At 47.8% G+C, this 57,671-nt stretch carries 57 protein-coding genes (2 of these 57 cut by a window edge); 40 read left to right on the forward strand and 17 right to left on the reverse strand.

Translation table 11 applies throughout. From position 1 onward, the window contains the following. The 3 genes in view from rpsF to rplI are tightly spaced (at most 25 nt apart) and all read left to right on the forward strand, a layout consistent with a single transcriptional unit that may run on beyond the window. Positions 1–382: the 3' portion of a 30S ribosomal protein S6 gene (rpsF, locus tag F458_RS0114590; protein WP_018984173.1), read on the forward strand. The gene continues 20 nt to the left of window position 1, outside the view; only the last 382 of its 402 coding nucleotides appear in the window; its start codon lies beyond the left edge, outside the window; its stop codon occupies positions 380–382. Between the two features lie 11 nt (positions 383–393). Next, positions 394–621 (forward strand): 30S ribosomal protein S18, encoded by a 228-nt coding sequence (gene rpsR, locus F458_RS0114595; RefSeq protein ID WP_012519954.1) that lies wholly within the window; start codon positions 394–396, stop codon positions 619–621. Between the two features lie 25 nt (positions 622–646). Next, positions 647–1,099: a 50S ribosomal protein L9 gene (gene rplI / locus F458_RS0114600; protein WP_018984174.1), complete on the forward strand. Its 453-nt coding sequence runs from the start codon at positions 647–649 to the stop codon at positions 1,097–1,099. A gap of 57 nt (positions 1,100–1,156) precedes the next feature. Here rplI and F458_RS0114605 read toward each other — a convergent pair whose 3' ends face one another. Then, positions 1,157–1,780, reverse strand: a complete 624-nt coding sequence (locus F458_RS0114605) for an MOSC domain-containing protein (RefSeq protein WP_018984175.1) — start codon at positions 1,778–1,780, stop codon at positions 1,157–1,159. A 143-nt stretch (positions 1,781–1,923) separates the two neighbouring features. Here F458_RS0114605 and F458_RS0114610 point away from each other — a divergent pair, with 143 nt between their 5' ends. The 4 genes from F458_RS0114610 (at position 1,924) to F458_RS0114625 (ending at position 4,656) form a co-directional block, all read left to right on the forward strand. Continuing rightward, positions 1,924–2,505 (forward strand): RNA polymerase sigma factor, encoded by a 582-nt coding sequence (locus F458_RS0114610; RefSeq protein ID WP_018984176.1) that lies wholly within the window; start codon positions 1,924–1,926, stop codon positions 2,503–2,505. After that, positions 2,486–2,986: a hypothetical protein gene (locus F458_RS0114615; protein ID WP_026294697.1), complete on the forward strand. Its 501-nt coding sequence runs from the start codon at positions 2,486–2,488 to the stop codon at positions 2,984–2,986. The genes F458_RS0114610 and F458_RS0114615 overlap by 20 nt, the downstream gene beginning before the upstream one ends. 18 nt (positions 2,987–3,004) lie before the next feature. Then, positions 3,005–3,988, forward strand: a complete 984-nt coding sequence (locus tag F458_RS0114620) for a DUF4097 family beta strand repeat-containing protein (RefSeq protein ID WP_018984178.1) — start codon at positions 3,005–3,007, stop codon at positions 3,986–3,988. A gap of 173 nt (positions 3,989–4,161) precedes the next feature. Continuing rightward, positions 4,162–4,656 carry a hypothetical protein gene (locus F458_RS0114625; RefSeq protein ID WP_018984179.1) on the forward strand — a complete coding sequence of 165 codons (495 nt, stop codon included), beginning with the start codon at positions 4,162–4,164 and terminating at the stop codon, positions 4,654–4,656. Positions 4,657–4,660: 4 nt separating this feature from the next. Here F458_RS0114625 and F458_RS20220 read toward each other — a convergent pair whose 3' ends face one another. Continuing rightward, positions 4,661–6,502 carry a GGDEF domain-containing protein gene (locus tag F458_RS20220; protein ID WP_018984180.1) on the reverse strand — a complete coding sequence of 614 codons (1,842 nt, stop codon included), beginning with the start codon at positions 6,500–6,502 and terminating at the stop codon, positions 4,661–4,663. A gap of 217 nt (positions 6,503–6,719) precedes the next feature. Between F458_RS20220 and dnaB the strand changes: the two genes are divergently transcribed. Continuing rightward, positions 6,720–8,108 carry a replicative DNA helicase gene (gene dnaB / locus F458_RS0114635; RefSeq protein WP_018984181.1) on the forward strand — a complete coding sequence of 463 codons (1,389 nt, stop codon included), beginning with the start codon at positions 6,720–6,722 and terminating at the stop codon, positions 8,106–8,108. Positions 8,109–8,158: 50 nt separating this feature from the next. Here the strand turns inward: dnaB and F458_RS0114640 are convergent, their stop codons facing one another. From F458_RS0114640 to F458_RS0114660, 5 genes are all read right to left on the reverse strand, one after another. Then, positions 8,159–9,295 (reverse strand): OmpA family protein, encoded by a 1,137-nt coding sequence (locus F458_RS0114640; RefSeq protein ID WP_018984182.1) that lies wholly within the window; start codon positions 9,293–9,295, stop codon positions 8,159–8,161. Between the two features lie 111 nt (positions 9,296–9,406). Further along, positions 9,407–9,841: a secondary thiamine-phosphate synthase enzyme YjbQ gene (locus F458_RS0114645; RefSeq protein ID WP_018984183.1), complete on the reverse strand. Its 435-nt coding sequence runs from the start codon at positions 9,839–9,841 to the stop codon at positions 9,407–9,409. Beyond that, positions 9,831–10,295 (reverse strand): chemotaxis protein CheX, encoded by a 465-nt coding sequence (locus F458_RS0114650; protein WP_018984184.1) that lies wholly within the window; start codon positions 10,293–10,295, stop codon positions 9,831–9,833. Before F458_RS0114650 ends, F458_RS0114645 begins: the two co-directional genes overlap by 11 nt. A gap of 1 nt (position 10,296) precedes the next feature. After that, complete coding sequence (locus F458_RS0114655) at positions 10,297–10,761, reverse strand: transcriptional repressor (protein ID WP_018984185.1); 465 nt, start codon at positions 10,759–10,761, stop codon at positions 10,297–10,299. 36 nt (positions 10,762–10,797) lie between these two features. Next, positions 10,798–11,286 carry an Rsd/AlgQ family anti-sigma factor gene (locus F458_RS0114660; protein WP_018984186.1) on the reverse strand — a complete coding sequence of 163 codons (489 nt, stop codon included), beginning with the start codon at positions 11,284–11,286 and terminating at the stop codon, positions 10,798–10,800. A 164-nt stretch (positions 11,287–11,450) separates the two neighbouring features. On the opposite strand from F458_RS0114660, the gene nudC reads away from it, so the two are divergent. From nudC to F458_RS0114675, 3 genes are all read left to right on the forward strand, one after another. Next, positions 11,451–12,278, forward strand: coding sequence for an NAD(+) diphosphatase (gene nudC, locus F458_RS0114665; RefSeq protein WP_018984187.1), 828 nt, complete (start codon positions 11,451–11,453; stop codon positions 12,276–12,278). A 109-nt stretch (positions 12,279–12,387) separates the two neighbouring features. Further along, positions 12,388–13,482: a uroporphyrinogen decarboxylase gene (gene hemE / locus F458_RS0114670; protein ID WP_018984188.1), complete on the forward strand. Its 1,095-nt coding sequence runs from the start codon at positions 12,388–12,390 to the stop codon at positions 13,480–13,482. Between the two features lie 10 nt (positions 13,483–13,492). Continuing rightward, positions 13,493–13,699 (forward strand): hypothetical protein, encoded by a 207-nt coding sequence (locus tag F458_RS0114675; protein ID WP_018984189.1) that lies wholly within the window; start codon positions 13,493–13,495, stop codon positions 13,697–13,699. A 102-nt stretch (positions 13,700–13,801) separates the two neighbouring features. Here F458_RS0114675 and queG read toward each other — a convergent pair whose 3' ends face one another. After that, positions 13,802–14,944: a tRNA epoxyqueuosine(34) reductase QueG gene (gene queG, locus F458_RS0114680; RefSeq protein ID WP_026294699.1), complete on the reverse strand. Its 1,143-nt coding sequence runs from the start codon at positions 14,942–14,944 to the stop codon at positions 13,802–13,804. Positions 14,945–14,950: 6 nt separating this feature from the next. On the opposite strand from queG, the gene F458_RS0114685 reads away from it, so the two are divergent. The 14 genes from F458_RS0114685 (at position 14,951) to F458_RS0114750 (ending at position 31,499) form a co-directional block, all read left to right on the forward strand. Next, complete coding sequence (locus tag F458_RS0114685; protein WP_018984191.1) at positions 14,951–16,450, forward strand: bifunctional ADP-dependent NAD(P)H-hydrate dehydratase/NAD(P)H-hydrate epimerase; 1,500 nt, start codon at positions 14,951–14,953, stop codon at positions 16,448–16,450. A gap of 23 nt (positions 16,451–16,473) precedes the next feature. Next, positions 16,474–16,953: a tRNA (adenosine(37)-N6)-threonylcarbamoyltransferase complex ATPase subunit type 1 TsaE gene (gene tsaE / locus F458_RS0114690; protein ID WP_018984192.1), complete on the forward strand. Its 480-nt coding sequence runs from the start codon at positions 16,474–16,476 to the stop codon at positions 16,951–16,953. Positions 16,954–17,010: 57 nt separating this feature from the next. Next, positions 17,011–18,342, forward strand: coding sequence for an N-acetylmuramoyl-L-alanine amidase (locus F458_RS0114695; protein WP_018984193.1), 1,332 nt, complete (start codon positions 17,011–17,013; stop codon positions 18,340–18,342). A gap of 28 nt (positions 18,343–18,370) precedes the next feature. Next, complete coding sequence (mutL, locus tag F458_RS0114700) at positions 18,371–20,149, forward strand: DNA mismatch repair endonuclease MutL (protein ID WP_018984194.1); 1,779 nt, start codon at positions 18,371–18,373, stop codon at positions 20,147–20,149. Beyond that, positions 20,142–21,077, forward strand: a complete 936-nt coding sequence (miaA, locus tag F458_RS0114705) for a tRNA (adenosine(37)-N6)-dimethylallyltransferase MiaA (RefSeq protein WP_018984195.1) — start codon at positions 20,142–20,144, stop codon at positions 21,075–21,077. The genes mutL and miaA overlap by 8 nt, the downstream gene beginning before the upstream one ends. Positions 21,078–21,156: 79 nt before the next feature. After that, a complete protein-coding gene (hfq, locus tag F458_RS0114710) occupies positions 21,157–21,411 on the forward strand; it encodes an RNA chaperone Hfq (protein ID WP_018984196.1) in 255 nt (84 codons plus the stop codon). A 17-nt stretch (positions 21,412–21,428) separates the two neighbouring features. Further along, a complete protein-coding gene (gene hflX, locus F458_RS0114715) occupies positions 21,429–22,757 on the forward strand; it encodes a ribosome rescue GTPase HflX (RefSeq protein WP_018984197.1) in 1,329 nt (442 codons plus the stop codon). 26 nt (positions 22,758–22,783) lie between these two features. Then, a complete protein-coding gene (gene hflK, locus F458_RS0114720) occupies positions 22,784–23,938 on the forward strand; it encodes an FtsH protease activity modulator HflK (RefSeq protein WP_018984198.1) in 1,155 nt (384 codons plus the stop codon). 3 nt (positions 23,939–23,941) lie between these two features. Continuing rightward, on the forward strand, positions 23,942–24,832 hold the full coding sequence (hflC, locus tag F458_RS0114725) for a protease modulator HflC (RefSeq protein ID WP_018984199.1): 891 nt from the start codon (positions 23,942–23,944) through the stop codon (positions 24,830–24,832). A 251-nt stretch (positions 24,833–25,083) separates the two neighbouring features. Then, positions 25,084–26,682: an AbgT family transporter gene (locus tag F458_RS0114730; protein ID WP_018984200.1), complete on the forward strand. Its 1,599-nt coding sequence runs from the start codon at positions 25,084–25,086 to the stop codon at positions 26,680–26,682. Positions 26,683–26,792: 110 nt separating this feature from the next. Further along, complete coding sequence (gene hemH, locus F458_RS0114735; RefSeq protein ID WP_018984201.1) at positions 26,793–27,872, forward strand: ferrochelatase; 1,080 nt, start codon at positions 26,793–26,795, stop codon at positions 27,870–27,872. Further along, positions 27,869–28,288 (forward strand): DUF4112 domain-containing protein, encoded by a 420-nt coding sequence (locus tag F458_RS0114740; protein WP_018984202.1) that lies wholly within the window; start codon positions 27,869–27,871, stop codon positions 28,286–28,288. Before hemH ends, F458_RS0114740 begins: the two co-directional genes overlap by 4 nt. Positions 28,289–28,415: 127 nt before the next feature. Then, positions 28,416–30,059 carry an acetolactate synthase large subunit gene (locus F458_RS0114745; RefSeq protein ID WP_018984203.1) on the forward strand — a complete coding sequence of 548 codons (1,644 nt, stop codon included), beginning with the start codon at positions 28,416–28,418 and terminating at the stop codon, positions 30,057–30,059. A 12-nt stretch (positions 30,060–30,071) separates the two neighbouring features. Further along, positions 30,072–31,499 (forward strand): aldehyde dehydrogenase family protein, encoded by a 1,428-nt coding sequence (locus tag F458_RS0114750; RefSeq protein ID WP_018984204.1) that lies wholly within the window; start codon positions 30,072–30,074, stop codon positions 31,497–31,499. Positions 31,500–31,521: 22 nt separating this feature from the next. On the opposite strand, the gene F458_RS0114755 is transcribed toward F458_RS0114750, so the two are convergent. Beyond that, entirely contained in the window at positions 31,522–31,887 is a 366-nt protein-coding gene (locus F458_RS0114755; RefSeq protein ID WP_018984205.1) for a DUF2237 family protein, read from the reverse strand. Positions 31,888–31,980: 93 nt separating this feature from the next. Between F458_RS0114755 and ubiG the strand changes: the two genes are divergently transcribed. The 3 genes from ubiG to F458_RS0114770 all read left to right on the forward strand — a co-directional run bounded on the left by ubiG (position 31,981) and on the right by F458_RS0114770 (position 34,086). Next, a complete protein-coding gene (gene ubiG, locus F458_RS0114760) occupies positions 31,981–32,745 on the forward strand; it encodes a bifunctional 2-polyprenyl-6-hydroxyphenol methylase/3-demethylubiquinol 3-O-methyltransferase UbiG (protein ID WP_018984206.1) in 765 nt (254 codons plus the stop codon). A 79-nt stretch (positions 32,746–32,824) separates the two neighbouring features. Next, a complete protein-coding gene (locus tag F458_RS0114765; protein ID WP_018984207.1) occupies positions 32,825–33,433 on the forward strand; it encodes a glutathione S-transferase family protein in 609 nt (202 codons plus the stop codon). Continuing rightward, entirely contained in the window at positions 33,433–34,086 is a 654-nt protein-coding gene (locus F458_RS0114770) for a glutathione S-transferase family protein (protein WP_018984208.1), read from the forward strand. The genes F458_RS0114765 and F458_RS0114770 overlap by 1 nt, the downstream gene beginning before the upstream one ends. On the opposite strand, the gene F458_RS0114775 is transcribed toward F458_RS0114770, so the two are convergent. Further along, positions 34,087–35,664, reverse strand: coding sequence for a cisplatin damage response ATP-dependent DNA ligase (locus tag F458_RS0114775; protein WP_018984209.1), 1,578 nt, complete (start codon positions 35,662–35,664; stop codon positions 34,087–34,089). It lies immediately after the preceding gene. Then, the gene (locus F458_RS0114780; RefSeq protein WP_026294700.1) at positions 35,664–36,689 is read right to left on the reverse strand and encodes a ligase-associated DNA damage response exonuclease; all 1,026 of its coding nucleotides are present in this window, start codon (positions 36,687–36,689) and stop codon (positions 35,664–35,666) included. Before F458_RS0114780 ends, F458_RS0114775 begins: the two co-directional genes overlap by 1 nt. Before the next feature lie 140 nt (positions 36,690–36,829). On the opposite strand from F458_RS0114780, the gene F458_RS0114785 reads away from it, so the two are divergent. Both F458_RS0114785 and pdeM read left to right on the forward strand, forming a co-directional pair. Further along, a complete protein-coding gene (locus tag F458_RS0114785) occupies positions 36,830–39,265 on the forward strand; it encodes a ligase-associated DNA damage response DEXH box helicase (protein ID WP_408640337.1) in 2,436 nt (811 codons plus the stop codon). A gap of 23 nt (positions 39,266–39,288) precedes the next feature. Next, positions 39,289–40,002 (forward strand): ligase-associated DNA damage response endonuclease PdeM, encoded by a 714-nt coding sequence (gene pdeM, locus F458_RS0114790; protein WP_018984212.1) that lies wholly within the window; start codon positions 39,289–39,291, stop codon positions 40,000–40,002. A gap of 54 nt (positions 40,003–40,056) precedes the next feature. On the opposite strand, the gene F458_RS0114795 is transcribed toward pdeM, so the two are convergent. Together F458_RS0114795 and F458_RS0114800 are read right to left on the reverse strand one after the other, a co-directional pair. Next, positions 40,057–40,950, reverse strand: a complete 894-nt coding sequence (locus F458_RS0114795) for a carbon-nitrogen hydrolase (protein WP_018984213.1) — start codon at positions 40,948–40,950, stop codon at positions 40,057–40,059. Beyond that, the gene (locus F458_RS0114800; RefSeq protein WP_018984214.1) at positions 40,940–41,998 is read right to left on the reverse strand and encodes an agmatine deiminase family protein; all 1,059 of its coding nucleotides are present in this window, start codon (positions 41,996–41,998) and stop codon (positions 40,940–40,942) included. The genes F458_RS0114795 and F458_RS0114800 overlap by 11 nt, the downstream gene beginning before the upstream one ends. A 469-nt stretch (positions 41,999–42,467) precedes the next feature. On the opposite strand from F458_RS0114800, the gene folE reads away from it, so the two are divergent. After that, positions 42,468–43,154: a GTP cyclohydrolase I FolE gene (folE, locus tag F458_RS0114805; protein WP_018984215.1), complete on the forward strand. Its 687-nt coding sequence runs from the start codon at positions 42,468–42,470 to the stop codon at positions 43,152–43,154. Between the two features lie 400 nt (positions 43,155–43,554). Here the strand turns inward: folE and F458_RS0114815 are convergent, their stop codons facing one another. Then, positions 43,555–45,504, reverse strand: coding sequence for an alpha-amylase family protein (locus F458_RS0114815; protein ID WP_018984217.1), 1,950 nt, complete (start codon positions 45,502–45,504; stop codon positions 43,555–43,557). A gap of 236 nt (positions 45,505–45,740) precedes the next feature. Between F458_RS0114815 and F458_RS0114820 the strand changes: the two genes are divergently transcribed. After that, positions 45,741–46,964, forward strand: coding sequence for an MFS transporter (locus F458_RS0114820; protein ID WP_040610593.1), 1,224 nt, complete (start codon positions 45,741–45,743; stop codon positions 46,962–46,964). Positions 46,965–47,035: 71 nt separating this feature from the next. On the opposite strand, the gene gloA2 is transcribed toward F458_RS0114820, so the two are convergent. Further along, positions 47,036–47,419: an SMU1112c/YaeR family gloxylase I-like metalloprotein gene (gene gloA2 / locus F458_RS0114825; RefSeq protein WP_018984219.1), complete on the reverse strand. Its 384-nt coding sequence runs from the start codon at positions 47,417–47,419 to the stop codon at positions 47,036–47,038. Positions 47,420–47,427: 8 nt separating this feature from the next. Further along, positions 47,428–48,381: an aldo/keto reductase gene (locus tag F458_RS0114830; RefSeq protein ID WP_018984220.1), complete on the reverse strand. Its 954-nt coding sequence runs from the start codon at positions 48,379–48,381 to the stop codon at positions 47,428–47,430. Between the two features lie 121 nt (positions 48,382–48,502). Here F458_RS0114830 and F458_RS0114835 point away from each other — a divergent pair, with 121 nt between their 5' ends. The 7 genes from F458_RS0114835 (at position 48,503) to F458_RS0114865 (ending at position 54,863) form a co-directional block, all read left to right on the forward strand. Further along, entirely contained in the window at positions 48,503–49,171 is a 669-nt protein-coding gene (locus tag F458_RS0114835; protein WP_018984221.1) for a cupin domain-containing protein, read from the forward strand. Continuing rightward, positions 49,168–49,695: a lipocalin family protein gene (locus F458_RS0114840; protein WP_018984222.1), complete on the forward strand. Its 528-nt coding sequence runs from the start codon at positions 49,168–49,170 to the stop codon at positions 49,693–49,695. The genes F458_RS0114835 and F458_RS0114840 overlap by 4 nt, the downstream gene beginning before the upstream one ends. 69 nt (positions 49,696–49,764) lie before the next feature. Then, positions 49,765–50,328, forward strand: a complete 564-nt coding sequence (locus F458_RS0114845; RefSeq protein WP_018984223.1) for a PhnA domain-containing protein — start codon at positions 49,765–49,767, stop codon at positions 50,326–50,328. Between the two features lie 136 nt (positions 50,329–50,464). Continuing rightward, positions 50,465–51,511 (forward strand): dihydroorotase, encoded by a 1,047-nt coding sequence (gene pyrC / locus F458_RS0114850; RefSeq protein ID WP_018984224.1) that lies wholly within the window; start codon positions 50,465–50,467, stop codon positions 51,509–51,511. Then, the gene (locus F458_RS0114855) at positions 51,508–53,058 is read left to right on the forward strand and encodes a substrate-binding periplasmic protein (RefSeq protein WP_018984225.1); all 1,551 of its coding nucleotides are present in this window, start codon (positions 51,508–51,510) and stop codon (positions 53,056–53,058) included. The genes pyrC and F458_RS0114855 overlap by 4 nt, the downstream gene beginning before the upstream one ends. 2 nt (positions 53,059–53,060) lie before the next feature. Next, complete coding sequence (dbpA, locus tag F458_RS0114860; RefSeq protein ID WP_018984226.1) at positions 53,061–54,437, forward strand: ATP-dependent RNA helicase DbpA; 1,377 nt, start codon at positions 53,061–53,063, stop codon at positions 54,435–54,437. 24 nt (positions 54,438–54,461) lie between these two features. Next, positions 54,462–54,863 carry an ACT domain-containing protein gene (locus F458_RS0114865; RefSeq protein ID WP_018984227.1) on the forward strand — a complete coding sequence of 134 codons (402 nt, stop codon included), beginning with the start codon at positions 54,462–54,464 and terminating at the stop codon, positions 54,861–54,863. Positions 54,864–54,907: 44 nt separating this feature from the next. On the opposite strand, the gene F458_RS0114870 is transcribed toward F458_RS0114865, so the two are convergent. Then, entirely contained in the window at positions 54,908–56,989 is a 2,082-nt protein-coding gene (locus F458_RS0114870; protein ID WP_018984228.1) for a M13 family metallopeptidase, read from the reverse strand. Between the two features lie 148 nt (positions 56,990–57,137). Between F458_RS0114870 and F458_RS0114875 the strand changes: the two genes are divergently transcribed. Next, a protein-coding gene (locus F458_RS0114875; RefSeq protein ID WP_018984229.1) for an RraA family protein crosses the window boundary here: on the forward strand, positions 57,138–57,671 show its 5' portion. 84 nt of this gene lie beyond the right edge of the window; 534 of the gene's 618 nt are visible here — the first part of the coding sequence; it begins with the start codon at positions 57,138–57,140; the stop codon falls past the right edge of the window.

Genomic DNA, 57,671 nt, shown 5'->3' on the forward strand with positions numbered 1-57,671 from the left:
TTTTATGGTTCACCCAGATCAGAGTGAACAAGTACCTGGTATGATCGAGCGTTATACCACAATCCTTAAGCAAGACGGTGGTCAGATTCACCGTATGGAAGACTGGGGTCGTCGTCAACTGGCTTACCCAATCGAGAAGCTGCACAAAGCCCACTATGTTCTGGTCAACGCAGAAGCAACTGCTGAAGCTGTTGAAGAACTGGAAAATGCGTTCCGCTTCAACGATGTTATCCTGCGAAATCTGGTTATGCGCACTAAGAACGCTGTGACTGAGCCTTCTCCTATGATGAAAGAAGAGCCACGTCGTGAGCGTCGCGAAGATTCTGCACCTCGTACAGAGCGTACAGATAAGAATACAGAAACCACCGAAGATAACGCGTAAGGAGTATAACCATGGCTCGTTTTTTCAGACGTCGTAAGTTCTGCCGTTTTACAGCAGAAGGTGTAACTGAAATCGATTATAAAGATATCGCTACGCTGAAGAACTACATCACAGAAAGCGGTAAGATCGTCCCTAGCCGTATCACAGGTACAAGCGCGAAGTATCAGCGTCAGCTGTCTTCAGCAATAAAGCGTGCACGTTTTCTTGCACTGCTTCCGTACACTGATTCTCACAAGTAATTTGGCGAAATAAGGGGTAGCTAAGATGGATGTCATCCTACTGGATAAAATCGCCAACCTTGGTGGTCTGGGCGACAAAGTTAATGTTAAGTCTGGTTTTGCACGTAACTTCCTTTTCCCTCAGGGTAAAGCAGTTCCTGCAACTAAAGACAATGTAGAAAAGTTTGAAGCACGTCGTGCTGAGCTGGAAGCGAAAATCGCAGAAGATTTGGCTAACGCACAGGCTCGCGCTGAAAAACTGGACGCGCTGGAAGAAGTTACCATCGCAGCACCTGCTGGTGATGAAGGTAAACTTTTCGGTTCTGTAGGTACACGAGATATCGCCGAAGCAATTACTGCAGCTGGCGTGGAAGTTACCAAATCAGAAGTTCGTCTGCCTACCGGTACATTACGTGATACCGGCGAATATGACATTGATGTGCAACTGCACTCTGATGTCGCAACAACAGTTAAAGTTGTTATCATCGCTGAAGCGTAAGCACCGACACACGCTTATAAATAAAAGCCGCAGTTTTCTGCGGCTTTTTTGTTTGTGTCAGCGCGCATGTTTTATACATTTATTTCGCCACTCATCATCAAGTACCGATAGTTGCGCATAGCGAGCAGCTTCCTGCTTTCCCTGCTCGGTATACAAACAACGCATCAACCCACTAATAGTGACAGTCTCTTCAACACGTTCAAGCAGTGTGACATCATCATGCTGTACCAGCGGACCAGGTTCCAGAACACGAAAATACCAGCCGGTTATGCCTTTTTGACCGACAAATCTGTCTAAATTCTTTATCCCAAAGCGATGAGATATCTTGTTACAGGGGGCCCGCGGCGCTGACACCTGCACGGTAATCTTGCCCATGCGATAAATGTCGCCTATACAAACATTTTCATCGTGCATTCCCTTTATCAGCAGGTTTTCTCCAATGGTGCCTGGCTCAAAGTTTGTGTCAGGATAAGCTTGCGATAACGCTTGGTAGCCTTCAAAACTGTATTGGTGGAGCACTTTTTCTGATCCCCCGTGCAGCTTTTTATTGCCTTGCTCATCTTCAAGACTGCCGCTTGTATGCACCGTTAGTTGAGGCACCGGCGTCTTGATTATTGAACTTGGTGATCCTCTGGGACCAAAAGGCTGTGGCTTTGCTGCGTAAAGTGCGTAAATATTCATCCTGGCTGTCCTGTTTGTCTGATATTGCTCATTATGCGTTATTTAAGCAGAAAAAAAATATTCACATTTAAACCTTCGGCCAACCTATCGCAACTAATCTTTTAAATCGTTGTTTAATGAGTTAACCGGCAGAGCGAGATGACATGGAAATGTGCAAGGCGGCTATCAACGACGCGCAGATAACGCCAACACCTCATACAGAGAGACAAATTATAGAAGCTGCACAGAGAGGAGATAAGCAAGCCTATCGGCAGTTATATCGCCTGCACACAGGTAAAGTCTTTGCACTTTGCTATCGGCTGACCGCTGATCGTGGTATGGCAGAAGATGCCACCCAGGAAGTTTTCATACAGCTGTGGCAAAAATTGAACAACTTTTCGGGGCAAAGCAAATTCAGCACGTGGTTACACAGTGTCACGGCAAACATCACTCTAAGTTATATGCGAAAACAAAAAAGCTGGTTTAGGCGAATGGTCAATTTCGAGGAGAGTGCGGCGATGCAAGATGTTTCGCCGCGCTGCACATCGGAGATAGATTTGGAAGCCTTGATTTTAAGGCTGCCAGAGCGCGCCAGAGTCGTGTTTGTTTTACACGCTATTGAAGGTTATCGGCACGAGGAAATTGGCCAGATGATGAAGATGGCTGCCGGTACCAGTAAAGCGCAATTTCACCGGGCAAAGCAGCTTTTGAAGGTATGGATGGGGTATGACGATGAAGCCATTTGAACAGTATCTGAAACAGAAACTGGACGCGTTGCCAACCGAGCGCCAGCCGGAAAACGATCTTTGGCCGGGTATTGATTTAGCGCTGCATGCCGAGAAGCCGCATTCTGCGTTCAGTAAACCACAAAGATGGTTAGCAAGCGCCGCCGCGCTTATAGTTGCTGTCGGGCTGGGCTGGGTTTTACAGCCACTGTGGCATACCCAAAATGATGTAGCACTGAACGGCGAGGCGCTGGTCCAGGCGCTCAGTCAGCAACACGAACAAAATAAGACGACTCTACTGGTAAGTTTAAAAGACACACCTGCACTGACGAACAACTGGGAAGAGCAGTTAACAGAGCTTGAAGAAGCAGCTGAAGCAATCAAAACCGCTCTGAAAGAAGACCCCGATAACACCGCATTACTTCGGATGCTGCAAAGCGTTTATCAACAGCAGTTTTTACTGATTGAACGTGTGCACGCACCCAAATGGCAGAAGATTTAAACAATAAAGGACCGTACTATGCATTTTTTTACACATTCAGTAATTCAGTCTTGGCCTGGCGCCCTTTTGCTAAGTACATTAGTGGCGGTCTCCGGACCAGCTTGGGCAAAACAAAAAATTGACGAAACCATTGAAACGTCAGCTACACCAAATGTAGAAATAGAGCATATACAGGGTCGGGCAGTTATAAAAACCTGGGATAGAAAAGCAGTTCGAATTACAGGAGAGTTATCAGACCAGACGACTGATTTTGAATTTGCAAAAACCAGTACCGGGGTCTCTTTTGATGTGGATACGCCGAGGCGGCATAACAACTGGAGAAACTACGATATAGAAGAGGGGGACGCTTTGACAATCTTTGTGCCCGTTAGTAGCAAGCTGGATTATTCAGCCGTTTCTGCCAGTGTCACCCTGTCAGACATTACCAATGAGACAGTGGTCGACTTAGTCAATGGTGATATTGAGGCAAACCAGCTTTCAGGTCGGGTAACACTGGAAACAGTAAATGGCGATATTACGATGAAAGCTGTCAGGGGCGAGTTGACTGCCGAGACAGTCAACGGAGATATCAAAGGTGACCATAGCGAGGGTAATACCGCGCGTTTGATAACGGTAAATGGAGATATTGACATAGTGACCAACAGCCCCAGACTTCGAATTGAATCGGTGAATGGCAAAATGGAATTTAAAACCGGCCAAATCAATGGACTTGATGTGGTTACAGTGAACGGTAGCGTACAGGGCGATATCAGGCTGGCCAGCGACGGCAATGTCGATGTTTCTTCAGTGGGCGGCAAGGTGAAATTACGTTTCCAGCCGGATGTTTCCGCGCGATTCGATATCCAGGCCCATGCCGGGGGAAGTATTGAAAACCACCTTACCGACCAGCAGGCAACAAACGCTAAATATGGGCCTAACAAGTGGCTTGAGTTTACGACCGGACAGGGCAATGCCAGTGTCGAAATTTCTACCGTTCACGGAACTATTATTCTGAATAAATGATAAACAGTGTCGAAGCGGCGTCACCAAGCCGTTGTACTAGTTGTAGTAATACGTAAAATATCGCCAGAGAATCTCAGGGTGGCCTTTAAGTTGCATTAATTATCTTAAACACTTCGATAAGAAAGACCCTACCTCAAGATTCTCGGGGTACGGCAGAAGTATGGAGAATGCTCATGTGGCCTACGCTACACCAATTTTTATCTGGAACACGTTTTAAAGCAGCGCTCATGGCGGCCATGTTGCTCCTCGGTGCTGTTAGCTGCGCAGTGCGCGAGCCTGATGCTGTTGCCGGCACGTGGGTGATTACCGAAGCGATCGTTCCCGGCCAAAGCTCCTTATCTACTGAAGAGGCTGATGCCTGGCTTGGGCAATCATTTCACTATGGTACAGAAAATCTGACACTGGGACGCACATCTTGTGCATCAGCCCACTATGAAGAAACTAAGACATCGGCTGCGGAATTTAAGCAGCACTATGATACTGAGCTTAAGGCTTTGAATATTTATGATGACAGCATACAATCAATATCGGTTTCCTGTGATGGTCAATCACCAATGCCAGGACAAACGATATTATTATCTGCATCAGGACATACTTACACCGTTTGGGATGGAGTTTTCTTTAAAATGGAAAAAACTGTGCCACAGACTCAGTCAGCCGTAATATAGCGACTTAAACCGGCTGAGAATCACTCTGTGGATTAAACACTGCGCCGATGCTTTGATTACGACCATTATGTTTGGCACTGTAAAGTAATTTATCACATGCCGAGAGCACCTGAACCACATCCGTTTTATTGTTTACCTCTATCACACCGGCAGAAAACTGGAGTGTACCATCAGCGCCAAACTCACTTAACGCCTGTCGCTCAAGCAATTGTTTCAGAGCATGAAGTTTTGTCTTGGCGTTTTCCAGCGAAATTTTATCGAGCATCAAAATAAACTCTTCTCCGCCATAGCGGCCGAAAATATCGTTATCGCGAAACTGGTATTTACAAAGTCTGGCGAAATGCGTAAGGATCGCGTCACCGGTTTGATGGCCAAATGTGTCATTGAAGCGCTTGAAGTGGTCGATATCAATAAGTGCTACACAAACCCTATCATCCTGCCGTTTTATGGCGTTTAGTCGCTTTTTCAGTAAATCGATGGCGTACCAGCGATTATAAACTCTGGTGAGGTTATCCAACCGGGAAAAGCTCTCCAGTTCACGCTTATGGCGAATGAGCCGCCACAGAAATAAGCCGGCTATCAGCGCACAGAATGTACTGAAAATGGCCAGCAGTGTAATTCGCTCAGCTTGCTGGCTTTGCAGGGCCAGTTTTTTTTCTACGATTTCAAGTTCTCTGGCGTTAATCGAGTCATTTACTTCCTTGAGTTCGCGAAAGCTGAAGCTGGAGCCGGGTTGAGGAGACAAAGCCTTAATGGCTTTTTCATATTGGTCCATCGCCTTTTTTTGCTCCCCTTTAAGTTCAGATATCCGAGCACTAGCAATAAAAATATCTGCATCAATCAGAGGTCCCGAGGTTAGCGTGGTGGTGGGGGCCTGGAGCATTTTATTTAAATAAAACTCTGCGAGTTCGACATTTTTTAGTTCAATCTGACTCAACGTAAGTAAAGAATAAAGTCCGTATATAGTAGGGTCCAGCGACTTACCGGTCTGGTGATATAAGTCCAGTGCATCTTTAGCATACATAAATGTCAGGTCAGGCCGGCCCTTAGCCCGGTAATAGATGGCCGAGTCGCGTAGCAGCCAAATTCTCGACTCTACTAAGCCGGTTTGTTCCACCAGAGGGCTCATTTCTTTTAGTCTAACAAAAGCCTCATCCAACCGCTCTAATTTGATAAGTACAGCCACCTCGCAGCTAAGACCATCTATCTGAACGCTGATATCGTTAGGTAAATAATTTTTATACTTGAGACAAAATTTTAAAGCACCTTCATAATCGTTAAGGGAGAATAGAGAGACATACATTTGATAAAAAATAGCCATGAGTGAATAGCTGTAGGTCATGCCTATAGTTTCTACGTGAGCGGCCCTAGGCGTATAGTTGTTCATTTCAAGAATCGCATTGAAATGTAATTCAGAAGCCTGCAAAGATAAGACAAGTAACGAAGTAGCCCATCCCTCAATCCGGGGCCAGCTTTTTTCTCTGGCGACATCCTGCACCGCTCTGAAGCGCTTAAACTTTTTTTGAGGAGGCTCATCAGATAACCATGCCATTAACACCTCGCGCTCATAATAATACTCGGGATAATCACGGCGTAATGTATCGAGTTCTTCGTCAGACAATGCGTAAAATGTCGGGTCGTTCTCCAGATACAAAAATGTAGATAAGTAAAAATATTTGCCTAGCACGGTATTGGTATCGAAATTATGTTGCTTGATGATCTCGCGCCTTTCTTCAGGTGCGCTTTCAAGTATCTGCTTACGCTGCGCAGCATAGTCCTGAACCGTAGAGGCTGATAAGACGGAGGTGTTAAACAAAAAAACAATAAGGATAATCAGGCGACTCATACACAATTTCATTGGCTAAATTTTACGGATACACAGGAAATCGAAACGGTCGGGAAATATACGTGGTTGTCTGACCTGACGAAAGGTTTTCTGCATTTAAATTTGGGTTAATTTCAATAGTATCGCGCTAACATGAAATAGAGATACCGACTTAAATTTATTATCAGCCTAAAATAGCGCATAATATCTCTATCCATGTTCAAGCGGTTTATAGTCAGTGAAAGTCGTCTCCTCCGGAAAAGATCGGAACATAGAAAAACTTAAAATTCCGCCTCACAGTATCGAGGCGGAGCAGTCTGTACTGGGCAGTATGCTTATCGATCGTGATAGCTGGGATAAAGTGGCAGAGGTGGTTGGGGAAACCGATTTTTATAACCGCTCTCACCAAATCATTTTTCGCGCTATTTTGCGTCTGCTGGGCAGAAATGAACCGGTCGATCTTATCACTGTCTCAGAAGAACTTGAGCAACATGACGAGCTTGAAGATGCGGGCGGATTTGCTTATCTGGGTGAGCTTGCCAAAAATACGCCGAGCTCAGCTAACGTGGTTACTTACGCCAAAATCATCAGTGAGCGTGCTATCACTCGTGAGCTAATTGGTGTGGCACATGATATTGCTGAAATTGGTTATAACCCGGAAGGCCGTGAAAGTGCCGATATACTTGATTATGCCGAAAGCAAAGTATTTGAGATTGCCGAGAAACGAACCGGAGAGTCAGAAGGACCGCAAGGTGTTGACGCAGTATTAGGTAAAACCATAGATCGCCTTGAAGCGCTGATTAAGACAAATAAAGAAGTCACAGGTGTCACTACAGGATTTACTGACCTAGATAAAAAAACCAGTGGCCTACAGCCTTCAGACCTAATTATTGTGGCAGCCCGTCCTTCCATGGGCAAAACCACGTTTGCGATGAACTTATGTGAAAATGCAATGATGGCAGAGGAAAAACCGGTATTGGTTTTTAGTCTGGAAATGCCTTCTGAGCAGATAATGATGCGGATGCTTGCCTCCCTTAGTCGCGTCGATCAAACCAAGATTCGGACGGCACAACTGGATGACGAAGACTGGGCAAGGATATCCAATACAATGGCCATGCTAAAAGATAAAGATCGTCTGTTTGTGGATGATTCGTCGGGACTGACGCCTATGGACGTTCGCAGTCGAGCTCGAAAGGTGGCGCGTGAGCATGGCGGTTTGTCACTAATAATGATTGATTATCTGCAATTGATGAGGGTTCCTTCCCTTAGCGAAAATCGAACACTGGAGATTGCCGAGATTTCCCGCTCACTCAAGGCCTTGGCAAAAGAACTGGAAGTTCCTGTAGTAGCGCTATCACAGCTTAATCGTAGTCTGGAGCAGCGCGCAGACAAACGGCCGGTAAACTCAGACTTGCGAGAATCGGGTTCAATCGAGCAGGATGCAGATTTAATTATGTTTATTTATCGCGATGAGGTCTATCACGAGAATAGTGAAGAGAAGGGGATTGCTGAGATTATCATCGGCAAGCAGCGTAACGGTCCTATCGGTACCAGTCGACTGACATTTCAAGGTCAGTTTTCCCGGTTTGATAATTATGCCGGTCCTCCCATGGGTGATAACTATTAGCAAAAAAAAGGTGCCATAAAGGCACCTTTTTTCATAGTGTTGTGAACAAATTACTCACGTTCTTCAGGCTTTTCAACCGTTGCCGTTACCCGAATGTGGATACGACGATTTACGCGATGCGCTTCAGCAGTATTTGACTCATCCAGTAATTGTGTTTCGCCAAATGCTTCAGTTTCAAGACGTGACGCATCAATACCGTATTCCTCAACCAACATATCTTTGAACGCTTCTGCGCGGCGTTCAGAAAGATCCATGTTGTAATCAGCCGGACCAGGCTCTGATGCGTGCCCTTCGATCAGAGCATCAGTTTTTCCATAACGCTTAAAGAAGTCAACAAAGTCCTGAATATCCTGCGACCGTGGATCACGGATTTCAGCGCTCTCTGAAGCGAACAGTACCCGCAATGTATGGGTTACTTCTTCTTCTTCAAAAACAGTACAGCCGTCATTATCGACCTTGTCACTCATGGGTGTATCAGGACACATATCGTTGTTGTCACTAACGCCATCGCTATCGCTGTCACCTACGACTTCGCATCCACGGTTGTCCACCTGAACACCAGATGGTGTATTCGGACAATCATCCATATTATTCATGACACCGTCGTTATCGGAATCATTATTAACCGGAGTAGCAGGAGCAGGACTTGGCTGTGAACTAGCAGGAGAGCCACCTAATGGAAACATCACGCCTATTTTGGCACTGTAATCGGTGTATTCATCATCCCAATCATAGTAAGCAGCGATTTCAGTGGTCAGCTTAACATCATCGGTTAAATCCCAATGCTTACCAATACCCACATCAACCAAATCATGTTCTTGATCAAAATCCTGACGCTTATAACCACCGAACAGGTACCACCAGTCATTGGGGGCGAAATAAACCGCATCCACACCATAGGATATTCCAGATACACTGCTATCGCGACCAAGCACTTGCAGGTAATCAATATCTAAGGCATTCAGCTCTGCACGAATTGCCCAGTTCTCATCGAACCGCCACCCGTATTCGCCACCAAATCCTACACCATCATCCATAAAATCATTGGCTGGCTTTTCCGATTCAGCATTATAATACATGCCGTTCAAACCAATCCAGCTGTCAAATGGTTTAGCAGATTCCTGAGCAGCGACTGGTGCTGACATTACTGCTAGCGCAACGGCGGCTAAACTAAATGTTTTTTTCATAATCACATCCTGTACAAGTTGAGTATTTTTCTATTCCAACAGCACTGCACATAATGTGCCAGAACAGGCAAGGAAGACCCGGTATGGTAACAAACAATCCTTTACTTACTGTTACGCTTTGCCTTGCAAAGTCGCTACAATCCGGCGCGATCCACCCTGATTGCGATGTTCAGCAAGGATGATACCCTGCCAAGTACCTAGCTGAAGCCTGCCGTCCGCGACCGGGATAGTCACTTCGCAACCCAACAGACTCGATTTAATATGTGCAGGCATGTCGTCACTACCTTCAAACGTGTGCGTAAAGTAAGGCGTGTCTTCTTCTACAGTATGATTAAACCAGGCTTCCAGATCAGTTCTTACTGAAGGATCTGCATTTTCATTGATGGTGAGCGCGGCGCTGGTATGCTGTAACCATAGATGTAACAGCCCAACTTGCAACTCCGCGACCTGAGGTAATGCCGAATGTATTTCATCGGTAATGAGATGAAAGCCGCGAGAACGCGGCTTTAGCGTGATAGTTTCGCTATGCCAATAACTATTTGTCAAAACAAATTTCCAAATGTGCCATCCCTTCATCGCTGTGAAAGGGCATAATGAGTTTAGGCCCGTCTACCTGATGGCTGATGGTATGTTGCTTTCCAGTAACAACAACTGGTGTTGCCATCCCGAATTCATAGCCACGTTCAGACAGATCACGTTTCGCATTGCCACAAATCATATTGGTGACTTCGCCCACCATGTCGCCCACTTCGCTATCGAGGGTTTCGGGACGCTCGCCTACCATACGCTCCATAATGGTCAATGCCAGGTTTTCGTCAAAAGAGATGGACAGTGAGCCCTTGACCTGCGGCCCAACCATACCAATAAGGCCAGATACATCACCTTTGGCGATCTCAGACTGTTTTCGTTTAGGTTTGCCGGGCTTCAGTGTTGTCTGCGCCATAGTTTCCAGGACGTTGAGCAGGCCGGTGATAAAAGGATTTACAAATTCCGCATTCATATCAAAACGCCTCCTGGGATGCAGACGCTTCTGCTTTCTGACAATCAGCACATAAACCATGCGCCTCAATCGTCTGGGTTGTCACAGAAAACCCATGCTCCTGAGCTTGTTTATCCAACGTGGACTGCAATCCTTTTGACTGAATTTCTGCTACATCGCCACAACTGTCGCAAATCAGAAACTGGACCGGATGGTTGCAGCCAAAATGATGACAGGCGACAAAGGCGTTGGTGGATTCCAGACGATGAATAAACCCAAACTCTAGCAAAAAATCCAGCGCCCGATAAACGGTTGCAGGTTTTGCGCTGGATTCTGTTTCTTTCAGTGCGTCAAGAAGCTCATATGCACCCATGGGGCCGTGCTTGCCTAACAGGATTTCATAGACTTTTTCCCGTAAAGGCGTAAAGCGCGCACCGCGCTGTTCGCAAAAGGCTCTGGCTTTGTTTAACAGTGTAGAGTTGTTCATAAATTATAGTTAGTACTCTTGTCATGGCACAAGCAGCTAGCTCTCAGCCTGGCTCTGCTGTGCTTTTTCAATCTGTGGTGCACCATGTTTTTCCAGCATATGACGAATTAGCTTATCTTCTAACGCAAAGCGAGTTTCCAGCATTTCACCAAGTTTATCCAGAGCGCTGGTAAGATCATCAGCATAACAAGACGCATCAAATTCAGAATATTTGTCATTAAATGCTAACGCCTGGTCAGTGGTTACAGCAAGTTCCGGGTAAACCTGCTGTCTAAGTCTCAGGCCAGCTTTATCATCACTTGTCAGCATATCGTAAATTTCAAAATGTCCGGCGGACAGGTAATCCATTAGCTGATTACAAAAGTTCACCATAGCAGATTCAGTGAGCTCTGTGGCGCTCTTTTTTTCCGGACGTGCCAGCGCACAAAAGGTGATGAGTAATGCCTGTCTGTCTTTCAGCCATTGATCAATTGTTGAAGCCCGTCCGCCCCATTCCCGCTGCAGTTTTTCCTGATGACTTAGCATTAGAGCCTCACGCATGTTGTTGGTGGGAAACCACAATTTGAATTAGTGAGTATAACACTGCCTTTATGCAGTACAAATGTACCGGTAAATGCCGGGATTCTTGTCATTTACGCTACGATAGCTTTATTATCCGTTCTCCCGCTTACAGCAAAAGGCGATTGAGTATGATGAATAAGTTAACTCGCGAGGCTCTGTTAAATTATCGCGGGCCCTGGCTGGTCTTTTGCCGCGACCAGGTGCTTGTGGATGAAAAGGGCGCATTACCTGATAGTTCATGGGCATCATTACATTTTCTTCATCATTATGCTGACCAGGTTCAGGCGCTGCCACCTTTAGAACAAACTGCGAGCCCGCCGCCGGCGTTAAATATTCTGGATATAGGGTCAGAGCGATTAAATGCGCCTGGCTGGCAATGGACGTCATTAAGACACATTCTGACTGGCGCAACGGCTATAGAGTTCAAAGAATACTCCCGGGCCTGGCAGTATATCCATTTTTTGCGTACCCATCAGTTTTGCGGGCAGTGCGGTGCACGTACGGAAAAGATTGGTTGGGAAATGGCAGTGCAGTGCCGACAGTGCCAACATCGTACATATCCAAGGGTGTCCCCGAGCATAATAGTGGCTATCTATCGTGGGGAGGAGATACTCCTGGCACGCGGGGTCGGGCACAGAGATCCGCAGATGTATTCAACACTGGCCGGTTTTGTAGAAAGTGGTGAAACGCTTGAGCAGGCGCTGCATCGGGAAGTGTATGAGGAAGTCGGGATAAAAATAAAAAATGAAGAGTATTACGAGAGTCAGCCCTGGCCATTTCCTCACTCCCTGATGGTTGGTTACTTTGCTGAATATGACAGCGGAGAAATAAATATAGATAAACGGGAAATCGTTGATGCCCATTGGTTCAACATACATGATTTGCCCAAAATTCCGCCCACTCTATCAATAGCCGGGCGTCTGATCAGAGACATAGTGGCTCGATTAAAAAAGTAAGCAGACTTGCTATGTTCTGCATAATTACTTTATAAATTCCCCCACCTCCGGGAATAAAATTGATATACTCGCGCCGTTAAATTTTCACGCTGCTTTTTTTGAGGAAGTTATGTCTAATTCTACTGACACATCACCTAGTCCACTGGCCAATGATCGCTATTTGCGGGCGTTGCAACGGCAGTCTGTGGATGTGACCCCGGTATGGATGATGCGTCAGGCCGGTCGCTATTTGCCAGAATATAAAGCGACCCGGGCGCAGGCCGGCGATTTCATGTCGTTGTGCCGAAACGCAGAATTAGCTTGTGAGGTGACCATGCAACCGCTGCGACGTTTTGACCTGGACGCCGCCATTTTATTTTCGGATATTTTAACTATCCCGGATGCTATGGGACTAGGCTTATATTTTGAGGCTGGAGAAGGTCCCAAATTTAGCCGTCCTCTGACCAGCATGCGTGAAATTCAAAAGCTGGGAGTTCCGGATCCTGAAGGCGAACTGCAGTATGTGATGAATGCCGTGCGTACTATTCGTCGTGAACTTAACGGACAAGTACCGCTCATTGGCTTTTCCGGTAGCCCCTGGACACTCGCCACCTACATGATTGAAGGCGGCTCCAGTAAAGCGTTTACCAAAATTAAAAAGATGGCCTTTGCAGAGCCAGAAGCGTTGCATCTGTTGCTGGATAAGCTGGCTGATGCTGTTATCGCTTATCTGAATGCGCAGATTGCTGCAGGGGCGCAATCTGTGATGGTGTTCGATACCTGGGGTGGGGTGTTGTCTCCCCGAGACTACAATCTTTTCTCTTTGCAGTATATGGCCAAAATTGTAGACGGGCTGACAAAGGAAAATGACGGACGGAAAGTTCCGGTGACCTTATTTACCAAAAATGGCGGCATGTGGCTTGAATCTATCGCGGCTACTGGTTGCGATGCGGTAGGTCTGGACTGGACTATCAATATAGACGAAGCCCGAGCGCGAATTGGAGATAAGGTGGCATTACAAGGCAATATGGATCCCTCCATGCTATATGCCAGCCCTGAACGAATTGAACAAGAAGTCGCGACTATTTTGGAAAAGTACGGACAAGGGCCTGGTCATGTATTTAACCTGGGGCATGGCATTCATCTGGATGTGCCACCGGAAAATGCCGGGGTGTTTGTTGATGCGGTTCATCGCCTGAGTAAACAATACCATTGTGAAAAATAAAAAAAGCATAATGAAAAAGTGGGGATATGGGCTACTGGTGTTATTCATCGCCGTGGCCGCCTACCAATTTGGCTACTACCAGAATAAGCTGAGTGCCAGTGAACAGAATAAACAGCGCCTGTTCGGCAATATTAAAGAACAGCAAAATAATGCTGCTTCAGCTGTTATGTCTCTGACTGATATTCATCTTGCGGTAACCGATGAGTCAGTTCGGTGAACATCGTGCAGGCCCGAGTCTGGCAGCACCCGCGGTAGCTTGTTAAGCTTTGTTTGCGCACACAATAATCAAAGAAAAACAATTTTATCCGGTGGGATAGCGCTACGCATCACGGGGTAAACCTTTTTCTACCACACGCGTGAGCCTCGCCAGTTGACGATTTTTTGGCCCTTCCTGCAACGATTTTTCCTGCTGTCTTTCCAGCGCCCACTCAATGTGAGTTTTAACCAACTCACTGGCATCAGGTAATTCAGCCTGTAGGGCGCAGACTATCTCGGAATCATAGTCAGCGTTGCCCATTGCTACTGCTATATTTCGTTGCCACTTAATGTGACCGATACGTCGTATCGGAGAGCCTTCTGTATTTTTGAGAAATGTTTTCTCATCCCAGGCAAAGAGCGTCAGTAAACTTTGCCCGTGCAAGATATCCCGAGGATGGAAATCTTCCTGTTCGGTGATATCTGCATATCGGTTCCACGGGCAAACCAGCTGACAGTCGTCACAACCATATATCCGGTTTCCCATAAGCGGGCGCAAATTTTCAGGGATGGGCCCGTCATGTTCGATGGTAAGATAAGAAATGCATTTACGGGCATCTACCTGGTATGGTGCGACAATAGCGCCCGTGGGACACATCGTTATGCAGGCAGTGCACGTGCCGCACCCCTCTTCGACGGGACTGTCGACAGGAAGTGGCGCATTGATAAAGAGTTCGCCGAGAAAAAACCAGGAACCGGCGTTTCGGTTTAGGGTCAGGCTGTGCTTGCCAGTCCAGCCAAGCCCGGCTTTTTCTGCCAGTGCATGTTCAAGAACCGGGGCTGAATCTACAAATGGACGATACTGGGTACCAGCCAGTCTCTCAGTAATTTTTTCGCCCAGCTGCTTTAGCTTTTTACGCAGCAGCTTATGATAGTCTCGGCCCAGGGCATAGCGGCTGATGTAGCCAATTTTGTTATCTTTAAGGTGCTGTGCAAATGATGCATCCGGGGGCAGGTAGTCCATCCTGACACTGATAACGCGTAATGTGCCCGGCACCAGTTCGTCGGGGCGGGCCCGTTTCATGCCGTGTGCCGCCATGTAATCCATTTCGCCATGATAGCCGTTATCTAACCATTGCTGCAGATAAGCTTCATGTTGCGTAAGATCAACATCGCTGATACCAACTTGCTGAAAGCCTAGCGCGCGGCCCCAGGCCTTGATATCGTCTGAGAGTCGATTTAAATCTAATGAATGAATTGCGGACATGCCCATATGCTAGATACCCAACTGACTTCAAGTTTATCATATAAACTGTATCGTGCCGAAGAGGTGCGCGCGAATGAACAGCAGGCTGCCAGCCAGAGTGGCTGCGAGATGTTTACGCTGATGGAGCGAGCCGGCGAAGCGGTTTTCAGGCAGTGCCAGCACCTGCTGCCTAATACGGATGTTTATATGGTTCTGGTAGGACAGGGAAATAATGCCGGTGATGGTTACATAGCGGCTTGCAATGCTCGTCAGGCCGGTAAGCGGGTTATTGTCTGTGCTGTAGAGCCAGATCGCAGACTTGACGGTGATGCTGGCAGAGCACAACAGAACTGGCTGGACGCAGGGGGGGCAATCGAGGCTTTTGATGAAGAAAAGCTGGCCAGTGCCGGGCTGGTCGTCGATGCACTGCTGGGCACCGGCATTAATACTTATATCCGTAATGAATTTGCCGATATTATCGATAAGGTAAACGATGCTGATGTGCCGGTAGTAAGCATCGATGTTCCTTCCGGGCTTGATGCAAATAGTGGTCAGTCATTAGGTCGCTGCATACAGGCGGATGTTACCGTTACGCTGGTAGGCATTAAACCCGGCCTGACCACCGGCGCGGGAAAGCAATCCAGTGGACAGCTTGTATTTGAGGATTTGGGTATATCCAAAGCATTTTCATCACTGGCAAAGCCATTCGCGAGCTGGCTGGATATAAATCAGTTTAAAGGATTAGGCCCACGAAAAACCCATAGCCACAAAGGCACTTACGGACGGTTATTGTGTATTGGCGGAAATAAGGGAACAGCAGGAGCAATTCGCTTGTCCAGTGAAGCCGCCCTGCGCGCTGGTGCAGGTATGGTACGCGCATTCGTGCATGAAAATTCGATGGTTCAGGTAAGTGCAGGCCGGCCTGAGTTGATGGTGACCAGCGAAAATCTTGAACAGGCACTGGAATGGGCAACCTGCGTCGTGATTGGTCCCGGGCTGGGGCAGGATGATTGGGCGCAACGGGCGTTTGGCACCGCCATGAAACATTGTCAGGCCCAGCAAAAACCTATGGTGATTGATGCCGACGCATTAAATTTGCTCAGTCGCCAGGCCACTGCATTTACCATTTCTTCCTGTATACTGACACCCCATGCTGGTGAAGCCGCCAGACTTTTAGGTGTTTCTGTAGATGATGTGGAATCAGAACGCTTTAATTATGCCAAGCAATGTGCCGAGCGCTATCATGCTACGTGCATATTAAAGGGGGCGGGTACCATCATCGATAATGAAAATGCTGTGGCGGTGTGTCGCCACGGTAATCCGGCTATGGCTACAGCCGGCAGCGGAGATGTATTAAGCGGTATTTTGGGTGCGTTGCTGGCGCAAGGGTTAGATACTCAGCTAGCCAGTCGGTATGGCGTTACTCTGCATGCCAAAGCCGGCGATGACCTGGCTGAGCATGAAGGTCAAAGGGGAATGCTGGCAGGAGATCTGTTTAATGCAGTCAGGACGCTTATCAATCAGTAGTCTTGTAACAGGCAGTAAAAGACATGACATTTTCAAGTACTGAATTTAATGTAGTAAACGAACAGCAGACCAGGGTACTTGCGAAAAGCCTGGCTGAGAATGCCGAAAGGCTCATTGATAACGGTTTGATCATTCACCTTGAGGGCGATCTGGGTGCGGGTAAAACAACATTTAGCCGCTATTTTATTCAGGCACTGGGTCACAATGGCGCAGTGAAAAGCCCGACATATACCCTGGTTGAACCTTATGCGCTAAATAAGGTCAATATTTATCATTTCGACCTCTATCGGCTAGCAGATCCTGAAGAACTGGAATTCATGGGGATTAGAGACTATTTTGGAAAAGGGAATATATGTCTGGTGGAATGGCCTCAACGAGGTGGTCCGCTATTGGCATCAGCAGACTTAACGATTAGTATTAAACTAACAGGAGATTCACGCTGTTTTGCGCTATCCACGTCAGGTCAAACCGGTGAGAGGTTACTTGAACATCTTGTGACGTAAGGCATTTGAATTAACACTGCGCCGACAATAATTAAATCAGTATCATAAAGGCAAGGTATGTTGCGCTTAACCATTTTTGTATTGTTTACATGGCTAGTCGTCATGCCACTCGACGCTGCGCAAAACCAGATAAGTGGGCTGCGAATTGCTCCCGGGTCGGATAAAACGCGGATAGTTCTGGACTTATCTGCGCCGCCGCAGTTTACCTATTTCACGCTTAAAAACCCTAACAGGCTGGTTATTGACCTTGCCGATACCGCTGATACTGCTGATCTTTCGGTACAGGATACTGGTGCTTTGGTCCGCCGTTTGCGCTATTCCACCCCCAAAAATGCCGAGTCTGCCCGAATCGTTATCGACTTAAATCATCCGTCAGATCCCGAGCTTTTTGCTATTGCTCCGTCTGGAGATTATGGTCACAGATTAGTGGTTGATTTACCGGGCAAATCTAACGTCTCTGGGACAGCGGCAACTTCCAGCGTTCTGATTGACAGTGCAAACAATACCCGTGACCGGGATATTATTGTGGCTATTGACGCCGGACATGGCGGTAACGACCCGGGGTCTATCGGGCCATCTGGCACTTACGAAAAACACATCACATTAAGTATCGCCAAAAAATTAGGCGCGATGTTCGATGCTGAGCCGGGCATGCGTTCGGTATTGGTACGCAGCGGTGACTATTATATATATCCGACTAAACGCCCCGAAATCGCCCGTGAGAAAAAAGCTGATTTGCTTATTTCCATCCATGCGGATGCATTTAGTCAGCCGGAACCGCGGGGAGGATCGGTATGGGTGCTGTCAATGCGCCGGGCCGACTCTGAACTAGGACGCTGGCTGGAAAAAACTGAGCGGCATTCAGAGCTTCTCGGTGGCGCGGCTGAAGTGATTTCTGATAACGCCAGCGAACGCTATCTGGCCGAAACCATCATTGGCTTATCCATGGATCATTCCATGTCTGCCAGCTACGATTTAAGTGAGAAAGTCATTGGGGAAATGAAGCAAGTTACCCGGCTACATAAACGGGCGCCGCAGGCGGCCAGTTTTGCGGTCCTAACCGCACCGGACATTCCATCCATTTTAGTGGAAGTAGGCTTTATTTCTAACCCTCAGGAAGAAAAGAACCTGCTGTGGGAAGAGTACCGTGAGCGTCTTGCGCGCTCTATGTTTAATGCCACTAAGCGATACTTCAAACAGGCTCCACCGGATGGTACGCTATGGGCCTCTTATAAAGAGCGTAACCGTCAGCATAAAGTGCGCAGCGGTGAGTCGCTCTCACTTCTGGCCCAGCGTTACAATGTTAAAGTCAGTAGTATCAAAGAAGCTAACGATCTAAACAACGATGTGGTTCGAATTGGTCAGGTTCTGACAATTCCCAGCACCTGATTTACTCAAATAGTCCGGAACTTACATTTTGCCCATTCAATTACTGCCACCACGTTTGGCCAATCAGATCGCCGCCGGAGAAGTGGTAGAGCGGCCTGCCTCAGTGGTTAAAGAGCTCATTGAAAACAGTCTGGATGCCGGCGCAAGCCGTGTTGAACTGGATATAGAGCGCGGCGGTCATAAACGAATAAAACTGCGGGATAATGGCAGAGGCATCGCAAAAGATGAACTGCAACTGGCATTAAGCCGCCATGCAACCAGCAAGATAGCGACGCTGGACGACTTAGAACAGATTTTGTCGTTGGGCTTTCGTGGTGAAGCACTGGCGAGTATTAGCTCTGTGAGTCGTTTATCTCTTACCTCAAAACCTGCTGAGCAGCGCGAAGCATGGCAGGCAAGTTGCGAGGGCAGAGAAATGGAGGTAACCATTAATCCGGCGGCTCACCCCGACGGCACCACTATCGATGTAGCGGACTTGTTTTATAATACACCTGCAAGGCGAAAATTTTTACGTACTGAAAAAACAGAGTTTCAACATATCGAAGATGTGGTGAAGCGCATCGCTCTGAGCCATCCGCAGGTTAGTTTTACACTAAAGCACAATAGCAAGACAATACGGCGTTTCAGCGCAGTCAAACCCGAGCATCATGCACAGCGTCTGGCCCAGGTGGTCGGGCAAAAGTTTGTGGACAATGCTATCACCCTGACCTTGTCGCATCAGGGTATGCAGATTCAGGCATGGCTGGGTAATCACACCATGCTAAGAAGTAGCAGCGACTGCCAGTATAGCTTTGTCAACAATCGCGGAATGCGTGATAAACTCATCTTGCACGCTATTCGTCAGGCCTACGAAATAAGTTATGGTGCTGTGGAGCAGCCAGCATTTGTCTTCTACCTGACAGTGGATCCTAAAGAGGTTGATGTGAATGTTCACCCGGCCAAACATGAGGTACGTTTTCAGCAAAGCCGCCTGGTTCACGACTTTATTTGTAAAGCGGTCTGTGATGCTCTTGAGGATCCTGAACAGCGTCACGAGGGTGACCTTTCTGGAGATAACTCTGTTACCCATGACTACATCCAGCCGCTGACCAGAACGCCTATAGATGTTGCAGAGAAATCGTCTGTACCAGCATCTCTGACATATGGCAGTTCGGGCGGACAGTCAGCACTGACCAACGGTAAAAGCGCAGCGGGCGGGCGGAGCGTTGGCTTTAACCCGTCGAGTAGAGCCACCGGAGAGTACGGGGCAAACTTTACCCACCTAATGACGCCAAAAAGTGACAGGCAAGGTGAAGCATTAACGACTACACCTTACTTAACGTTGTCTCAAACTCACCGTATTTATCAGCAAGAAGACAAAGTGACATTATTATCTGCCAGCATGTTATTGCCGCAGTGGTGGCTGGGTGTGTTAGACAATGGTCGTATATCACAACCGCTGTTGATGCCAGTGGCGGTCGACCCTGATATTATCTACGACAGTACAGTTGCTCTGCTTAACGAAACTGGTTTTGTTATAAACCGAGTGGCCGGAAAACTGCGATTGCAACAGGTGCCTGCCGGAAGCCGACATCTACCCTGGGTAAGACTATTTCCACATTTGGTGGCAATGAACGCAATGACAGTTGATTCGCTGGCTAAAAAACTGGCAGAAGTGCCTTTAACCTGGCCGGATGAGCTGTACCAGTCGCTCTGGCAGTGGTTTGGTGAAATGCCCCTATCTGTGCAAAGCCGTTTTGTCGACGAGCTAGGACAATCCCTCGACGTCGCAGAGCTGATAGCAATGTGGGAGCATCAAAATGAGTGATGGCACGGCAGGTGCATTACCGGTGGTTGCGATTATGGGGCCCACCGCGTCTGGCAAGACGGGGCTGGCTCTGGATATTGCCAGCCAGATAAATTGCGAAATTATCAGCGTTGACTCTGCGCTGGTTTATCGAGGCATGGACATCGGAACTGCCAAGCCGGATTCCCGTGAGCAGGGTATTGCGCAACACTGGTTAATCGATATACTTGATCCGGTACAAAGTTATTCGGTGGCAGAGTTTTATAACGATGCTGTACGTTTAATTGGTGAGATTCATAATCGGGGCAACGTACCACTGCTGGTAGGTGGAACAATGATGTATTTCAATGCCTTGATAAACGGAATTTCGCCCTTACCTAAGTCTGATGAAGCGATCAGGGAGGTCATATCTCAGGAGGCAAAGGTTCATGGCTGGCAATATTTACACGATTGTCTAAAGGAAGTGGATCCGGTAAGTGCACTGAGAATTCATCCTAATGATCCGCAAAGACTAACCCGAGCGTTAGAAGTGTATCGCAGTTCCGGGCGCACTCTTACAGACTGGCAAGGCCAGAAGAATGAGAAGTGTCCTTATGCTATAACGCAATTTGCAATTGCGCCAACAGAAAGAGCAGTACTGCATGAGCGCATTGCACAACGATTTGACTTGATGCTGGAGGCTGGCCTGGTTAACGAAGTGGAAAATTTGCGCGCACGGGGTGATCTGCATGATGATTTGCCCTCTATACGTTCAGTGGGATACCGACAAGTTTGGCAGTATCTTGAAGGTGCGCTTAATTACCCACAGATGCGGGAGAAAGGTATTATTGCCACCCGTCAGTTAGCGAAAAGGCAGCTCACCTGGCTTAGGGGTTGGGAACAGCTGAAGTGGTTAGATACTTTTGCTGACAATAATACGGCTAAGATTTTAGCGAAAGTCGCACCGTAGGTGCATGAGTGTGTTATACATTACGTATAATGATGTCACGAGTGCTCGTCACCTAAATAATAAAAATTAAGGATTACAGATGGCTAAAGGGCAATCTTTACAAGACCCATTCTTGAACGCACTACGCAAGGAACGTATCCCTGTGTCAATTTACCTTGTGAACGGAATAAAACTACAAGGTCAGGTCGAGTCATTCGACCAGTTTGTTATTCTGTTAAAAAATACGGTAAGCCAAATGGTTTACAAGCACGCTATCTCTACAGTGGTGCCTGCTCGTGCCATTACGATGCCTAGTACAACCCAAGGGGATGCTGAAAATATTAAAACTGACTAACCAAAAAGGAATATTGCTTGTTTGACCGTTATGAAGCCGGTGAGCAGGCCGTTCTTGTTCATGTTAACTTTGCCGATGAAAACTCAAAAGAAGAACTGGCTGAATTAGAGTTGCTGGTTTCTTCTGCGGGTGTTAATGCTGCGGATGTTCTGACGACGTCGCGCAACTCTCCCCATGCAAAATATTTTGTTGGTTCTGGCAAAGCCGAAGAAATTGCAGCTGCTGTGAAGGCGAATGAGGCGAATGTGGTTATTTTTAATCACTCGCTTTCACCCTCTCAGGAGCGTAACCTCGAATCAATCTGTAAGTGCCGGGTACTGGATCGGACAGGCTTGATCCTGGATATCTTTGCGCAACGCGCGCGTACTCATGAAGGTAAATTACAGGTAGAACTTGCCCAATTACGACATATCTCTACCCGCCTTATTCGTGGCTGGACGCACCTTGAACGTCAAAAAGGCGGGATTGGCTTACGTGGGCCGGGTGAAACGCAATTAGAAACGGATCGTCGACTACTGCGTGGACGTATCAAATCTATTGTGCGGCGTTTAGAAAAGGTTCAGAAACAACGAGAGCAAGGACGGCGTTCCCGCAAACGCGCTGAAATTCCTACCGTTTCTCTAGTGGGCTATACTAATGCTGGCAAATCGACATTGTTTAATCAGATAACAGATGCACATGTTTATGCAGCCGATCAGTTGTTTGCTACACTTGATCCGACACTGCGTAAACTAGAATTGCAGGATGTTGGACCAACAATCATAGCTGATACGGTGGGATTCATCCGTCATCTGCCGCACGATTTGGTTGCTGCCTTTAAGGCGACATTGCAAGAGACGCAGGAAGCTGATTTATTGTTGCATGTCGTGGATGTTTCTGATGCGCGTTATCGCGAAACCATGGATGAGGTAAATGAAGTTCTCGATGAGATTGAAGCTGGCGATAAGCCACAGTTACTTATCTGTAATAAGATTGATAATCTTGACGAAGTAAAACCGCGTATAGACAGGAATGATGAAGGTATACCTATCAGGGTATGGCTATCTGCACGCGAAGCGAACGGTCTGGAGCTGTTAAGTGAAGCATTAACAGAATGTCTTGCCCGAAATATGGTAGATTACACGTTACGCATTCCACCTGAAGATAGTCATTTACGTGGCGTTTTGTATGATCTGAACTGTATTGCGCAAGAGTCTTACGCTAAGAATGGCGACTGGGTGGTAACAATCAGAATGCCAGCTTCCGACTGGAATAGACTGGAAAAGCGGCTGGATAAGGGGTTATCTAATTTTGTTGACTATGACGATGCTCTGACTCAGCATGATAACCCCAACCAAGAGACTTAATTTAAACCACTTTATGGAGTATTAGCATGGCTTGGAATGAGCCGGGTGGCAATAAGAACGACCCGTGGAAAAACCGTGGGAACAAAGAACAGGGACCACCAGATTTAGACGATGTGTTTAAAAACCTGTTTGGCAAATTTAAAAAGGGCGGCGGTAATGGCGGCTCTGGCAAAAGCATGGGGACCATGGGCATAAGCCTGTTGGTTGGATTGCTGGTTGTTATTTGGTTTGTTAGCGGGTTTTATACCGTCCGTGAGGCCGAACGAGGTGTAGTGTTACGCTTTGGTGAATTTTATACCGAAGTAGAGCCCGGATTGCACTGGAAACCAACGTTTATTGACAGTGTTATTCCTGTGGATGTTCAGTCTATTCGTGACCAGGGATCTTCCGGCTCCATGTTAACCGAAGATGAAAACGTGGTGCGGGTAGAAATGGAGATGCAATATCGTGTTGTAGATCCGTTCAACTGGACATTTGCGGTAGAAAGCCCGGAAACGAGTCTTAGCCAGGCGCTGGATAGCGCTATTCGCTATGTGGTGGGTCATTCTGAAATGGATGATGTTTTAACCGATGGTCGTGAAGTCACCCGTCAACGGGTTTGGGAAGAGCTTCAAACGATTATTGAACCCTACAACATGGGTGTTTCAATCATAGATATGAACTTCAAGGACGCAAGGCCGCCTGAAGAAGTTAAAGATGCATTTGATGATGCGATCTCTGCACAGGAAGATGAGCAGCGCTTTATTCGTGAAGCAGAAGCTTATGCCCGGGAAATCGAACCACGTGCCCGCGGCCGAGCCAACCGGATGAATGAAGAAGCGCAAGCCTATAAAGAGCAAATAATTCTTGAAGCTCAGGGTGAAATTGCCCGATTTGAAGAACTATTGCCACAATATGAAGAGGCGCCTCAGGTCACCCGAGATCGGATTTACATAGAAACAATGGAAACGGTATTTAGTAATACCAGTAAAATCCTGGTGGATAGCAAAAATGGCAACAATATGATGTATTTGCCTCTCGATAAGATAATGAGTGGACGCTCTGAAAATCCGAACGCCTCCAGAAACACACTGCCGGCGCTTCAGATGGAAGACTTGCAGAATATGAATAATGGGTCTGGCACCAATAGTAGCCCTACCAGCGGACTGCGAAATAGCCGTTTTAATAATGGAGGTCAGTAAGTCATGAAAAATTTGGTTGTTGTTGTACTTATTCTCCTTATTGCGTTGGCATCCGGCTCATTGTTTTCAGTACGCGAAGGCGAACGTGCTATTGTCATTCAGTTTGGTAAAGTCCAGCGCGATGATCAAACTGGCGATACCCGGGTTTTCGAACCAGGCCTGCACTTTAAGATCCCCTTTATTGATTCGGTGAAAAAGCTTGATGCGCGGATTCAGACCGTTGATGACCGTGCTGACCGGTTTGTTACTGAAGAGAAGAAAGACCTTATTGTTGACTCCTATGTAAAATGGCGGATAGATGATTTTGCCCGCTATTATTTGTCCACAGGCGGCAATCAATTACAGGCTGAAGCGCTGTTAAAGCAAAAGGTTAACAATGGTCTTCGTTCTGAGTTTGGTACCCGAACCATTAATCAGATAGTTTCTGGTGAGCGTTCAGCTTTGATGGATCAAGCTATGCAGCAAGCATCAACATCTTCCGATGAGTTAGGTATTGAAATTGTTGACGTCAGGGTTAAGCAAATTAACTTACCTACTGAAGTAAGTAATTCGATTTTCCAGCGTATGCGTGCAGAACGTGCTGCCGTGGCCCGTGAGCATCGCTCAGAGGGACGTGAGCAAGCAGAAGTGATTCGTGCAGATATCGATGCAAAAGTTACTGTAATGCTTGCTGATGCTGAGCGAAATGCCCGTCAGGTTCGAGGTGAAGGTGACGCCCTAGCTGCGCAGATATACGCCTCGGCGTATGCTAAAAATGCTGACTTTTACAGTTTCCTGCGTAGTATGGATGCCTATAAAGTCAGCTTCGACTCTAAACAGGATATTATGGTTGTTGAACCCGATAGCGAGTTCTTCCGTTACCTGAATAGTAGTTCCGGCCGTCGCGACAACTGATACTGTTAGTAATTGGAAAAACCAGCCTTCGGGCTGGTTTTTTTGTATCTAAGGCTTGCTGGTGATTGGGTATCTTACTTTTGACAACAGCTAAGCTATTGAAAAAACGGGACACCTTAACGTTTATTTCACAAAATGTGCGTCACGATACGGATTACGCTACAATCGCGCTTCAAAAAATAAGATATTAAACCGTTGTGCGTGAATCCAATAAGCGGGAGTCGCAACGAAATAAAGTCAGAGGTATCAGTTTGTCTTCCAATAAATCACAATCTCGTTCTGCTTATGAGGAGCAGGCGCAGGGGGGGCTTTTCGCCCGGTTTCTGACCACGGTGGAGTGGCTGGGTAACCTACTTCCTCATCCCGTAACTTTGTTTGCCATCCTTGCGGTGGGTATCGTATTTATCAGCGGAGTTCTGGGGTATTTCGATATCGCGGTCGCCGATCCCCGGCCCGAGGGCGCGTCGGGACGAAGCCCAACTGGCGTCATCAGTGTGGTATCTCTGATGAGTGCCGAAGGATTGCAGCGCATTGTGACGAATCTGGTAACAAATTTCACCGGCTTTGCGCCATTGGGTACGGTGCTAGTTGCGCTGTTGGGGGTCTCGGTTGCTGAACATTCGGGGATGCTATCGGCGGCGATGCGCGGACTGGTCATGAATGCGCCCAAGCGCGTGGTCACATTTGCAATTGTTTTTGCCGGCATTGTTTCAAATACGGCATCAGAGCTCGGTTATGTTGTGTTAATTCCGCTCGCCGCAATGATTTTTCATTCGTTGGGGCGCCATCCTCTGGCCGGTTTGGCAGCAGCTTTTGCCGGTGTTTCAGCCGGTTATAGCGCCAACTTGCTGTTGGGTACTGTTGATCCATTGTTATCGGGTATTACCGAAGCGGCGGCGCAAATGATTGACCCGGATTATGTCGTCGGTCCTGAAGTGAACTGGTACTTTATGTTTATCAGTACCTTTGTGGTGGCAATAATGGGCGCGCTGGTCACGGATAAAATTGTTGAACCACGCCTTGGCCAGTTTGATGAGTCACATGCGCCAGCCGGTCTGGAGAAGCAGCAAATGGATCCGCCCACTAAGCAGGAGAAAAAAGCACTGGCCTGGGCGGGTATATCTTTTCTTGTCACGTGCGCCGTACTGGCATTGACGATTGTGCCTGAATGGGGAATTTTGCGAAATCCGGAAACTGGTGAGGTGCAGAACAGCCCCTTTTTGAAAGGTATAGTCGCGTTTATATTCATAACCTTTGCCATTCCCGGTTTTGTCTATGGACGCATTGCAGGAACAATGAAAAATGATAAAGATATCATTGATGCCATGTCTAAAAGCATGGGCTCCATGGGCCTTTACATAACATTGGTTTTTTTCGCGGCCCAATTTGTTGCTTTCTTTAAATGGACAAACCTGGGAACCGTGCTTGCGGTAAAGGGCGCGGCGTTGCTGCAGTCAGTGGGGCTGGATGGGCCCGCAGTATTTATTCTTTTCATCCTGATGTGTGGGGTGGTTAATCTTTCGCTGGGAAGTGCATCGGCACAATGGGCAGTAACAGCGCCGATTTTTGTACCAATGCTGATGCTGCTTGGTTATGCCCCTGAGGTAATTCAGGCCGCCTACCGTATCGGCGACTCGGTAACCAATGTTATTTCTCCGATGATGAGCTACTTTGGCCTCATCCTGGCCATGGCGGCACGCTATCGTAAAGATCTGGGCATGGGGACGCTTATTGCAATGATGTTGCCATACACTATGGTGTTCATTGTAGGCTGGATGTTACTTTTCTTCATCTGGGTGTTCTTGTTGGGTATGCCAGTGGGGCCCGGGGCAGCCACTTATTACGGATAGAGAAGAGGCAGCGTAAGCTGCCTTTTTTACACCGATGTAACGATCAAAAAGTGATGTGATACGGTATACTTAGTACACATAAAATTCTTATCTGTCAGCAGGTTAACGCTATGAAGTACAAGGGAAGCACAAATTTTTCTCACGATGCCCCGGATAAACTCGGTGTATTGATCACCAATCTTGGCACACCAGACAGCCCCACATCCTCAGCGCTGCGACCATACCTCAAACAATTTTTATCAGACCCCAGGGTCGTCGAAGTTCCTCGTTTTATTTGGTGGTTTATTCTTAACGGCGTAATTCTGAACATCCGCCCACGCCGATCTGCTAAAGCTTACGAAACAGTATGGACAGAGGAGGGGTCGCCGCTATTGGCGATTACAAAGGCTCAGCATAAAGCGTTGGCAGATAAATGTAAGCAAGCCTACGGCGATAATGTAATTGTTGATTATGCCATGCGATACGGCAATCCCTCTATTGCCGGCGCGATTGACCGGTTAATGGAAAAGGGCGCACGAAAATTGGTTGTATTACCCTTATACCCGCAATATTGTGCTTCAACCACCGCTTCGACGTTTGATGCGGTGGCTCAGGACTTTACTTCTCGTCGGTGGATGCCCGAATTACGTTTTATCACGCAATATCATGATCGTCCAGATTACATCAGGGCGCTGGCTGATAAGATTCGCGCACATTGGGAAGAGCACGGCAAAGCCGATAAATTACTGATGTCCTATCACGGTATACCCAAGCGTTATTTGCTCAATGGCGACCCCTATCATTGTCAGTGCTACAAAACTTCGCGCCTGCTTGCTGAAGAGCTGGGACTGGAAGATAATGAATATATGACCACATTTCAGTCTCGTTTTGGTCGCGAAGAGTGGTTGCAACCGTATACAGACGAAACAATGAAATCACTGCCTAAGCAGGGGGTTAATTCTCTGCAGGTAGTATGTCCCGGCTTCTCTTCAGATTGTCTGGAAACCATTGAGGAAATTGGCGAAGAAAACCGCGAGTATTTCATGCACGCTGGTGGTAAACGCTATGAATACATTGCCGCGCTTAACAGCGACAAAAGTCATATCGATATGTTGTTTTCTCTGATTGAGCAAAATCTGCATGGCTGGCATACCTCACAGGATAATTCAGAAAGAGCACAGCGGGCCAGGCAGCTAGGAGCAGAAAAATGACCACGACGACGCGTCAGATCCCTTCAGAACTAAAGCAAGCGCAGAAGCTTGCTAACCTGCTGGATAGTGCATTTCGCATACCTGTCATCGGCTACCGTGTTGGTCTGGACGGTATTATCGGCTTGATCCCCGGTGTTGGTGACGTGATCACTACGGCCATCGCGGTGCGAATTATTCGTTTAGGTCACAAAATGGGAATGCCCAAACCTCTTATCGAAAAAATGTTTAAAAATGTTGCGATGGATTTTGTTGTAGGCCTTGTGCCGCTGGTCGGTGATGTGGCTGACTTTTTCTTTAAAGGTAACAAGCGTAATGTAAAATTGATGGAAAAATGGTGGCTCTCCCAAAACGAAGGTGAGATTCGTAGCAGCGCTCGGGAGCAATTGAGCGAGTGGGAGCAGGAACAGCGCACTTAAATGTATAAAACTGACTCTCATTAATCTAATCGTGTCATGAATTAATCGCTTTCATACGTGCAGCCGTAGCCATTATCACGCAGCTCTTTGCGCAAACTTCGCAAAATAAAAAGGAGCAAGATAACGGATGAAAGCCTCAGACCTGTTCGTCAAAGCCCTGGAAGCAGAAGGTGTTGAATACATTTTCGGTATTCCCGGCGAAGAAAATCTCGACTTACTTGAGTCACTCAGAACATCATCTATTAAACTCGTCTTGACTCGCCACGAACAAGGCGCCGGCTTTATGGCCGCTACCTATGGCCGGCTAACAGGTAAAGTGGGCGTTTGTCTTTCCACTCTAGGTCCGGGTGCAACAAATCTGGTTACACCAGCTGCCTATGCGCAGTTGGGCGCTATGCCGATGCTGATGATAACCGGCCAGAAGCCGATTAAAACCTCTAAGCAGGGGCGTTTTCAGGTTATCGATATCGTAGATATGATGCGACCGATCACCAAGTACACCACCCAAATTGTCAGCGGCGAGCGCATACCTTCAGTGGTGCGCGAAGCTTTTCGAGTGGCACATGAAGAGCGTCCCGGCGCCGCCCACATCGAATTGCCCGAAGATATTGCCGCTGAAAATACGACTATGCCACTGATTAAGCCAACCTTATCGCGCCGCCCCATAGCAGAGTACAAAGCCATCAACCGGGCGGTTGAGATGATTGAGCAGTCGACCTCACCGCTACTGTTGATCGGCGCTGGTGCAAATCGCAAACTCACGGCAAAAATGCTCCGTCAATTTGTGGACAAAACAGGTATTCCGTTTGTAACTACCCAATTGGGTAAAGGTGTACTTAATGAAAGTGACCCACTATTTGCCGGTAATACAGCGTTATCTGATGGCGACTTTGTTCATCGGGCTATTGATCGTGCGGACCTGATTATTAATGTTGGACATGACGTGGTAGAAAAACCACCCTTTTTCATGCATGCAGATGAAGATCAGAAGGTTATTCATGTGAATTTCGATTCAGCGGCAGTAGATCCAGTCTACTTTCCGCAGTTGGAAGTGGTCGGCGATATAGCCAATAGCATTTGGCAAATAAAAGAAGATTTGATTCCTCAGGACACCTGGAAGCTGGATTTTTATAAAGATGTCCATGATGCGTATGTGAAGCACCGGAAGGTCGCAGAAGACGATAATCGGTTTCCTGTCCTGCCCGAACGCTTTGTGCGTGACGTGAGAAAGGTAATGCCTGAAAACGGTATTGTTACGTTAGATAATGGCATTTACAAGATATGGTTTGCCCGAAATTATCCAGCATATGCACCTAATACACTACTGTTGGATAATGCGCTGGCAAGTATGGGTGCTGGCCTGCCATCAGCTATAGGAGCGAAACTGGTTCACCCCGATGTTCCGGTGGTCAGCGTCTGTGGTGACGGTGGCTTTATGATGAACAGCCAGGAGTTGGAGACGGCCGTGCGTCTGAATCTTGATCTGGTGGTGATTGTCCTGCGCGATGATGCCTATGGAATGATTAAGTGGAAACAGTCGCACATGGAGTTTGGCAACTTCGGCCTGGATTACGGCAATCCCGACTTAGTTGAGTATGCCAAATCTTATGGCGCTCAAGGCTGGCGAATCGAACAAACCAGCGAAGTGGCTACTACGTTGCAACACTGCCTGGATACGCCGGGTGTTCACCTAATTGATTGCCCCGTGGACTATAGCCTGAATGATGAAACGCTGAACCACACTATTAAAGAACTAAGCGCTAAGCTTTAAGGAGCCTTCGTTATGTTGAAAGACAGCTATCCCTATTATCTGGCTAATGAGCCGGTTTATGCCAATGAAGATTTAGAAGTTACCAATAAGTTTACGCAAAAGACTGCCACTAAAGTCGCCAAGGCTGGCGCGGATGTTATTGATCAGGCCATTGATGCGGCGGAAAAAGCCCAGCCTGCGATGACAAAAATGACACCGTTTGAGCGTAAAGCGGTGTTGGACCATTGCGTAAAACGTTTTGAAGAGCGCGCAGATGAACTGGCTAAAGCGCTGTGTATCGAAGCAGGTAAGCCAATTAAAGACGCAAAAGGGGAAGTCACCCGACTTATCGACACATTCAGAATCGCATCTGAAGAAAGTGTACGGATCAACGGCGAAGTGATTAATCTGGAGATATCTGAGCGTGCCCGGGGTTATCAGGGTATGACTAAAAAAGTGCCTATTGGCCCGTGTTCCTTTATTTCACCATTTAACTTTCCGTTAAATCTCACGGCCCACAAGGTTGCTCCAGCCATCGCAGCCGGATGTACATTTGTACTCAAGCCAGCTTCTAAAACGCCCATTGGCGCACTGATTATTGGTGAAATACTTGCCGAAACGGACTTGCCAAAAGGCGCGTTTTCTATACTGCCTTGTAGCCGCGACGGTGCCGATTTATTCACCACAGATGAGCGTCTGAAATTGTTAAGCTTCACTGGCTCACCGGACGTCGGTTGGGAACTCAAGGCCAAAGCCGGCAAAAAGCCGGTGGTACTTGAATTGGGCGGTAATGCTGCCTGTATTGTAGATGAAGATGCAGACATTGATGATGCCATCGATCGTATTATTGTCGGGGCTTATTATCAATCTGGTCAAAGCTGTATCAGTGTTCAGCGACTACTGATCCATGACAGTATTTACGATGCCTTTAAAGAACAATACGTTAAACGCGTGTCTGAACTGGTGTCAGGTGATCCTCTGGATGAAGATACATTCATCGGACCGATGATTGCTGAATCAGAAGCGGAGCGGCTGGAAAATTGGATTAATCATGCCAAAGAGCAGGGGGGGACCGTGCTGGCTGGCGGAGGCCGCGATGGTGCTATGCTGGAAGCAACCGTTATGGAAAACGTGCCAAAAGATTGCGATGTCAGTCAGGAAGAAGCATTTGGCCCTGTCTCTGTACTATACAAATTCAGTAGCTACGATGAAGCCCTGAAAGAAGCAAACAATAGCCGTTACGGGTTACAGGCCGGCGTATTTACCCGAGACATTTATAAAATCCAGCAAGCATGGGATGAGTTGGAAGTTGGTGGGGTAATCATCGGCGATGTACCCAGCTGGCGCGTTGATAATATGCCTTATGGCGGAATCAAAGACTCAGGGCTGGGCCGTGAGGGGGTTCGCTATGCAATCGAGGATATGACAGAAACCCGACTGTTAGTTATTCGCCGCCCATAACCTCGCGAGTTGGACCAAACAGCTACGCTGGCTCTGTGGCATACGCCTTTAAAACAGAAAGGGGAACCACATCCAGCGCTTTTTTATGGGTAGCTGCCAGAACGACTTTGGGTGCGACGCCAGCCTGATGTGCTTCCCACCATCTGGCCGCGCAAAGACACCATCGATCGCCGGGAGCAAGACCCGGGAACATCATATCAGGACGTGGCGACATTAAATCATTTCCCCGCCTTGCAGAGAATGTTAAAAATGGTTCATCGACAATTGCACAGATACTATGATTGCCAAAATCGGCAGGGGGAACGGCGCAAAAACCTTCCCGGGTAAAGCCTGAATTTCCGCAGCACAACATTAGCGGCTTGCCAAAAACATTGGTTTCATTTGCCATTGTATATCCCTTTCTAATCAAAACCTTGCCTTTGAGAGTATAAAATTGCATCAGTTATGGCAACCATTACGACCTATTCATTAGAGGCTTTGTATGCTCGATAAAAGTAAAAAAAGTAAAGCCCGGGATAGTGAAAATTATTCCGCAGAGGAAATCGCCCGGTTTGATAAGCTGGCAGAATCCTGGTGGGACCCGGAGGGTGAGTATAAAACCGCTCTGGAATTTAACCGCGCCCGCACGACTATTATGTTGCACGAAATTTGTCATCATTTTGGGCGCTCTCATAATGGTGACAACGCCTTTCACGATTTGAAAATTCTTGATGTGGGTTGTGGTGGCGGCCTGGTCAGTGAGGCGATGGCCAAAGAGGGTGCGCATGTCACCGGCATTGATGCCAGTAGTATCAGTATTGAAGTGGCTAAGCGTCATGCCAGGCAGGAAGGCCTGAATATCGAGTACCGGCACTGCCTGGTGGAGGAACTGGGCAATGAGCAAAAATTCGATGTAGTGATCAACGCAGAAGTAGTTGAGCATGTGCCGGATCAGCCCGCGCTTATAAAAGATTGCACACGCCTGGTAAAGCCCGGCGGCATGCTTATTCTGGCCACCCTTAATCGTACGCTTGCCAGCTATCTTATAGCGATCATAGGTGCAGAATACGTAATGGGCTATTTGCCCAAAGGCACTCATTCATGGCGAAAGTTTGTAAAACCACGTCAGTTGGATAAATGGGTGGGTCGTGACTTTTACAAAACATTTAAGTGCGGCATGGTAATGAATCCTTTTAATAAAAAATGGCGTCGCAGCCGGGGCATGCGCGTAAATTACATGCAGTGTTATCACTATTCAGAAAAGTGATACTTTACGCTTTATCAGTATAATTTGACTATGTACCGCTCAGCGGTAGTCTGTCATGACTTGGGAAAGGAGTACGGCTATGAAGATTTATGAAACCCGAACGGCCCCGAATCCTCGTCGTGTCAGAATTTTTCTGGCAGAAAAAGGTGTGGACGTTGACTATGTTCAGTTAGATATACAAAAAGGTGAAAACCTGACCGCGGAAATGCGGGCAAAAAACCCGCTGGGTAAGGTGCCCGTACTGGAACTGGATGATGGCACCTGTATTGCTGAAACAGATGCTATCTGTACATATTTTGAAAATACAGTTCCACAGCCAGCGCTAATGGGCGTTGATGCAAAAAGTAAGGCGATCACAGCAATGTGGCAACGCCAGGTAGAAATGGCGCTGTTAGTTCAGGTTGGCATGTGCTTTCAACATACCACCGGTTATTTCAAAGATCGAATGGTGCCGGTTCCAGAATACGGTAAGGAAGCAGGCATTAATGCGTCTAAGTATCTTCATATTTTGGAGCGGCGTCTGGAACTTAATACCTATATTGCCGGAGAAGACTTTTCTATCGCCGATATTACAGCGCTTTGCGCTATCGATTTTGCCCGCGTAGTTGATATTCGCTTGTCCGAAGATCATCGGAATATCCAACGTTGGTATGAGCTGGTCAATCAGCGTCCCAGCGTGAAAGCCTGATGATTACGCTTTATACCGCGCCTACGCCAAATGGCTGGAAAGCGTCTGTAGCACTGGAAGAAATGCAGTTGCCTTACCAGGTGCATCATGTCGATCTGCATAAAGGGCAGCAAAAAGAAAGCTGGTTTAAAGCGCTCAACCCAAATAACCGAATTCCTGTTATTACTGATCATGAAAACGACGATTTCACACTCGCGGAGTCGGGCGCAATCATGCTTTACCTGGCGGAAAAATCAGGGAAATTTTTGCCTGCAGATGCTAAAAAACGTCACCAGGTGACTCAGTGGCTGATGTTTCAGATGAGCGGCATCGGCCCGATGATGGGACAGGCTAATGTGTTTTACCGCTATATGGATGAAGCGATTCCCACCGCCATTTCCCGTTACCACAATGAATGCCGCAGGCTCTTTGAGGTGCTGGATAGCCACCTTGCCGACCGGGAATTTCTGGTAGATGATTACAGCATTGCTGACATGGCAAACTGGTGTTGGGTGCGGACCTACAAATGGTCAGGCGTATCTATCGAGGGGCTTGAGCATCTCAGGCGGTGGAAAAACAGTATCGAAGCACGCTCAGGTGCTCGCCGAGGCACAGAAATACCATATAAAATCGTGCCTGAAACATTGCAGAAAGCGGGCAAGACCTTAATTTAATTATGCTTCCACTAATTTTTTGACCGTATCCAGGGTGTCAGCTTCTGCAGCCGGTTTGTCCCAGCGAATACGGTGAAAGCGTGGGAAACGCAAGGCAATACCGGATTTATGCCGGTTAGATGGATGTGCGGCATCAAATGCCACCTCGATGACTAACGACTTTTCAACTTCTCGTACCGGCCCGAAACGACCAACCGTATTGCGCCTGACCCAATTATCCAGCTTCTTTAGCTCCTCATCGGTAAAACCAGAGTACGCTTTGCCGATAGGAAGCAGCGTATCACCTTCCCAGGCACCAAAGGTAAAGTCAGAGTAAAAACTTGAACGCTTACCATGGCCGCGCTGTGCATACATGATGACCGCGTCTGCCAGCTTAGGCTCGCGCTTCCATTTATACCACTGTCCTTTTGGACGGCCAGGAATATAGTGGCTGTCCAGACGTTTCAGCATCAATCCTTCCACTGCTTTGTCGTTGCTCGCCTGACGATATTGTGTGTCCAGTTGATCCTGCGTTTTTACCTCAAGTACCGCAGACAAATGGAGCCGTTCGCTTGCGCTGTCTTGCACGAACCGAGAAAGCCGGCACCGCCGTTCTTTTAAAGGCTGGGAATGGTAGCTTTCGTCATCAATACTCAGCACATCGTAGACCATCAGTCCTGCGGGCAAGCTCTCCATAAGTTTTCTGGTCGGTTTTTTCTTATTAAGGCGCTGCTGCAATTGATTGAAGGTATCTACTCGGTCGCCATGCATAACCAGCAATTCACCGTCTAAAACACAATGCTCTTCAATGGTATCCAGCAGATCAGGAAATGCATGACTGATGTCATCACCGGTGCGACTGAATAATGCTTTGCCGTTTTTGGTACAAACCAGCTGGACACGAATTCCATCGTATTTATACTCAATCTGCCAGTCACTGGGAGTCAGTTTTGCTAACTCCTGTTCGTCGATGGGGTGGGACAGCATGACCGGGTGGAAGGTCACCTGATCAGAAATATCAGGCTTATTGCTGCGGCCTTCAAGCCAGGCGAGCAACTCAGTATAAGGCGGATTGACGCCATGCCAGAGCGCCTCAATCTCTTCTACTGCCGTATCGCCAAAGCGCGCCAGTATCTGTTTCATGGAACGGGCAGAGATACCAATGCGCAGGCCCCGGGTTCCGAGTTTAATTAACGCCCAGCGCTGAGAAGCTGTCATGATATCTAGGTAGCCCTCCAGCAATGGTTTTACCTCGGTGCGTTTGGCCTGAGAAAACTGATCAACAATTTCACCTAATCCCGGCAATGCAATAGCGGACGTAGTTTCCCTGGCGGGCCACAAATGGGCTACTGTTTCACTCATTTCGCCCACATAATCGTAACTGAGCTCAAACAATACCGGGTCGGTACGTTCAAGCATGAGTTGTTTAACTGCATTACGTTTGAAAAAGTCAAAACGAAGGGTGTCTGCCATTGCCGCAATCGCCCAGCCTCTGTCAGGATCGGGAGTATGTCGCAGGTAGTCAATAATCAACGCTGCTTTGGCATTATTGCCCGGCGTAAAATAAAGCTGCTCCAGCAGATCAGCAAATGCTTCCATTAACCGGTCTCCTCATCGTCTTCGTAACCCAGCAGCGATAATGCTTTTGCCTTGAACCCCATTTTTGTGGCCTGATGCACCAAGGCATCTTCGCGACCGTGCGTCACCCATACTTCGTTGGGCTGCACTTCACTGATGGTCTGGATGAGCTCAGGCCAGTCGCAATGGTCAGAAATAATAAGTGGTAACTCTACCTGTTTTTGCCGGGCTCTGGCGCGAATCTGCATCCACCCGGAAGCCATAACAGTGCGCACATCAGGAAAGGCTCTTGACCACCGGTCTACCAGTGCCGATGGTGGCGCGATCACTACCTCCCCAGCAAGGCTGCTTCTATCCTCAACATCATTCACCGCTATCAGTTCGCCCAGATCCACGCCATGCTCCTGATACAAATTACACAAGCGAATAAGGGCGCCGTGCAGGTAAACGGGTTTGGTATATCCGGCCTGGCGCAGTGCCAGTATTACACGCTGGCATTTTCCCAGTGCATAGGCTCCCACTAAATGACAACGGTGGGGGAAAACCTTTAAAGAAGTGATGAGCTTATCGATTTCTGCAGCAATCGGAGGGTGGGTGAACACAGGCAGGCCAAACGTCGCTTCGGTGATAAAAACGTCACAGGGCACCACCTCAAAGGGCGGGCAGGTTGGGTCAGGCCGGCGCTTATAATCACCCGAGACCACTAGCCGGCTGCCCCGGTATTCAAATAAAACCTGACTTGAGCCCATAATATGTCCTGCCGGATATAAGGTCATAATGACCGGATCATCGGCACTGCCAAGTTGTACAGATTGTCGATATGCCAGCTCATGGGTGGTGATGGCCATCTCTTCGCCATAGCGGGTGGTCATGATCGCCAGCGTTTGTGGCGTGGCATAAACCGTATTGTGGCCACTTCTGGCGTGATCGGCATGGCCGTGAGTTACAATCGCGGTGTTAACCGGCAACATCGGGTCAATGTAGATGTCCGCTGGTCTGCAATATAATCCCGCCTCTTCAACGCTAACCCATTCTTGTGGATGCAAATGACACCTCCGTAAAAACTCATTGGATATACGAAGCAGGGATGAATATGGTTGAATGAAATAAACTTAAGCGCGGACATCGGCGTAAAATACAGCCGGCGAATTATTTTATTAAGTGAGAAAATCCCATTTTACCGGATTTGTTTAACCAATGGTTTGAACGACGTGGCTGGTCTTTACGAGCCTATCAGAAGACCATGCTCAAAGCAGTACCTGGTCATTTTGCAACGCTTCTGATTGCGCCCACCGGGGCAGGTAAAACGTTATCCGGCTTTTTACCCTCGCTGGTTGAATTGTACAATGCACCTACCGAAGGGCTACACACACTTTACATTTCTCCACTTAAAGCGCTGACCCAGGATATCCATCGTAACTTGCTCGAACCGGTGGAAGAGATGGGGCTGGACATCACAGTCGAAACCCGCACAGGCGATACGCCTTCACATAAACGACAACGACAACGGCGTAAGCCGCCCAATATTTTACTCACCACCCCGGAATCGCTGATGTTGCTGCTTTCTTATGCCGAGGCGCATAAAATTTTCGGCAAATTAAGCACAGTGATTGTAGACGAGGCACACAGCCTGGTGGCGAACAAGCGCGGCGATTTCACCACTTTGGCGTTGGCGCGTTTACAGTCTCTGGCGCCAACAATGCGACGCATCGGTTTATCAGCCACCGTGGCAGAGCCTCAGGCTATGGCGGGCTGGTTAGGCAGAACCGGTGAGCCGGCTCACGTTTTACAGGTCAAGGCGCCGGTTAAGCCCAAAGTTCGTATGCTTAAGTCCCGCGCCCGCATGCCTTTTGGTGGCTTTATGGCTCGGTATGCCATGGATGATATTTATCAGCAAATTTGTCAGGCGGGAACCACCCTGGTGTTTGTAAATACCAGAGCGCAGTCAGAATTGATTTTTCAGATGCTCTGGGAGAAAAATAGCCAGCGTCTTCCCATAGCGCTCTATCACGGGTCATTAAGTAAGGAACAGCGGCGCAAAACTGAAAACCTCATGTCTCAGGGGATGTTACGGGCCATAGTATGTACCTCTGCACTGGAGTTAGGTATTGACTGGGGAAATGTGGATTTGGTGATCCAGGTAGGAGCACCAAAAGGTGTAAGTCGACTTTTACAGCGCATTGGCCGAGCCAACCACCGGCTGGACGAACCCAGTCAGGCATTATTAGTACCCGCCAACCGCTTTGAAGCCCTGGAGTGTCAGGCTGCCATGGATGCCATCAAGCGCGGAGAGCTGGATGGCGAAACCCCGTTGCCCGGGGCGCTGGATATCTTGCCCCAGTTTATTCTAAATTGCGCCTGCAGTGGGCCGGTAACGCAGGACACCCTTTACTCACAGATTTTAGATGCAGCCCCCTATCAGGGGGTAGACCATGAAGAATTCGAGAAACTCTGGCAATACACTGTTGATGGGGGGTATGCGTTAAGAGCGTATGACCGCTACCGCCGTCTTATGCAAACCGAAAACGGTGCCTGGGTACCGGCCTCTAAGCGCATCATTCAGCGCCACCGGCAAAATATTGGAACCATTGTAGAAGCTGGTCGATTAAAGGTAAAACGTATTCGCCGCGGTAATCAGGGAACCATTATCGGCGAAGTTGAAGAGCATTTTGCGCAGCAACTGGTTAATGGCGATACCTTTTTCTTTGCAGGTCAAGTGCTTAAATTTGAAGCTATCAGAGATATGCAATTGCATGCTCGTCCGGCCAAAGGCGGTGAGCCTAAAATTCCCAGTTACGCGGGCGGTCAGATGCCTTTGTCGACCTTTCTGGCTGAGGGGGTCAGAGAATTGCTTGAAACGCCTGAACGGTGGACGGCTCTGCCAGCGCAGGTACGTCAGTGGCTTGATCTGCAACAGCAGTTTTCGCAAATACCGGGTAAGGAAACCATTCTGGTAGAACAATTTGAATATCGCAAAACTAATGTTGCTCTGTATTACACGTTTGAAGGTCGTAAAGCAAACCAGACCCTGGGCATGTTACTGACCAAACGTATGGAAAAAATGCGGTTAAAGCCTTTGTCTTTCAGCGTTACCGATTACGGCCTTTCGATCTGGTCAGTTAATCCGGTTACTCAGACCCAGGTTGAGCAGCTTTTTTCTCCGGATATTCTGGGGGATGAACTGGAAGACTGGATGCTCCAGGCGCCTATGCTGAAACGATCTTTTCGGCGCGTAGCAGTGGTCAGCGGACTGACAGAACAGCGTTTTCATAGCACCCATAAGACAATGAAACAGGTAACATTTTCTACCGATCTTATTTACGATACTCTTCGCGAATACGACCCTGACCATATCCTGCTGAAGGTGACGCGGGCTGATGCAGAACGCGAACTGCTTGACTTGAAACGTCTGGCGGATATGTTAATTCGCTTCGTAGGTAAAATTCGCCTGGTGAATCTTGAAAAGGCCTCTCCTATGTCCATTCCAATTGTATTGGATGTGCGCGCGGAACAGGTAAAAGGGGCAGGGGCCCACGCACTTATGGAGCAAGCAGATTTATACGCAGAAGCCGAATCTATGCTGGATGAAGTTAAAGCGTTACTGAGCGAGCGGGCAGATTAGCAACAAACAGAGACAGGTTTAATGTGGTAATAAATAACGACTGGCTCACACAAAGGCTGGCTGATGCACGCCTTATACCCGCGCGATTTGGCGGACAAACATGGATTTTCGATGCCCGGGGAGTGGCCTGGTTACCGGATGAAGATCTACTGATTGTTTCAGATTTGCATCTGGAAAAGGGCAGCTACCTGGGCAGTTTCGGTCACCCCTTACCTCATCTGGATAGCCGGGCAACCCTCGACAGTCTGGCCACAATTGTTGATGATTATCACCCCGCCAGACTTGTTTGCCTGGGTGATAGTTTTCACGACGCCGGTGCACTGTCCAGGATGGATGAGACAGACAAGAAAAGTTTGACAACGCTGATTAGCGCGGTAGATGAATGGATTTGGATTTTGGGCAATCATGACCCGGCTATTCCTGACGAACTGCCCGGTCAACGCCATCACCGCTGGTTATTGCGACATATCGGCTTATGTCATGAACCAGAGCCTTCATGGCCTGACTGTCATTACCAGGTTATCGGGCATTATCATCCTAAGACCCGGTTTGCTTCAGGCCGCCAGCGAGTGAAAGGGCGTTGTTTTGCATTATCAGATACATTACTCATGATGCCGGCATTTGGGCAGTACACCGGCGGTTTATGGACAGATGATCCTGTTATGCAAGAAGTCTTTTCCGGGAGACTTAGTCAGCAATTCTTGCTCAGTGATGAAAAGATATTTCCCTTAAAATAATCCGTCCAAAAAAAACAGGGCACAGGCCCTGCCTATTTGTATTAGCTGGATAGATTAATCCCGCCAGCGTTTTGTCAGATCGCCATAGGCATCGATACGACGATCCCGAAAATAGGGCCAGATCCGCTTTACCTGTTCTGTGCGGGCCATGTCGAGCTCGATCATCAGCACCTGCTCCTCGTTTACGGCAGCCTCAGCCAGAAGCTCGCCCTGTGGGCCGGCAATAAAGCTTTGCCCCCAGAACTGAATACCAGGATCACCGTCCACCGGTGAGACTTCAAAGCCAGTCCGGTTAGCTACCACTACAGGGACTGAGTTGGCTACTGCGTGGGCACGCTGGATGGTTTGCCAGGCACCGAACTGACGCTGGCGTTCTTCTTCTGTGTCGTTTTTATCCCAGCCTATGGCCGTAGGATAAAATAAAATATCCGCGCCACGCATGGCCATCAGTCGAGCAGCTTCGGGGTACCATTGATCCCAGCAGACCAGTACGCCAAGTTTACCCACACTGGTTTCAATCGGCTCAAAGCCCATATCACCTGGTGTGAAATAAAACTTCTCGTAAAACCCCGGGTCATCAGGGATATGCATTTTACGGTACTTACCGGCGATTTCCCGTGAGCGGTCAAAGACTACCGCAGTATTGTGATATAGCCCGGAGCCTCGCTTTTCAAACAGGGAGGTAACCAGTACAACATTGTATTTTTCGGCCAGTTCACCGAAATAATCTGTCGCTGGTCCGGGTATAGGCTCGGCCAGATCAAATGCGTCTGTATCTTCCTGCTGACAAAAATAAAGCGTACTGTGCAGTTCCTGTAATAAAATACACTCGCAGCCGTCAGCCGCCAGCTGCGCTATTTTATCTGCGCTTTTCTGCCAGTTTGTCGATTTGTCATTGTTGTCGACAGCCTGTTGAACCAGTCCAATTTTTAACGTCTCAGACGCCATAAATACTCACCCCTGTTTGAAGTTGTCGACACACTTGCTCATTGAGCGTGTGCACGGGTATTTGCATAGAGATACAGTGAAGACTGCCGAATTGCTGGATAAGCGGCGCACAGTCTATAGGTTTAATTTGATGAGCCGGATAAGCCTGAGCAATAACCGTCAACGCTTTTTCATCTTCTGGCTGGCCATATACCGGCACCAGTACAGACTCATTACAGATTAAAAAGTTCGCGTAAGATGCCGGTAATCGCTCATTTTTTTGATTATACATCGCTGGCAGAGGCAATCTGAATTGCTCATGCTCTGGCAGAGCTTCGCTGCATTCATGGCACAACGCCGTCAACCCCCCATAATGACTGTCATCGGGGCGATTATCACAGGCCTGAATAACCAGTCCGTTATTAGGTGTAAATCTTACCAGTGTATCAATATGACCGTCAGTATCATCCCCCTGCAAATGCCCGTTTTTAAAAATAGTTACTTCAGTAGCCCCCAGTGTTTGTTTAAACACCGTCTCATAGTCGCTCAATGACATGTCGCCATTGCGCTTGGGATTGAGCAAACATTGCGCGGTAGATAACAGGTGACCACTTTCGTCAATCTCCAGCGCGCCACCCTCTGCAACGATAGACGTTGTCTGAAGCGCATTTTTGCACAAGGAAGATAAATAACGCTGATTAACCTGATTATCTTTTGTTGCATTAAATTTATCCCCCCAGCCATTAAACAAAAATTCAATGGGGTGGTTTGCGCCATCCTGCTGACACGTTAAAAATGCATAATCGCGCATCCAGGTATCATCGTATTGCGCAACCACAAGCATGACACTTGCATCTGCCTCAAGCTGTTCACGGATGGCACTGACATCTTGCTGCCGGCATAGCAGAATAACGCCGGCACCGCTGGCATTTATCGCAGCGATTGTACGCAGATAGGTATGCCTGACCTGTTCTAACCACGGCGCCCAATCAGTATCTTCGGTTGGCCAGGCTAGTAAAACCGCCTCTACAGGTGTCCATTCAGGAAGCAAAAGAGGTGAAGCGTTCATAATAAACCTCATTGGTTAGGTGGCGTGATTATAATGCCTGCAGAGAAAAGCTTAAATGGTTGTGCTGCTCACGAGACCAAAAAATTGGTATATTTACTTGGTTAGCCCCACGTTGCGGGTATGCGTTTAATTATGAAAATGCATACACATATTTACAGTAATCGTGTGTCTTGCGTGCAGATTTTAAGCGCTGTTATGTTACAATCAGTCAACTGTTGCGGGGCAGCGCGAACCTATTGGGGTAAGCCGTAAGGGGCGAACCTATTGGGGTAAGCCGTAAGGGTTGCGAAAGCAGGCGCATGAACAAGAAGCTGCGACTGTCTGCCATTTTTTACTTATCAAAGATTTGGTTAAACTGAACAGAAACAGTACGTCAGTAGCGTGAAGAAAAATTCATGAAGCTGCTGTTTTGTGCGATTTGGAATGAAACGTTGTAAAATCAACATAAGTTGTTTGGTTGGGATTTATCATGCTAGCAAATGAAGCCGTAGTGGTGCGCGATGCGCTTGAACCGGTTATCGCTAAAGAAGCACAAATTGTCAGACGAGCCTTGATTGAGAAAGGGCTCGAAACGCCTATGATCGATAACCCGCTCTCGGGTCAGGAAAAGCGCGACCGAATAGAGGCGGCTATGACTGACATTATTGATACGCTGGGGTTGGATCGTAGTGATGATAGTTTGATGGATACGCCTAAGCGTATTGCGAAGATGTATGTCGATGAGATCTTCGGCGGCCTCGATTACAGCAACTTTCCAAAGATCACTACCATCGAAAACAAAATGCAGTTAAATCAGCCTGTACAGGTTAGTGAGATCAGCCTGACCAGTACATGCGAACATCATTTTGTCACTATCGATGGGACCGCATCAGTGGCGTATATTCCAAAAGACACGGTATTGGGCTTATCGAAGATAAACCGCCTGGTTGGCTTTTTCTCGCAACGCCCTCAGGTGCAGGAGCGGTTGACCCAGCAAGTGATGGTTGCCATCCAGGCGCTTACTGGTACAGAAGATGTGGCGGTAACCATTAATGCCACTCATTATTGTGTAAAAGCCAGAGGTATTCGTGATAATAACTCGTTTACCCGAACATCGGCGTTAGGTGGCCAGTTTGCTACAGACGCCAACTTACGCCGTGAGTTTTTTGCCGGGTAATTTTATATATGGCAGATGTTACCGCTGGAGGGATTCCTGCGGTAACTCCGATACAACCAAATTAATCTGCTCATTAATACCATCCGCCGGGACTAATTCAAGTCCGGTTTTACATTTGTCGCAATTTGCATACTGCTCCGTGTATTTATTACGTAATGCGTGCTGTGATATTGAATTGATATGACCGCAGTGCGGGCACATATACTCGTGCTCAGAGGCGATTGCCATGGCTTTTCTCCATCGGCCGGGCCGAATTATAAGGAACTTCTGTAATTATCAGAAAATTTACAGAAGAAAACCTTTCAAGAAACACACCATATCTGTGCAATATAAAACTAGTAAAGGATACGGGTGTATCCTTTACTATAGCAGTAATTTTGACATTGATAGAAAAAGGGCGTTATTCAGCCAGCCACCATTGTTGTTGATACCCGTTAAGTGTCAGTGGCGATGTTTGGTTTACGATTCCACTCTCACTTAACAAATCCTTCGCCTGGCGACCTTCCAGTACATTGAGAAGCTGTCCGGAAACCTGTTGAGGGTGTTCGGAAAAATTACACAGCACCAACAGTTTCTCGCCGTGTTTATTGCTTCGCAGATAGGCAAAACAATGCTGGCTGCCGGTTTCCAGAATATCGGTGGTACTGTCACCAAAAATCCGATGAGACTTGCGAGTGAACAGTAAATGTTTGAGCGCCTCAAATACTTTTTTCTGAGTAGTGCGTTGAAGCGATTCAGCAGGCTTGTCAGATAAAATGTTGGCGATATCCGGCTCGCTGACAGCCACCCGGTTCACCCATCTCGCGTCATGGCTTTTACTGTCATCCTGTAAATAGCTGTGATCATTAAGCAGTCCAAGCTCGTCACTTGAGTACAACAAGGGTATGCCACCAATGCTGAAGGCGACGCCATACAGTAAGGTGATTCTTGCAATTGCCGTGTCTATTTGTACCTGGCTTTCAGCCTCGAGTGCCTGCTCCAGACCACACAAGGAGGCAAGCGTACCGCAGACACGACAATCGCCGGTGGTAGGGTTTTCAGCAAAAGGCACTCCCTGCGCAAACGAACCTTCAAAACGTCCGGTAAAAAACTGGTTGAGAAAGAAACGATGATCCTGCGGATTAATGCCCATATCCCAGGCAACCTGATCATCAAATGTCCAGCCTATATCGTCATGACAGCGAATATAATTAACCCACGCAGCATCCTCGGGAATGTTAAAACATTTCTGCATAGAGCGAGTAAGCAGACGCGTTTTTCGGGTGGCTAAAGAATTCCAGAGCAACGCCATCAGCAGAGGGTTGTAGGATAGCTGGCATTCATCTTTGCGAACATATTTTACCACCTCGTCGGGGTGCACAATGGCTTCTGATTTGAATACCACAGATGGCGCCACGATCTGTAAACAGCTGTTGAAAGCCTGAATCAGCGTATGCGCCATAGGCTGATTTTCGCAATCTGTGCCCATCTCTTTCCAGATAAAAGCAAGCGCATCCAGACGCAATCCTGCGGTGCCGATATTGGCCAGAAAAAGCATCTCAGCGGTAATAGCATTAAAGACTTCAGGATTACGATAATTGAGATCCCACTGAAAACTATTGAACGTTGTCCATACCCATTTTTGCATGGTTTCGTTAAAGGTAAAGCTACCGCGACGTACCTGCGGGAAAATCTCGCGCAGGGTATGTTCAAACTGATCAGGTATGGTTCTGTCATCAAACAGATAGTAAAAATTCTGATAACGGGCGTTACCTGCTATGGCGGCTGATGCCCACTCGTGTTCATCGGAAGTATGGTTAAAAACAAAATCCAGAATAAGCCTAATACCGGCATTATCCAGTGCCTCTGCCAGCTTTTTTAGCTGACTCATAGTGCCCAGTGAAGGGTTGACTTTACGATAATCGGAAACTGCATAGCCCCCATCGCTGTCACCTTCTGGCGATGCGTACAGCGGCATCAAATGCAGATACGTAATACCCAGTGATTTTAGATAAGGGATTTTGCCATGGAGATCTTCGATTGTGGGTCCCATCAAATCCACATAACAGGCCATGCCTACTTCTTGCTCGCTACGATACCATGCAGGGCTGTTTTCAGCGTCCAAGTCTGCAGCTTTTAACTTACTACTGCGCTGAGCAAAACCATCTCTTAATATCTCGAGCAATTTTTGCAAATGAAAAAAACAGTCATACTGATGACCATAAACATCGGTATAAAGCGAAAGTAGTTGTGAAAAATGTGTTTCCAGACGCGCCGAAAAAAGTACAGCCTCCTGCTGTGTGAGGATGCTTAAATCCAGCGATGATAATAAACGAGCCAGGCACGTCTGACTGTCTGCTGCATAATTCATAGGGTCTCTCCACATCAGTATCTGGTTGGCGCTATAACAAAATATTCACAATAATGTTTACACTTTCGCAAACTCTTGCTAATTTATCTTAAACGATTAAGTTGAAACTTCAAATTAAATGTAGTCTGAAGTTTTCGCACTGACAAAATTGGCCTTTCTGGAAGAAGCAGAAGGGGAAAAAGGGTAAGGCTATGCAGCAGTCCGGTAATTATTTAATCCGCTGGTTGACCTATCTGATGTTTATGATGTTCGCTATGACTTCTGATTCGGTAGGTGAAATCATTAAAGAAGTGAAGGTTGCTTTTGATGTGACCAATGCACAGGCGAGCCTGATGCATTCACTGCCCATGCTGGGCATCGCTATGTCAGGCCTGCTACTGGGGTTTTTAGCCGACAAGCTGGGACGTAAACCAACCATTATCTTAGGGTTAGGATTATTCGGTGTTGCTTGCTACAGTTTTCTTATTGCAAATGATTTTGTTTTTATTGTCGCATTAATGAGTCTGTCGGGTGTCGCGGTGGGTATTTTTAAAACCGGCGCATTGGCCCTGATCGGTGATATTTCTCAATCCACCAGGCAACATACCTCAACAATGAATGGCGCAGAGGCATTTTTTGGCGTAGGGGCGATTATTGGCCCGCTGATTGTAGCCTGGCTTATCCATAGAGGTGTTCCCTGGCAGTACCTGTATGTTATTGCCGGTGGAATCTGTACATTACTAATCATCATCGCCGGTTTTGCGCGGTACCCCAAATACGTTGCTGCGCAGAATAACTCGGTAGATCAGGTTTCTTTGAAAAAATCGCTGAAGTTGGTGAAAAATCCTTATGCGCTGGGCTTCTCTGTAGGGGCCTTTTTATATGTGGCGGCAGAAAGTGCCATTTATGTCTGGATGCCAAGCTATTTAGTGTGCGATGCAGTCTCCGTACGGGATGCCTACGCCTGTTACAGTGAAGGGGCGGCCAGACAGCTGGCTATTTATTCTGTCACCGCCTTTTTCATTCTCCGGGCACTAGGTCGGTTTGTGGGAATCTGGATGATGTCACGTTTCAACTGGGCCCTGGTACTGCTGCTGTTTAGTGGCGCAATTGTAGTGTGTTTTACTGGGGGATTGCTTGGTGGAAAGCAGGTGGCGCTGTATTTATTTCCGCTGACAGGTATCTTTATGTCCGTTATCTATCCTACATTCAATTCAAAAGGTATCAGCTGTTTTCAAAAGCATCAGCATGGCAGTGTGGCCGGGGTTATTTTGTTTTTCACGGCAGCCGGTGCCGCAGCGGGGCCTTTAATAATGGGGCTGGTAAGCGATGCGATGGGAGGCGATGCTAAATACGGATTTATAGTAGCGACCGGGTTTGCCGTGCTGTTATTCATCGGGTTGCTGTATAACTACCTGGCAAATCCTACTCAAAAACGGCTTACAGAAGTTGAACTTAGTGATTATGGTACCCAGTCCTGAAGCATAGCAGCAAAAGCAACGTAGCAGAGCGTGATAGCCGGGCAATAGCCATCACGGTCTGCTTTCATTGATTACTGTTCGTAGAGTTCCAGTGGTAAACCATCAGGGTCGGCGAAAAATGTAAATCGCTTGCCTGTGTACGGGTCGATACGAATCGCCTCCACCTCAATTTCTTTTTGCTTTAGGCGATTGATTACCTCATCCAGGTTGTCGACGGAAAAGGCAAGGTGACGTAGCCCCTGGGCTTCGGGACGACTGGGCCGGGCCGGTGCATCGACAAAAGAAAAAAGTTCCAGCTGCGTACCGTCAGGGAGCGCTAGATCGCATTTATAAGACTGCCGTTGCTGGCGGTAATTTTCAGCGATTACGCTGAGCCCTAAAATTTCTGTATAGAAGACTTTGGACCGGGCGTAATCACTACAGATAATCGCCACGTGGTGCATACCATTTAGCATAGGGCCTCCTAGGGAACTTCGTTGCCACGAGCGGTTTCAAACAGTGCGTACCAGTCTTCACGGCTCAGAGTACAAGCGCTGGCGTCGGCACAGGCTTTGATTCGCTGCGGATTAGTAGTTCCAATAATAGGTTGAATGCGTGCTGGATGGCGTCTGAGCCAGGCCAGAATGATGGTTTCGGCAGCTACCTCGTATTGCTGAGCCAGGTCGCTCACCATGGCTGCTGTAGCAGCATCAAAAGGTCCCTGAGTGGGGCCACCGGTATATCTCCCCTGGGCCAGGGCACCCCATGCCTGAAGCTGAACCTGGTTGGAAAGGCAATATTCTAACGTACCAGAGGCGAATCCTGACTGAGTATTCTCGCTGGTGTTGAATGTTATACCGTCTTCCACAAAGTGTCGGGCTGCCAGACTTAACTCTAACTGATTGACTACTATTGGGCTATTAAGGGCACTTTGCAGATACTGCATCTGGAACCCATTCATATTCGAGACGCCTATATGTTTGATCTTCCCATGGGCAATCAGCGCACCGATAGTTTCTGCCACTTCGTCCAATTCAATTAGCGGGTCGGGGCGATGCAACATCAATATATCTAATTGCTCAATATTCAGGCGCTTTAATGACTCATCAACACGCCTGTTTATCCATTGCGCAGAAAAATCATAGCGCTTAGGGCCACTGTCATCAGCAAAGCGGATTGCACACTTTGATTGCAATATCATTTTTTCACGCAAGCCAGGCTGTGCTGCCAGTATTTCGCCGAAAATAGCCTCTGCTTTGCCAAGCGTGTAGATATCAGCATGGTCAAACATGTTAATTCCCGATGCTAAGGCGGTTTCTACAGCTTCCTGTGCCGTCCTTCTGTCGGCATCCGTAATAGGATTATTATCCCAGCTACCACCTAACCCCATACAGCCATAAACTAATTCGCTGGCGGCGGGAAAGTGTTGTTTAATCATGTTTTATCTACCTGACTTCGAAAAAATGTAAGTTTATCATGGGCAAAAAGGCGAATATATTAAACTGAACCGAACCACCGGGGGTATTCACCCTAATCAAAAGAAGTAATGAAGAGCAATTATGCTTAATCAGGATTACAGTAAACCGCTGATAATAGAAACATCTAATTTGGACTGGGAAGCCACACGGTCAGATACTGTCTGGCGAAAAAAGCTGGAGCGGGAAGCGGCCGAATCAGGCAAGGCTACATCGTTGGTGCGTTATGACGCTGGCGCGACATTTGATACTCACTCCCACCCGGCGGGAGAAGAAATTTTTGTTATTCGAGGTACCTTCAGTGATGAGTCCGGCGACTATCCTGCGGGCAGCTATCTTCGGAATCCGGCAGGCACTAAGCATGCACCCTTCTCACATGATGGATGCGAACTATTTGTAAAACTCTACTATTTCAATACAGGCGACAACCGGTCGGTACGGCTTGATACGAATACCGCAGGTTGGCATCAGGGGGTTGATGAAAATCAGAAAGTTCTTCCGCTACATCAGTTCAACGGTGAAATAACCCAGTTGGTGGAACTAAATGAAGGGGCGCAATGGCACCCGGTAGTGCCGGAATGCGGGTTTGAAGCATTACTGTTATCGGGTCAGCTACAAGAATCAGGCAACATTGTTCCCCCCATGTCATGGGTCAGACGTCCGGGCGGTGCTGATCCTCTTTTCACAATATCTCAAGGCCCGGCCCGGCTGCTACTTAAAACCGGACACTTACCCAATAAGGCAATACAATGAAACAATTAATAGCAAGTGTAGTGGCGTGTATTACGCTGTTTGGTTGCACATCAAAACCTGACAATGTCGAGCCAGTTAGCAATTTCGACGCTTCACAGTATCTGGGCACCTGGTATGAAATTGCCCGACTGGATCATAGTTTTGAAGAAGGCCTGAGTAATGTTACAGCCACCTATTCCAAACGGGAGGACGGTGGTATTAAGGTTATTAACCGAGGCTACAATGACGAAGAAGGTAAATGGGACGAAGCGGTCGGTAAGGCGTATTTTGTAGAAGAGGATGACATCGGATGGTTGAAGGTATCATTTTTCGGGCCATTTTATGCCAGCTATATCGTGGCGGATCTGGACAAAAACTATCAATGGTCGTTGGTGACAGGGCCTGACAAAGATTATCTGTGGATTCTTGCACGTCAGCCAACTATGCCAAAACCGACGCTGGAAAAGCTGGTTGAGCAAGCGGCTTCTCTTGGCTACAACACCGATGCTCTTATCTATGTGGAACATGGTCGTAATAAAAGCTAATCCTTGTGTATCAATGGTATACTCCATGGGTTTTATGCAACAGACCAATTAACAGGATAGGATAGCGAAGTGGTAGAAAACAAAGTCAGAGCGCGAGCTGAAAACCAGTGTGAGATGTGCGCCAGCCAAACCGACCTGATGGTGTACGAGGTACCTTCCTCGCCCACACAGGGAATAGATAGTACGGTTTTGCTGTGTCAGACGTGTGAAAGTCAGATAACCGGTGAATCGTCTGTTGATACCAATCACTGGCGCTGTCTGAACGAGGCTATCTGGTCGCAGGTACCAGCAATCCAAATCGTTGCGTGGCGCATGCTTAAAAAATTAAGCGCAGAACCCTGGGCGCAGGACTTGATTGAGATGATGTATCTGGATGACGAAATGCAGCAGTGGGCCCAGGCCACGCAGGCTGAGGATGGTCGGGAGCCGACGCGGGATAGCAATGGCACCGCGCTGGCTGCCGGCGACACCGTGCACTTAATTAAGGATTTGAATGTTAAGGGTGTCAGTTTTACCGCTAAACGTGGCACAGCCGTTCGCAATATTAGCCTTAGTGACAACCCGGCTCACATTGAAGGACGTGTGAATGGCACCCGCATTGTTATTATTGCCGCGTATACAAAAAAAGCCTGAAGCCTCCATCCCAGTGCGCAGCAGGCGCGTTTACCGTCAGCTTTACCCAGAAGCGGGCTGCTGAATATAATGCGGCAGCTACGCTTTTAAGGCATAATAACGTCAGGTTTTCAGTGGTTTTAAAATAGGCTTTTCAATGCAAAGACTCACCCTTCGTACACCTGATGACTGGCATCTTCATTTTCGTGATGGCGATATGTTATCTGAAACGGTTCCCGCTACAGCCCGCTGTTTTGCCCGCGCCATAGTCATGCCTAATCTGGTTCCGCCGGTGACCAATGCCCAGGAGGCGCTGGCCTATAAGTCGCGAATTGAAGCGGCCCGCCCGGCGGGAAGTCAGTTTCAGCCTTTAATGACACTCTACCTGACTAACGAAACAACCGTTGAAGATATTCGCAAGGCAAAAAGTGCAGGTGTCACAGCTTGCAAATTGTATCCTGCCGGTGCCACTACTAATTCCGATGCCGCGGTGAAAGGGATTACTTCTCTGTATCCTGTTTTTGCTGAGATGGCTGAGCAGGGTATGCCTTTGCTTATTCATGGCGAAGTGACCGAAAGTCATATAGATATTTTCGATAGAGAAAAGGTTTTTATTGATACCCACCTGATTCCTATTGTTAATGCCTTTCCGCAACTTAAAGTGGTGTTTGAACATATCACCACCGCTGATGCTGCGCAGTTTGTTACAGACGCAAGCCAGAATGTCGCGGCTACCATTACCCCGCAGCATCTGTTGTTAAATCGCAACGATTTGCTAGTGGGCGGGGTCCGGCCCCATAATTACTGCTTGCCAGTTTTAAAACGAAATACCCACCAACAGGCACTCAGAGAAGCCGTCGCTACCGGATCAGCAAAGTTCTTTTTAGGCACTGATTCAGCGCCGCACCCTCGCCATAAAAAAGAAAATGCCTGCGGCTGTGCAGGTTGCTATAGCGCCTGGAGTGCCATTGAGCTTTACGCAGAAGTATTTGAGCAACTAGACGCGCTGGATAAATTTGAAGGTTTTGCCAGTGAGCATGGCGCTGATTTTTACGAGCTGCCCAGAAACGAAGGAACCATCAACCTGATTCGTGAACAATGGAGAGTGCCGGATACAGTAACCCTACCCGATGGTACAGCGATGGTTCCATTTTTTGCTGGCCATACCCTGAACTGGAAACTTGAAAAAAGTCTTGTTGAATGAATATGCGCATAGTGTGCCTGTTAGTGCTCATGTTATTAATGGGTATCGCGCGGGCGCACGACACCAATCTGGTTACTATCTACACTAATCAGACACCGGTACTAAGTGATATTGACGAGCACGGTACCGCAACGGGGTTTGCCGTGGAAGTAGCGCAGCAGATTATTCAACGGGCCGGTCTGCAGTCTGATATCAAAGTAGTACCTTTTGCCAGAGTACTTAAAAATAGTCGTGAAAAGCATAGGGCAGTAGCGCCGGGGCTTGCAAGAACGCCGGCCAGAGAATCAGAATTTCACTGGATAACGCCAATTCTGGCCAATCAGGTCACCCTGTATATTCATAAAGACCATACTCAGGTTATGTCCTCCATAAAAACTGTTGCAGTGCAGCGGGATGATTTTCGCCACAGCATTGCCCAGGAACTGGGAGTAGAAACCGTCGTAGAGCTGTCATCCTGGGATCACGCGCTGCAGGCAGTAGCTAAACGTCGTGTGGATGGGTTTTTATTTAGTCCGGCAGGATTCAAAATGCTTTGCTATAGCAATCCGGCCCCTTGCGAGCAACTGGTGCCCTTCAATACACAGCGTTTTTTTTACAATTATCTGGCATTAGGCAAATTACCGGGTAATGAAGTGCTCGTCAGTAAACTACGAATTGCAGCAGAGCAGTATAAGCAAAGTCGTGAGTACGCAGCATTGATGAAAAAGACAGTGCAAAGGTATGTAGACAGAGAGTTTGCTGCCAGCATTCAAAATAAGGTGCTGACCCTGGCGTCGAAAGATGAGCGACACACACAAAATATGCAGTCAGGAGATGAACGGTTATGGGTACTGGCTGAACACACACCATATTTTGCAGAGCCAGATAACCAGGGCAATGTTACCGGCTACGCTGCATATTTGATGAATGAGGTTTTAGCAAAAGCAGGATTACCCACACCGATATTACTTACTTCCTGGCCGCGCATAATGCGCGAGATGGAAGTAAAGCCAAATATAATGACCTTCGCGCTGGGCCGGACCCCGGAACGGGAAAGCAATTTTCATTGGATCACACCCGTTATACGGGCCCGTCATGCATTATTTGGTCTTGAGGGCGGTTATTATGACTCGCTGGAGAAGGTGCCTGAAACCAAAATCATCGGTGGGCTTGAAGGGGATTATCGCATGGCGGTGGCTAATAGACACGGCCTGCAGACCAAACAATTCCTAAGCTGGCCAGAGGCTTTACAAGCCGTGCAGGATCACAAAGTGGACTTTATCTTTGTCTCTTCACTGGCATTGGGTCTACATTGCAAAGCCAACCAGCACCTTTGCGATAATCTTAAACCGGTTAGTCCGGCGGAATCGGTTACGCTTTATCTGGCAATGTCAAAACAGCAAACTTCGCCTTACCTGGCCGAAAGACTACGGCATGCCGCGATGCAGGTAAAGGATTCTTCGGCGCATCATGCACGGGTAAAACAATGGAGCGCCCAAATGAACGAGCAGGGCCTTCTGTCTGTACACGTTGATGGCGGTGTTATTAACTTATGGGCACAGGATTAAACATGCCGCAATTTTCTGAATTACCTTTAAATCCACAAATCAGTGATGCCTTATCTGGCGCTGGATTTGCATCAATGACCCAGGTTCAGGCTGAAACGTTACCCGATTCGCTGGCCGGTAGGGACGTGATGGTTCAGGCCAGCACCGGGTCAGGTAAAACCATCGCCTTTGCCGTGGCAGGCCTGAACCAGGTTGACCCCGCTGACTACGCCACCCAGATGCTGGTGGTCTGTCCGACTCGCGAGCTGGCCGAACAGGTTAGTCAACAATTGCGGCTTGTGGGGCGTCAGCTGCCTAATCTGAAGGTGCTGACACTGTGCGGTGGTGTTGCCATGGGACCACAGATTCAGTCACTGAAGCATGGCGCAGCAATTGTGGTGGCAACGCCAGGCCGGTTAGTTGAACATGTCAACAAGCGACGCCTGTCACTGGCATCAGTAAAAGTACGGGTACTTGATGAAGCCGATCGCATGCTGGATATGGGATTTTCCGAAGATATTGAGATGCTGTTTTCACTGACGCCGCAATCAGCGCAAACGCTGTTTTTCTCAGCCACATATACAGCAGCAATAGAGGATCAGGCACAGCGTTATCTGAAAGATCCTGTGACACATCGACAACCAGAACAGAATGAACAGCGCCCTGATATTGCTGAGCTTGTGTATCGGGTTGATGATAAGCACCGGTTGCAGGCATTAAAAGGATTATTATCAGAAACGCAGCCGCACAAAGCGATGGTTTTTTGTAATACGCGGCAACAGGTAAGTACGGTTTATGAGTCGCTGGCCCAGGAAGGATTCGCTGCAATGCCTTTGCAGGGTGAGCTTACCCAGCAGCAGCGCAATGATGTGCTAATGCAATTTGCCTGCGACAGTTTGCAGGTGCTGGTAGCCACCGATGTAGCAGCCAGGGGGCTGGATATAAAAGGGGTAGACAGCGTAATTGTGTATACTGTTAGTGAAGATCCGGAAGTGCATATTCACAGAATAGGGCGCACCGGTCGAGCCGGGGAAAAAGGACAGGCATTTACGCTGTGCAGTGAAGCCGAAGAGCTGCATCTGGGGCGTATCGAAGCATTGCAAAATGAAACCCTGACTCGTAAAGGCTTTCAAAGCCTGCGCTTTCACGCTAATCGAATTCGTACTCCGGATTATTCATGTATCGCCGTTAATGCTGGCAAAAAACAAAAGCTGCGCCCGGGCGATTTTCTCGGCTCGTTGACCCAGGATGCGCTAATTGACGCAACTGATATAGGCAAGATTAGCGTGCAGAGCCAAACCAGTTACATCGGTATTAAACAGCGCAGCGTTAAAAAAGCCATGCGACACTTTCGAGAAGGCAAGATTAAGGGCAAGCGCGTCAGAGCCAGAAAACTCTAAAAAATTTACCGCAAAGGAGGTCCGATGGCTGGAGAAACTGATTTATCAGTATTGCTTAAAAATTTGCGTCCTGAAACGGATAACCATCCTTACTGGTTTTGTAGTATTTCGCAGGAGCGATTTAGTCAGTTGCCTGGTGCGGCAGTGAAAGGTTTTTTTCGTGAATCTGAGGGGATTACCGTAATCGCAACATCGCAGGATGTAAGCACCTATGGCTTAACCGGCGACGGGCCATTTGCCTGTATTACCTGTAACATCCACTCGGGCCTGGATGCGGTGGGGATGACCGCAGCTATAAGTGAGGCGCTGACCCAGGCGCAGATACCGGCAAATGTGGTGGCTGCCTATTACCATGACCACATCTTTGTGCCCTGGGAAGAGGCCTCGCGGGCTGAACAAATACTTCAGGCATTAAAAAAACAATAAACAAACGGGGCCCTGGCCCCGTTTGTTGTCTCAGATGTCTTTGACTACCAGATTTTTACGCGTTCTTCCGGGGGAAGATACAGGTCGTTTTGTTCGGTGACATCAAACGCCTCATAGAACTCGGACACATTCCTGACCGCACCATTGGTTCTGAACTCAGCCGGTGAATGAGGGTCGGTCTGAACCTGATTGCGCAGTGCCTCGTCGCGATACTTGGTCGCCCAGACCTGACCATAACCGATGAAAACCCGTTGATCACCGGTAAACCCATCAATAACCGGTGCCTCATCACCATCTTGTGACATGTGGTAAGCTTTTAAGGCGATGCTGATACCGCCTAAATCGCCAATATTTTCGCCCAGGGTAAACTCACCGTTTACAAAAACATCAGGTAATGCTTCAAACTGGTTATACTGTTCAACCAGCATCTGCGTACGACTTTCAAACTCTTTTTTATCTGCCTCTGTCCACCAGTTACGAAGTACACCGTCACCGTCAAACGTTGAGCCTGAGTCGTCAAAGCCATGGCCGATTTCATGACCGATTACAGCGCCGATTCCACCATAGTTAACCGCGTCTTCAGCCTTCATATCAAAAAACGGGGGTTGTAAAATTGCCGCAGGGAAGACAATTTCGTTATTCGGCGGGCTGTAATAGGCGTTGACCGTTTGCGGTGTCATTCCCCACTCATGATCCCATACCGGGCCGCCTTGTTTTTCCAGCATTAGCTGATAATTAACATCCGCGTTGCGCTTAATATTGCCATATAAATCATCAGGCTTTACTTGCAGTGCCGAATAGTCTTTCCACTTATCCGGATAGCCAATCTTCACAGTGAACTTAGAGAGCTTGTCTAACGCTTGTTGCCGTGTTTCATCCGTCATCCAGTCCAGCTTTTCAATACTTCCGCGATAGGCGGCGATCAGGTTATCCACCATCTCTTTCATGCGCGCTTTAGCTTCCGGTGGGAAATGCTTTTCCACGTACACTTTGCCGATAATCTCGCCGACAGTGGCATTAAGCAGTGACACTGCGCGTCGCCATTGAGGCTTCTGCTCATCCACGCCGCGCAGGGCTTTGCTGTAAAAAGCAAAGTTTTCCTCATCCAGTGCTTCGTTCAACCGGGTGGCATTGGCATGTAGCAAATGCCATCTTAAAAAGGTTTTCCAGGTAGCCAGGTCAGTGCTGGTAATCAATTTGTCCAGCGAGTGCATGTAGTCATTCTGCATGATGACTAAGCCGTCCAAATCCGAAAGCTGCGCTTCATCAAGATAGGTCTGCCAGTCAAATTCAGCCATAACCGAATTTAATTTGTCCAGCGCGACCTTGTTGTAATTCGATGCCCAGTCGCGGGTCTCTTCCTTTTTCATATGCAAGCGCGCAATTTCGGTTTCCAGAGACATAATCGTTGCAGCGCTTTCTTGCGGACTGTCAAAACCGGCCAGCTTGAACATAGATTCAATATGTGCCACATACTTTTCACGCAGAGTCTGAGATTTCTCATCATCCTTGAAATAGTACTCGCGCTCAGGCATTCCAAGGCCGCCTTGCCAGGCATAAATCATATAGGTTTCAGGCGACTTGAAGTCTACATACTGACCCACTCCGAAGGGGGCACCAAAACCATATCGGTTAGCATAAGCAAAATATTTAGCCAGTTGCTTGTAGGAATCTATGCCTTCAATGCGTTCTATTTCGTCTTCAAGCGGAGAGAGACCTAGCTTGTTGCGGGTTTCCATGTCCATATAGGACTTGTAAAAGTCTCCCACTTTTTGTTCGTTACTGCCTGTTTCGAAATCGCCCTGGGCTGATGATTTGATGATTTCCATAACATGTTCTTCCGACTCATCTCGCAGCATCTGGAACGTGCCATAGGAAGATTTGTCTGCCGGTATCTCGGTCTTTTGCATCCAGCTGCCGTTAACATAAGCATAAAAATCATTGCCCGGGTCAACGGCGGTATTCATGTTTTGCTTAATAATACCTGAGGTAAGCTGTTGTTTTTCTTTTTGCGTGCTTTGGGCAGTTTGCTCGCTACTGCTCTGATTCTGCTGCGGGTTATTCCGGTCGGCGCTGCAGGCTGTCAATGCCATCAATATCGACAGACTGAGGAGTGTTTTCTTCATTAATGTTCCCTTTGTCATTTATAATTGTGTTTTTTAAATATCATGATTAGCGCGTAAAAACATCATTTATGGCGAAAATTCACATGTTGTAACAACTTATTGTAATGGCGCCTGATATAGTGGTCTGGTCTATATAAAGGAGCTTGCCATGGATATTGATTTTAACTCGGTATCAACCTGTGAATATGCTGATGCGCTGCCGCGAGAGCAGTTTATGGATTACGCCATCCATTCGTTGTGGCAACCGGCCCCGTCCATCAGTGGCCCTGCTTTTACCGTCAACTGCGAATTCGGTGACCACCTCATGTTGCATGCTGCTATTTACGAAGCCCGGCCCGGCGATATTATTGTGGTACAGGCTGATGATACGTATGCGCTGGCCGGCGGAAATGTGTGCGCCATTGCCCAAAAACGTGGCATCAAAGGGTTTGTTCTTGAAGGCACCATCCGCGACCTGACAGAGGTAACCGCAATGCAGTTTCCGGTCTTTGCCCGTGGTATCATTCCGAAGCCCGGCGGCAAAACGAAAATTTCGCCGCTAAATCAGCCTGTCAACTGCGGTGGCGTGAAGGTCTGCCCAGAAGATATTGTGGTAGCTGACCAGGAAGGTATTGCTGTAATCCCGCGCAGTCAGGCGAAACAGGCGTACGACATTGCATGTGCCCGGGCGCAAAAAGATCAA

Origin of the sequence: Salinimonas chungwhensis DSM 16280 (assembly GCF_000378185.1) — a bacterium.
In the GTDB taxonomy this organism is placed as follows: Bacteria; Pseudomonadota; Gammaproteobacteria; order Enterobacterales; family Alteromonadaceae; genus Alteromonas; species Alteromonas chungwhensis.

What these genes read in the sequence shown, in the direction of transcription:
- F458_RS0114605 (WP_018984175.1), bottom strand. Translation starts at nt 1,780, where the DNA reads ATGAATATTTACGCACTTTACGCAGCAAAGCCACAGCCTTTTGGTCCC.
- F458_RS0114770 (WP_018984208.1), top strand. Translation starts at nt 33,433, where the DNA reads ATGATTACGCTTTATACCGCGCCTACGCCAAATGGCTGGAAAGCGTCT.
- F458_RS0114695 (WP_018984193.1), top strand. Translation starts at nt 17,011, where the DNA reads ATGTTGCGCTTAACCATTTTTGTATTGTTTACATGGCTAGTCGTCATG.
- F458_RS0114745 (WP_018984203.1), top strand. Translation starts at nt 28,416, where the DNA reads ATGAAAGCCTCAGACCTGTTCGTCAAAGCCCTGGAAGCAGAAGGTGTT.
- rpsR (WP_012519954.1), top strand. Translation starts at nt 394, where the DNA reads ATGGCTCGTTTTTTCAGACGTCGTAAGTTCTGCCGTTTTACAGCAGAA.
- F458_RS0114830 (WP_018984220.1), bottom strand. Translation starts at nt 48,381, where the DNA reads ATGATTAAACAACACTTTCCCGCCGCCAGCGAATTAGTTTATGGCTGT.
- pyrC (WP_018984224.1), top strand. Translation starts at nt 50,465, where the DNA reads ATGCAAAGACTCACCCTTCGTACACCTGATGACTGGCATCTTCATTTT.
- F458_RS0114740 (WP_018984202.1), top strand. Translation starts at nt 27,869, where the DNA reads ATGACCACGACGACGCGTCAGATCCCTTCAGAACTAAAGCAAGCGCAG.
- F458_RS0114775 (WP_018984209.1), bottom strand. Translation starts at nt 35,664, where the DNA reads ATGGAAGCATTTGCTGATCTGCTGGAGCAGCTTTATTTTACGCCGGGC.
- nudC (WP_018984187.1), top strand. Translation starts at nt 11,451, where the DNA reads ATGATGAATAAGTTAACTCGCGAGGCTCTGTTAAATTATCGCGGGCCC.
- F458_RS0114750 (WP_018984204.1), top strand. Translation starts at nt 30,072, where the DNA reads ATGTTGAAAGACAGCTATCCCTATTATCTGGCTAATGAGCCGGTTTAT.
- gloA2 (WP_018984219.1), bottom strand. Translation starts at nt 47,419, where the DNA reads ATGCTAAATGGTATGCACCACGTGGCGATTATCTGTAGTGATTACGCC.
- F458_RS0114765 (WP_018984207.1), top strand. Translation starts at nt 32,825, where the DNA reads ATGAAGATTTATGAAACCCGAACGGCCCCGAATCCTCGTCGTGTCAGA.
- ubiG (WP_018984206.1), top strand. Translation starts at nt 31,981, where the DNA reads ATGCTCGATAAAAGTAAAAAAAGTAAAGCCCGGGATAGTGAAAATTAT.
- miaA (WP_018984195.1), top strand. Translation starts at nt 20,142, where the DNA reads ATGAGTGATGGCACGGCAGGTGCATTACCGGTGGTTGCGATTATGGGG.
- F458_RS0114615 (WP_026294697.1), top strand. Translation starts at nt 2,486, where the DNA reads ATGACGATGAAGCCATTTGAACAGTATCTGAAACAGAAACTGGACGCG.
- F458_RS20220 (WP_018984180.1), bottom strand. Translation starts at nt 6,502, where the DNA reads ATGAGTCGCCTGATTATCCTTATTGTTTTTTTGTTTAACACCTCCGTC.
- F458_RS0114625 (WP_018984179.1), top strand. Translation starts at nt 4,162, where the DNA reads ATGTGGCCTACGCTACACCAATTTTTATCTGGAACACGTTTTAAAGCA.
- F458_RS0114815 (WP_018984217.1), bottom strand. Translation starts at nt 45,504, where the DNA reads ATGAATTATGCAGCAGACAGTCAGACGTGCCTGGCTCGTTTATTATCA.
- F458_RS0114640 (WP_018984182.1), bottom strand. Translation starts at nt 9,295, where the DNA reads ATGAAAAAAACATTTAGTTTAGCCGCCGTTGCGCTAGCAGTAATGTCA.
- rplI (WP_018984174.1), top strand. Translation starts at nt 647, where the DNA reads ATGGATGTCATCCTACTGGATAAAATCGCCAACCTTGGTGGTCTGGGC.
- F458_RS0114840 (WP_018984222.1), top strand. Translation starts at nt 49,168, where the DNA reads ATGAAACAATTAATAGCAAGTGTAGTGGCGTGTATTACGCTGTTTGGT.
- hemE (WP_018984188.1), top strand. Translation starts at nt 12,388, where the DNA reads ATGTCTAATTCTACTGACACATCACCTAGTCCACTGGCCAATGATCGC.
- F458_RS0114855 (WP_018984225.1), top strand. Translation starts at nt 51,508, where the DNA reads ATGAATATGCGCATAGTGTGCCTGTTAGTGCTCATGTTATTAATGGGT.
- F458_RS0114660 (WP_018984186.1), bottom strand. Translation starts at nt 11,286, where the DNA reads ATGCTAAGTCATCAGGAAAAACTGCAGCGGGAATGGGGCGGACGGGCT.
- F458_RS0114795 (WP_018984213.1), bottom strand. Translation starts at nt 40,950, where the DNA reads ATGGCGTCTGAGACGTTAAAAATTGGACTGGTTCAACAGGCTGTCGAC.
- tsaE (WP_018984192.1), top strand. Translation starts at nt 16,474, where the DNA reads ATGACATTTTCAAGTACTGAATTTAATGTAGTAAACGAACAGCAGACC.
- dbpA (WP_018984226.1), top strand. Translation starts at nt 53,061, where the DNA reads ATGCCGCAATTTTCTGAATTACCTTTAAATCCACAAATCAGTGATGCC.
- F458_RS0114820 (WP_040610593.1), top strand. Translation starts at nt 45,741, where the DNA reads ATGTTTATGATGTTCGCTATGACTTCTGATTCGGTAGGTGAAATCATT.
- hemH (WP_018984201.1), top strand. Translation starts at nt 26,793, where the DNA reads ATGAAGTACAAGGGAAGCACAAATTTTTCTCACGATGCCCCGGATAAA.
- hfq (WP_018984196.1), top strand. Translation starts at nt 21,157, where the DNA reads ATGGCTAAAGGGCAATCTTTACAAGACCCATTCTTGAACGCACTACGC.
- F458_RS0114755 (WP_018984205.1), bottom strand. Translation starts at nt 31,887, where the DNA reads ATGGCAAATGAAACCAATGTTTTTGGCAAGCCGCTAATGTTGTGCTGC.
- F458_RS0114870 (WP_018984228.1), bottom strand. Translation starts at nt 56,989, where the DNA reads ATGAAGAAAACACTCCTCAGTCTGTCGATATTGATGGCATTGACAGCC.
- queG (WP_026294699.1), bottom strand. Translation starts at nt 14,944, where the DNA reads ATGTCCGCAATTCATTCATTAGATTTAAATCGACTCTCAGACGATATC.
- folE (WP_018984215.1), top strand. Translation starts at nt 42,468, where the DNA reads ATGCTAGCAAATGAAGCCGTAGTGGTGCGCGATGCGCTTGAACCGGTT.
- F458_RS0114655 (WP_018984185.1), bottom strand. Translation starts at nt 10,761, where the DNA reads ATGAACAACTCTACACTGTTAAACAAAGCCAGAGCCTTTTGCGAACAG.
- F458_RS0114620 (WP_018984178.1), top strand. Translation starts at nt 3,005, where the DNA reads ATGCATTTTTTTACACATTCAGTAATTCAGTCTTGGCCTGGCGCCCTT.
- hflC (WP_018984199.1), top strand. Translation starts at nt 23,942, where the DNA reads ATGAAAAATTTGGTTGTTGTTGTACTTATTCTCCTTATTGCGTTGGCA.
- hflK (WP_018984198.1), top strand. Translation starts at nt 22,784, where the DNA reads ATGGCTTGGAATGAGCCGGGTGGCAATAAGAACGACCCGTGGAAAAAC.
- F458_RS0114650 (WP_018984184.1), bottom strand. Translation starts at nt 10,295, where the DNA reads ATGAATGCGGAATTTGTAAATCCTTTTATCACCGGCCTGCTCAACGTC.
- F458_RS0114685 (WP_018984191.1), top strand. Translation starts at nt 14,951, where the DNA reads ATGCTAGATACCCAACTGACTTCAAGTTTATCATATAAACTGTATCGT.
- F458_RS0114610 (WP_018984176.1), top strand. Translation starts at nt 1,924, where the DNA reads ATGGAAATGTGCAAGGCGGCTATCAACGACGCGCAGATAACGCCAACA.
- F458_RS0114835 (WP_018984221.1), top strand. Translation starts at nt 48,503, where the DNA reads ATGCTTAATCAGGATTACAGTAAACCGCTGATAATAGAAACATCTAAT.
- F458_RS0114675 (WP_018984189.1), top strand. Translation starts at nt 13,493, where the DNA reads ATGAAAAAGTGGGGATATGGGCTACTGGTGTTATTCATCGCCGTGGCC.
- F458_RS0114865 (WP_018984227.1), top strand. Translation starts at nt 54,462, where the DNA reads ATGGCTGGAGAAACTGATTTATCAGTATTGCTTAAAAATTTGCGTCCT.
- F458_RS0114800 (WP_018984214.1), bottom strand. Translation starts at nt 41,998, where the DNA reads ATGAACGCTTCACCTCTTTTGCTTCCTGAATGGACACCTGTAGAGGCG.